This is a genomic window from Photobacterium halotolerans DSM 18316 (assembly GCF_000425165.1).
Classification (GTDB): domain Bacteria; phylum Pseudomonadota; class Gammaproteobacteria; order Enterobacterales; family Vibrionaceae; genus Photobacterium; species Photobacterium halotolerans.
The window spans coordinates 1-41,188 of sequence record NZ_KE384326.1; the positions used below are offsets into that span (position 1 = coordinate 1).

Sequence of the window (41,188 nt, forward strand, 5' to 3'; positions counted from 1 at the left end):
TCAGCACAGGCACGGGCCTGGGCAAAAGAGAACAGCAGAGTCAGGTTACAGTTGATGCCTTCTTTTTCCAGGATTTCGGCCGCGCGGATCCCTTCCCAGGTCGAAGCCAGTTTGATCAGGATGCGGTCGTTGCTGATGCCGGCATCGTTATACATTTTGATCAGCTTGCGGGCTTTGGCCACGCTGGCGTCGGTGTCATAAGACAGGCGGGCATCCACTTCAGTGGAGATACGGCCCGGCACCACATTGAGGATTTCTTTACCGATGTTGACCGCCAGTTTGTCACCGGCGTCTTCGATTTGCTGGGCTTTATCGCTGCTCTGCGCTTTGGCATAAGCAATCGCATCGTCGATGAGCGGTGCGTACTGTTCAATTTCTGCGGCTTTCAGGATCAGGGAAGGGTTGGTGGTGGCGTCTTGCGGTTGGTATTTCTTAATCGCTTCGATGTCGCCGGTATCGGCAACAACAGTAGTAAGTGCGCGCAGCTGTTCCAGTTTGGTGCTCATATCTCTTGTCCTTTGCTGTGTTTGTGCAAACGTTACGTTTGGCCTGTTGACTGTTCTTTTGAAGCCAGGTTCAATGCTCTGAACATATGGATCGAAGCAAAATATTTGATGTCCCGATAATTAAATTTTTCTGTGTCGATGTCAATCGCGAAGCCCAATTCGGGCGGTTTTGCCAAACATTCTTTCGGCAGTCTTACAAAGAATAAAGCGAATGTGGGAAACTGCGTCATGGCGATCATTCAGGCTGATCTCTTTGGTTTGATCAGCCTGAAAGGATTAGCCGATATCGACAGTTTGCTGCTGGTTGCGAATCTCGTCACAAAGCGCTGATAAGGCTTGTGAAACCGCATCAAGCTCTGAGTCCGAGGGGATCTGCGCCGCTTTCAGTTGCTTCTCGACTATTCTGGCGCTGTGGCTGACCTGCTTGGCACAAAGGCTGGCAGAGGCCCCTTTCAGGGTATGACTGAGTAACATTGCCTGCTCTAAATCGTTTTCCTGGATAGCATGGCGGATCTTCTGGTCGTAGTCATGGTGGTCATCAGCAAAGACAGTGAGAAAATACGCAATCATATCCTTGTCATGATCAAGCATTTCCAGCAGTTCTTCCGTATCTATCTGAGTGATTTGATTTAAATCGAATACTGCATGATTTAACGGTAACTCGCCTTGGTTAAGAGGCGATAAAGTGTTGTTCAGGAGAGATGGCTCCCGAAAATCGGGTTGTTGTAAGGTTTGGTGGCGCAGATAGGCCATGTAGTCAATACGGTGGCGAAAGCGTTGGAGTGCATCCAGTAACTTTCGTTCATCGAGCGGTTTGGTGATAACACAGTCGCCCCCGGCATCCAGCATATTTTGCTGTGTTTCCTCAAACGCATCGGCGGTGCAAGCGAAAATCGGGACAATGCAGTAAGGTTCGGCCAGGGCACGGATTCGCCGGGTCGATTCCAGGCCGTCCATCACCGGCATATGATTATCCATCAGAATCAGATCGCAGGGTTGGCGCTGCATCATTTCTAATGCTTGCAGACCGTTTTCCACGGTGTAGGTATGAAATCCCCATTGCTGAAGAAAACTTTCCATGATCAGGACGTTGAGGTGATTATCTTCAACAACCAGTACGTGCAGACCGGCAAAGGCCTCTTTGTCGATCTCGATGTTTTCGATGAACTCTTCCTGAGGGATCCCCGTATCAAGACACAGGTTGACGGTAACAGATGTCCCAACACCAGGCTCGCTGGTGAGCTCGACATTGCCGTCCATTAATTCTGCCAGCTGTTTGACAATACTCAATCCAAGGCCGGTGCCGCCATAACGCCGGCTGGTAGAGACTTCGGCCTGAGCAAATGGATCAAAGATGAGAGCTGTTCGCTCCGGCGTTATACCAATGCCTGTATCTTCGGCCACAATCGTCAACTGCTGTTGTTGCCCTCCGGTGAGCAGTGCCCGTCTCATACGCACTCTGACATGGCCTTTGTCGGTGAATTTTATGGCATTACTGGTCAGGTTAAACAGGATCTGCCGAATACGGGATTTGTCTGCGTAAAACCAGGTTTCCTGATCAAAGCCACAATCAATATTCAATGTCAGCCCTTTCTCTTTTGCCAGCGGCGAGTAGGTGCTTTCAATCGTGCCGACCAGGTCAGTAAAGCAGAAATGGGTTTTATCCAGTTTCAGCTTGCCTTGCTCTATTTTAGAGAAATCCAGAATATCGTTCAGCAATGACATCATGTGCTTGCCCGAATCGAGCAGGGTGTTGAGGTGATGTTCTTGTTCTGCCGTCAATTTGGTTTTCAATAATAATTGCGATAAACCCAGCATCCCGTTCATAGGCGTGCGAATTTCGTGAGACAGATTAGCCAGGAATGCCGATTTGGCCTTGTCTGCTGCTTTGGCTTTTTCCAGCGCCTGATTGAGCCGCTTAGTATCAGCTGAAATTTTATCGGCTCCCTGATTAAGGGCGTCATTGAGTAACTGGAACTCATACGGACCTTCAAAAGAGGGGTTGGGCTGATAATTCCCCAAACGGAACTGGGAGGCGAAACGGGTCAGTTTGGCGATCGGACCGGTAATTCGCTTGGTCAGGGCGATGGCAAGCAAGAGGATTAATACACTGATCATCGCCAGCGCCAGCAGGAAAAAATGGTGTAACTCATCAATAACACTGATAGCGCTGTCTTGTGAGGTGACAGTGATCAGCGACCAGACGGGCATGCCTTTAGCATCTTTGATCTGCGATGGCACAACTGCCGCAATCATCGCTTCGCCATCATCATCGTGGTAATTATTGATGCCGGACATGAACGGTGCGAAGGAGGACATTGACCCTGATCCTGCTATTAAATTGGCTTGGTAGAATTGCCTGAAATGATGCAGAGACTGTTCAGTGGTACGACTGCTGAGTAGCAACTTGCCGTCAATATCGGTCAGATACACATTGTCGCCTGGGGCGACTTCATTGCCTAATTGTTTCAGCTGCTGCTTGATGTCATCCATTTTGTATTCAATCAGCAGGAAACCATCAGGCTGGTGTTTGATTCTTTTGGCAAGAAAGACAGTGGCTTCTCCCTTTTTGATCTGGGGACGGGAGATGTAAGTATTATTCCTGATCAGCGCTTTGTCGATGTCTTCTAAATTCGGGGTATTAATATTATTAATGGTTAACTCTGCAGCTGAGCTCGCATTGAGAGAATAATGACCGCCTTGTTTACGCACCTGATGCATAGCCGCAAAGGAAGGGTCGGTTTGCCCGAAATTATGAAAAAACTGGCCAATTTGTTCAGGCGGGTGGGAAAAAATAGGGGAGTGACTTAATAAATCCAGGTTTTTCAGCCGCAGAGTGTGTGTCTGATCCAGACTCCGGGCCACGATATTATTTCGGGCATTAATGCCATCTGCAATTTTGTCCAGCGCGACCTCATTCAGTTTCTCACTGCTAATCCAGCCATAGATATAGGCAGGAAGAATGCCAACCGCGAGCATACTCACCAGCAAAATGGGTTTGATCCGATTGGGGACTATCCTTATCACCATATCACCTCAGTGTTTTGTGTAACTTGTTAATAAAGGTTACGCACTGAGGATTATATGCCAAATTGTGATTGACGAAGGGAGGCTGAGCTAACAAAAATGACCTTTTTTTGCGCGCTCTTTACTGTATTTTAAGTAAAAAAACAAGGTTACCGAATTAATTAAGCAATTGCTCTAATGTTAACGGCGACGTCATAATGCCCAATTGCTGGGCGGGTGTTAAGCCACTGCGATCTTGCCGGCACAGGTTGTGCCAGGCCCGGTAAATGTCCAGCAGAGGCAGTAATCCGCCCGGCCTGGCTTTTCTTCTTGGTTCATCAACCAACTGCGCAAATTGCTGATAAAACCGCTCTTGATATTCATCGACTTCGCGGTGAGTCGCAAGTTGTAACCATCTGGCTTCATTATCTTTTTCGCCGCCTAAATGACAGATGCCTTTACCAACCTGATCAAACCGGGTAAATGCCCACCGGTCACGCCACCAGCCCAGTAACACGATGTCGATACGCCCAGCGGCATGGCCCAGTGGCCAATCCGGATCTTCTTCCACATAGACAGGTTCAATCGTGCCGGAGCGGATTCTGTTCAGAAACACAGACAGGCAGGCTGAACGTAACAGGGGTTCCTGCGGCATGAACAGCATGAGCTGCGTGTCATTACTCACTTGTTCATTGAGCTGTAAAAAATGCGCGTACACCGCATACTGAGGCCTGATCAGATTGCCTTTGGCCGGGAAATGCTCAATGTACTGATCACTGCTTGGATCTTCCAGATGTGGTCTTGATAACACTTCGCGGTATTTTGCATCGACTTTCGCCAGCAAGCCCTGAGGTGCAGCCTGCGACGCTGCCGGTACGCTATTTTCCTGTCTGGCAAGGAAGCGGGCATTGGGGCTGTAAGGATCGTGCAGCGTATCGGGGGTGCCTGCCTGCTCCGGGTGATAGTTAATGTGCTGGCTGAGGACATAGCCGGAATTGGCCTCGCAACTGGCAATCCAGTAAACGCCATTAGCTGCATGTGGCTGAAGCGGGCTGAGTGTACAGGCCAATGCCAGCTGTGAGCGGTTTTGCAATAACCGGGTATCAAAGACCGAGAGTTGCCGACGGCAGCGACTGGCAATGTGGTTCAGCTGGTCGTAAAAGGTTTTCGGATTCATGCCAAGCCGCCGGCAGATATCCCGGATGGGGTGGCCGGTAAACAGCAGGGCGAGCAGCTTTTGCTGAACCTGGTGTTTGGGATTAAAGCCGGACCATCTGTCGACAAACGTTGCCTGACAGCTTTTGCAGCGATAACGCTGACGATCACCACTGTAACCAAAGGCATGATACAGGTGGCGATGTGTCAGTACGGGCAGCCCCAGATTGTCACAGTCCAGATTATTACAGGCGGGTAAGCCGTTACTTTGCTGTAATTTCAGGTAACGCCATTCTGCGATGACATTCTGATTGCTGATAAGAGGAGGAAAAGCGCCGCATTCTTTGCAAATGAAGGCAGGACGGTTTGGATTGGTCCTCTGAATGATATAGTCGTCTGGATTACGGGAGCCAAAGTTTTGGCAATGCACGGTTTTGCAATGATTCAACTGCCAGTGCCCGCTGGCTGGCGGCAAGGTTGCAGCGCGTTTTTGATCTGTCATCATGCTTGCCACCCTCCTCGTGTACGGACGATACCAAAAACCTGTCCGGAAAAAGGTGCCGAGTCATTACTGCATACGATGACCCGACACCCATTAGTTGGCCCAAACTGCCAGGCATCGCATTGTCGCCCGGGTAAACCCGCTTCAAATTGTGTAAGACGCCACATTTTACCAATTTTTGAGCTGCGACAGGCAAATCCCCTGATTGAGCTGACTAATCCTTTACTAAGGCGGAGCACTGGCGCCGGCCTTAAATACGTAATCCGGCCTGTCACATACAGGCCGGATCAGATGCATCAGATAGTGATCGCTGTTTCCAGCGCCACTTGCATCATAGAGTGGAATGATTTCTGACGATCTTCAGAACTCAGGTGCTCGCCACGGGTAATGTGGTCAGACACGGTCAGAATGGTCAGCGCTTTCGCACCCAGCTCTGCTGCAACACCGTAGATACCGGCGGCTTCCATGTCGACACCCAGAATATTCAGCTTGTTCATCTTATCGAACAGATCTGCTTCAGGGCTGTAGAACAAATCGGCAGAGAACACATTGCCGACACGAACCGGCACGTTTTGCTCACGCGCCTGGTTTACCGCGGTTTCCAGCAGGTGGAAATCGGCAATGGCGGCAAAGTCATGGTTGTTAAAACGGATGCGGTTCACTTTGGAGTCGGTAGACGCACCCATAGCGATCACGATATCCATCAGTTTGATGTCATCGCTCACTGTACCGCAGCTGCCGATACGGATGACGTTCTTTACACCAAAGTCTTTGATGAGCTCATGAACATAGATAGAGCAGGACGGGATACCCATACCATGGCCCATTACAGACACTTTCTTACCTTTATAGGTGCCTGTGTATCCAAACATGTTGCGTACATTGCAGACTTCTTTGGCATCTTCCAGATACGTTTCTGCGATCAGTTTCGCACGCAGCGGGTCACCTGGCATCAGTACTGTTTCTGCGAAATCACCAAATTCGGCATTGATATGCGGGGTAGCCATAGCGGACTCCTGACAAGTTATTCGTTAAAAAAATTACGAGAAGAAACGTTCAACCACTGCTTGGTATGCCATACCACCGAGGTAAACACCCACAATCCCCATGATGCCAGACAGCACTGGCGGCGCGGGTAGTGGCAGTTTTACTGCACTGAAGAAGAGACCGACAACGACTCCTGCAATAGTTGCAAGCAGAATCTCGTTCATGTGTTTACCCTCTGTATGTCGTACTCAAGTGGTACGTCTTATCTGAAAAAAAACATCAGCACAGTAGTGGCAGAAACTCAATGAGAGCCAGTTAAGAACTGTTGCTGAATCAGGGAGCCAGTCTAGTGAAGTTACCAAGAGCAACTTTTGAAGTTGGTCACATTTTATTGATTGTTCAGCCGTCGATCCAGAGTTATTTACTAAATCTGTTGAAAACAGGAGGTTAATCGTTTGCGTTTTATTGTGGTACTGAGTTATTCAACATGGTGAATAAAGCTGATTTTTTCAGTATAAATATTGATATAACAGCACCTTGTGTGAATTATTCTTACTTTTGAGAAGCAGGATTAGATTGTTTAACACAGGAAACGGGAAAAAATGGATGTAATCGATATCATTGCTTTGCGTGATGATCTCAGGTGTGTGAGACAGGAAAGAAAAACACAGGCAGAGATAAGTATCTGTTTGTTTTTAAGCTGTGTTTAGTTGGCGAAAATAAGGATATGGACTATTGATTAATTGGGCACAGTCTGCAACGACAGTTTTCACTTTTTTGCTACGAAGGAACGTTAACATGAAGAAATTGATGCTATCAGCGGCGCTTGCAGTGTTAAGCCTGCCAGCCAGCGCTGACATTTTAGGTTTATCTGTCGGGGCCAATGCAGGTGCATCCCGTCTGGAGTATGACGGTAACTCTGATTATGGCTATGAATACGGGGTCAATGCGTCTTATCAGGTGACCAGTATTTTTAGTGTCAATGCCGGGTTAGCCATTGGTAGCGCGGAAGTGGACTCAAAGCTGTCATCGGCAAAAAATGATATTGATTATACCTCTGTGCCGCTGACACTTCAGGCCGATATTCCACTGTTGGTGGGTAGTGTTTATGCCAGAGCCGGTACTAACTATTACGACGTTGATCGTAAATTATCCGGTGTGACACACAAAGATGATGGCTGGGGATTTGCCGGCGGGGCCGGTTTTGTGTTAGGTATTATACCTTTGCTGGATTTGACACTCGGCTATGAATACCGGGATATGGGAGATGTTGACAGTAACGTTATCCTGTTGAGTGTAGGACTCGGATTGTAGCCGTCACTGAATGCTGCATTCAGCGCAAAAACAGTAGTGAGATCAACACCTGTTGTGTCTGCAACCCGTATTGTGTTCTGTTTATGGGGTTGTTTATCCGGTGATCAGCCAGGATAAGCAACGCCCGATTGCGGCGGAGGCATTCATGACCAATTTTGAACGATATGAGAAAACCAGTCGGGCTGTTTTTCTGGCGTTGTCGGAATTGGGTCCGGTGCAGGATTACTGGCAAACATATCAGATACGGCCGGATTGCCAGGCGTTCATTTTGCGCGGTCTGTCTCGCTTGTTACCGTTGCGACAGAATATTTTCAGAGATGCCATCGCTCCCTGGCTTGAAAATGCGCAGCAGGCGCTGCAGTCTCCGGGCATGCCAGTTTCCCAATTATTGAAAAATGACACTTATCCTTTTCCGTGCCGCGTTGATATTCAGGGTAATTATCTTCCCTGCTGGGTGTGGGGCGAGTCAAAACAACTCTTGGTGATCAGTATCATTGAACCCAGAACCGGACGATTTGGTTCACCGCGAAATGTACCTGCTGAACGTCTTGTCGACAGGCACAGATGGTTTGATGCCCAGGTGATAGACGGAGAACAGGATTGTATCAGCACAGCGCAAACCTCTTTTCACCAGTTTTCACAACCGGACAGGAACCGCGATGAGCCCAGCGTCATAGATGCGATACGTCACCCCAGTCGACGTACTCTGAACCCTATCCTCAGTGTGACTTTAATCGCGATGATCGTGGTTGTATTTACCTGGGTGGTGACATCTCACCTGGGTTTTTGACCTGAGGCAGACAGATACCCTGCACCTTGAGGCTAACGGGGGGAGGTGAGCAGGTCTTCACTTTAACGCTGAATTCGTTACTATGTCGCCAGATCACCAGACCCAAGCGTTGACTCTCTAATTGTAAGGAAAACCATGCATAATCTTTCTTTGTTATCGGCTTCCGAGAAAAACCGTATTGAACTTGATAAGCAGGCGGCTTACGCTGTTTGGCAGTTAAAAAACGGCAAAGCCGGGCCTGAAGTGTTCCTTAATCAGGCGGAAAGCATTTCTGATGATGACGAACGTGCTTTCTATGAAAAAGCTGTTGAGAAATACAAAAACCAGATGGGCATGGTCTGACACAGCGCCTCAATTTAACGCATGGCTTTTTTCACTGTCTTACTTCTGTTGATGGGGATCGGCATGACTTCGCTGGTCGTGAGCGCGCCGATCACAATCAACGCCATAGCGATCATCGTTTGCCCGGTGAGGGGTTCGGAAAAGAGTGGAATCGCCATCAGTGCCGCTAGAACCGGCGTAAAAGCACCCAGCGCGGCACTCATTTCAGCCCCCAGCCGTGAAATGGCTAAGGTATAACACAGGCTGGAAACTATCCCTACCCCGACCCCCTGAACCAGAAAATGGTACATCACTTCCTGAGTGTCCACCGACAGCAAATTAAACGTCATTGTCTGGCTGAGAAAGCCAGCCAGTAGCAGACCACATCCTGATATTGCAATCACCGCTGCCCCTTCTGTTGCTGACAGGCCAGAGACCCGCATCGCTATGGTAAACCAGGCCCAGCTAAAACTCGCCAGTAATAAAATGGCATAGCCAGTCAGCATGCCGGGCTGCCCGCCCGCCAGCGACTTGGCGACAAAGCACACCACGCCTAATGCGATAAACGCTAAACCGGTCCGACGCATTGGTGACAAAGGTTCGCGAAAGCAGATGACGGCAATACCCGATACAAGAAGCGGCAATATGCCCGGTATTAAGGAAGCACCATCTGCAACAGGCACATAATGTAAACCGTATCCGGCCAGAAGCAGGTAGGGTAGCCCGGCTCCCCAGCATATCAGCGCTAAGTATCGCTTTGGGGTCTGAAAAATGTGCCTGGCTTTATGCCGGCACAGCCAGCCAAACAGCAGGGCGGCGGGAACAAAGCGAATCAGGGCAATATCAGCGATCGTCAGATCTGACTGGCTGGAGGCCCGCAGGGAAATGAAAAAACCGGACCAGATCAGTAAAGTGACCGTCATGGCTAACAGTCCGGTCAGCATAGCGGGCGTGTTCTTTTGCATCAGCATATTCCTTGCGATTGAAGTGACTTCAGTATCCGCAAAAGCACGCGATAATAGTTGGCAAACTTAACTACCCATTTCTTCTATATTGGTGAATTTTTCCAATTTTATTTAAATTGGTGATTTATTTTACTAACTTGTCCTTAGTGACGAGTAACAAAGAGACGGGATACGGGCGTGATGGATAAAAAAGATAAGCAGATTCTGACTGAAATACAGCGCGATGCACGTCAAAGCACCGCTGAGATTGCCGATAAGGTTGGCCTGTCGGTGTCACCTTGTGCCAGGCGGATAAAGAAACTGGAATCAGATGGCATTATCGCGGGATACCAGGCCACTCTGGACAGACAGAAACTGGGATTGATGATGACCTTTTTTGTCAATGTCAGCCTGAATAATCACAGGGATCAACCCATTGATGAGTTTGAACAGGTGATGTCAGGTATGCCTGAGGTGATCAGCGCGCATGTCATATCCGGAGCACATGATTATTTATTAGAAGTGGTCGCCAGAGATTTACCCCATTACGAAGCCTTCATCCGCAAACTACAGACCCTGACCATGGTAAAAGATATTCATACTAACCTGGCTATCCGAACGGTCAAAACCGGTCAGCAGCTACCCATTTAGCAATGCTTTTCAGTCAACAATGTCAATATTTTATTCGCGTTTCTTAAGTTTTTCTTAAGAAATGCGAGTCATACTGTATTTTTAATCTTGAGTCAGAGGTTTTTTCTGAATTGATGGTGACAAAAAAGTGCTTAACCTCACAGATTGAAATACTTGATTGCTTGTAAGCGGGAGCAACATCAAAACTGAGATTTTTCCTATTGTCGGCAGAGTAATCTTTCACTATTTTCGGCCGTCTTAATGACTAAGCAAGGAACACTATGAAACCGGGTAATACTGGGTTGGTACGTATCGTAAAAGCGGCGGGTTATTCGCTACAGGGACTGAAAGCCGCCTGGCAGCATGAGGCAGCCATCAGGCAGGAAATTATTCTGCTTGTCGTACTGACCACCATTTCATTTTTCCTGCCTGTTAACTTTATCGAGCACATTTTGCTCGTTGCCAGTTTATTTCTGGTTGTGATCGTTGAGCTGCTCAATTCAGCGATTGAGGCTGTGGTAGACCGAATTGGCAGTGAGTTTCATGAGTTGAGTGGCCGCGCGAAAGACATCGGATCTGCGGCGGTATTTATTTCTCTGCTGCTGGCCGGCGGCATCTGGCTGGCGATCATCCTCAAGCTGTTTTGGTAATCCTTCGGTGATACCAAATATTTGGATCTCTTTGTAATGCAAAAACTTAAAGCTATAACCGGGGTGATGTTTCCCATCGTCCTGTTTGCTCTGCTGTCGCTTATTCTGCTCAGTGTGTCCCGCGTTGTGCTCACCCTCTGGCAGCTTGACCACATTACCGGTTGGCAAGACTGGGCTTCGATCCTGTTACAAGGTATCAGAGTGGATGTCTCTACGCTGTGCTGGCTGTTGATTCTTCCTTCGCTGTTACTGGCACTGTTACCAACCCAAGGCCTTTTGGGTCAGATATGGTTGTTCATTCTCCGGCTATGGCTGGTGGCAGGTTTGTGGATTCTGGTTTACATGGAACTGGCGACCCCAAGTTTTATCAGTGAATATAATTTGCGCCCGAACCGCCTGTTCATTGAATACCTGATTTATCCGAAAGAAGTCTTCAGCATGTTGTGGGTGGGGTATAAGCTGGAACTGGCTGTCGGGCTGATTGGTTCGGTATTCACCCTGTGCCTTGGCTGGTTGCTCAGTGGCTATGCGGTGCGTGATCTGAATGCGCCTCGCTGGTACTGGCGTCCTGTGCTGGCTATTTTGGTCGTGGCTCTGGGTGTGATGGGCGCGCGTTCAACCTTCCAGCACCGGCCGCTGAATCCGGCCATGGTGGCGTTTTCTACCGATCCGCTGTTGAACGATCTGACCCTGAACTCCTCTTATTCTGTCATTTTTGCTGCCAGGAACATGGCCTCAGAAAAGAGTGCGGAAGAGTTTTACGGAACAATGCCGCTGGAGGACATTATTGCAACCGTGCGTGCGTCTTCTGGCCGCCCGGAAAGTTTCATGCCCGGCGATATTCCCACGCTGAATACCAATCTGCCAACCGTTGAAGGTAAGAAAAATCTGGTGATCCTGCTTCAGGAAAGTTTGGGCGCACGTTTTGTCGGCGGATTAGGCGGCCTGCCGCTCACGCCGAACCTGGATGCTCTGATGCAGGAAGGCTGGAACTTTACGCAGATGTATGCCACCGGAACGCGCTCAGTGCGGGGTATTGAAGCCATGACAACCGGCTTTACGCCAACCCCGTCCCGTGCGGTTGTGAAGTTAAGTAAAAGCCAGACAGGGTTTTATACCATTGCCGAGTTGCTGGGCCGTCAGGGATACCACACCCAGTTTATCTATGGCGGGGAAAGCCATTTTGACAATATGAAGTCTTTCTTCCTGGGCAATGGCTTTGAAGATATTGTTGATTTGCCTGATTTCGTTAATCCTAAGTTTGTCGGCTCCTGGGGCGCTTCAGATCAGGACTTGTATCAGATGGCAGACAAACAGTTTACTCAGCTGCATCAAACCGGTCAGCCTTTCTTCAGTCTGGTGTTCACCAGCAGTAACCACTCACCGTACGAATTCCCCGATGGTGAAATCGAGTTGTATGAACACCCTGAGCATACCCGCAATAATGCGGTGAAGTATTCCGATAAAGCCTTAGGCGAGTTTTTCGCCAAAGCCAGGCAATCTGAATACTGGAAAGACACGGTTTTCATTGTCATTGCCGACCATGATGCCCGTGCCGAAGGGAATGTACCGGTTCCGGTTGACCGCTTCCACATTCCGGCGCTCATTCTGGGCGGGGATATTCCGCCTCGTCAGGACGACCGCCTGGCCAGCAACATTGATATGGCCCCGACGCTGCTGTCGCTGATCGGTGCCGATAATACATCGCCTATGATTGGCCATGACTTGACCAAAGCAATCGCGCCGGAATACCAGCGGGCAATGATGCAGTTTGATAAGAACTTCGGTTATCTGACCAGAGATAAACTGGTCGTGCTGCAGCCGGGTAAAGATCCGATTGGATACCAGTACGATTTTACCAACCAGACCGTGACGCCTTCGGGGATTTCTGAGCAGGAATCCCAGCGTGCGCTGGCCCATGCCTTGCTGGGTGGCAAACTCTACAGAGAAGGGCGTTATCGTCTGCCGCCGCAGACGGATCAACTGCAAGCGATGGCAGTGAACCACTAAATGACAGAGCCGCCGTTGAACAGGCGGCTTTTTCTTTTTGGTGATTGTGCGTCACAAGGGCTGAATGGGCGACTACGGCTGAGCATCAAATTGGTGCTACGCTGACCATACGAGCTATCTGCCATTAAGCGCGGGGTAAATACATGACAGCGGTTTGGATTATTGCCATCATTTTTGGTGCGCTTATTGTCCAGCAATACCTTCGCCTGCAGGCGAAACAGAAGGACAGGGATCGTCTTGCCAGCCAGGAAGCCGACGCTTTGCGAGCGGAAATGACCGAACTCAGAGAGCGGCTGTCGGTACTGGAAAAGATAGTTACCGACAAGGGTTATCAGATTAAGGAAGATATAGAGAAATTGCCATAGCTGCCGCCGGACTGAGAGACTGCTCTTCCTGTTCGCGGAATGTGTCGCGTGCTGCGACGATAGCGTGAGTTGAGAAAAGATCAGGGTCAAGCGGCAGCTCAGACAGCGTCTACAGGTGCTTCATATAGTGACCGGGTGTGATGCCCATTGCGCTTTTGAAATGGCGGTGAAAATGGCTCTGATCGTGAAACCCTGCCTCTGCGGCGGCATCTTTGATCGAGAGTCCGCGTTTGAGCATATGTCTGGCCAGTCGGAGCCTGGCCTGTATCTGATAGGCGTGCGGCGGTAAACCAAATTGGCGTTTGAAGGCCCGCACCAGACTGAAAGGCGTCATGCAGGCCAGCGCCGCCAGTTCGGTCAGGCTGACCGGCCATTGCGGGTATTCATCCAGAAATTCTTTCACCAGATGCAGCGAGTGTGCTGAACCCTTGGCGGGTTTGATGTCCAGCCGGGAACCGCCATGCTTGAGTACCAGCTGCGTCAGTGTGGTATAGATCAGGGTTTCCCTGAGCAGGGTATCTTGAGAATGGTCCAGCGTATTGAACAAATGACGGAAACTGGCGGCTAATTCATCATCTTTCACTACAGACTGGCGAAAGTAAGGCGCGCCGTATTCAGGCTGTCCTAGATCCTGACTGATGTGCTCAAAATGCCGGGGTAACGGATACAGCGCGCGATAACTCCAGCCCGTTTCCGTAGCGGAATAGCCAGTGTGAATCTCGTCTGCGTTGACCAGAATAATGGTGTTTTGCGGGGCCAGGTGCTCGGCGCCGTTGTGGTAAAAACCTTGGGCGCCTGCGCTGATCACACCAATACAATACCCTTCGTGAGAGTGGCGGGAGAAAGTCTGTTCAATATAATCGGCGCTCAGATATTCCAGGCCATCCAATTCATCCACATGCCCGTATGTGATCTTCGCTTTCTGCCTGCCCATTATCCTGCCTTTGAATACCCGGTGTTACCCGGTACTTTATCTCAATTACCCGCTGACTGTTTTGTACGACATTGTCTTTTTGTTACCTGCCTGTGCGAGCAAGGCTGCCTAAACCCTGTCTACCGCTATGCCTTTTTCTGCGAAATCATGCAGGCTGCTTTCTGACAGGGTTTTGTCAGTGATAACCTTGTCAAAACTGCTGATGTCGAGCGCATGGAAGGTGGCGACTTTGCCGTATTTTGACGCGTCTGTGACCAGATAATTGGTTTTGGCTGCCGCCACGATAGCCCGTTTCACTGTCACTTTGTCTTCGCTGGGGGTCGATATCCCGCGCTGATTCCAGGATGATGATGAGATAAACGCCATATCGACATTCATTTCTCTTAACAGGGATACCGCTTTGTCTCCCACACACGATTGGTTATGGCGATCCACTTTCCCGCCGGTGTGATAAAGCATGCAATCCGAATGCGCCATCAGATACGCGGCGATAGCGAAATCATTGGTGATCACCGTCAGATCATCCCTGTGGTGCAACTGGTGGGCGATTTCCAGTGTTGTGGTGCCTGCATCCAGATAAATCGTACTGTGTGGCTTGATATAGCTGGCCGCATGCTGCCCGATCCTGGCTTTTTCGTCCCGCTGCTGCGCGATTTTATCGTCGTGGGGCAGTTCGATGTGAATCGATTCTGACAACTGCACCCCCCCTGAAACGGACATCACCCGACCATCGGCCTCCAGCTTGGCAATATCGCGGCGGATGGTCATGTGTGACACATCCAGATGCTGGGTCAGCTCACTGATGCTGATGACTTGTTGGTTTCCTAATAAGGCCAGGATGGCGCGTTGACGTTCAGCAGGAATCATAGGGGTTTTTCGCTCACACTGATCAATAACGGCATCAAGTCTAACACGTTAACGCGGCGCGGGTGTGAAATTTTGTTAGTCATGGTGAGAATGTGTGAAATATAACATGCTGATTTTTATGAACTAGGTACGAACTGACGGGTTTTTTCACCGGACAGATCAGATCGGAGGTGTTTGTTGGTGTTAATTTTTGTGACGAACTCGGCAGAATGATCCTGGGTCAGCACCTAGAATCACAAACATGAACATTAATTCACAAAATATAACAAAAGGGGTCTGCATAATGAGTGACATGCATTCTGTAGCCATCATCGGACTGGGTTCTATGGGCATGGGCGTGGCAAAGTCCTGTATCCGGGCCGGGTTTGATGTCTACGGTATTGATCTGAGCGATGCGGCCCGTCTGGAACTGGCTGATGCGGGTGCAAAGGGCACGTCCCACCAATGCACGGATTTTGCGGCTCAGCTTGATGCTGTGATTGTGCTGGTGGTCAATGCGCAGCAGGTGAAATCTGTGCTGTTTGATTCGGGGCTGGCCGCAACGTTAAAAGCCGGTACGCCTGTGATGGTGTGTGCCACTATCTCTGCCGATGACGCGAAAGCTATCGAAGCCGGACTGACACACTACGACTTACGCATGCTGGATGCCCCTGTGTCGGGCGGTGCTGTAAAAGCGGCCAGCGGCGATCTGACGGTAATGGCATCCGGCGAAGCGGGTGTGTTTGACCAGCTGGAACCTGTGTTGAATGCGGTTGCGGCCAAAGTCTACAACGTGGGGCCGGAGATTGGTAAAGGCTCGACGGTGAAGATTATTCACCAGTTGCTGGCCGGCGTTCACATTGCAGTGGGAGCCGAAGCCATGGCGATGGCAGCCCGTGCTGATATTCCGTTGGATCTGATGTACGACGTGGTCACCAACGCGGCCGGTAATTCCTGGATGTTTGAAAACCGCATGAAGCATGTGGTGGAGGGGGATTACACCCCGACCTCTATGGTTGATATTTTTGTCAAAGACCTGGGTTTAGTGGCCGACAGCGCGAAAGCGATGCACTTCCCGCTGCCGCTTGCCAGTACCGCGCTCAATATGTTTACCGAGGCCAGTAATGCCGGCTTTGGTAAAGAAGACGACAGCGCTGTCATCAAAATTTTCTCAGGCATCGAACTGCCGAAAAAGGAGCGTTAATTATGTTACTCGGAGTCATCGCCGACGATTTTACCGGCGCCACCGACATCGCAGGTTTTCTGGTTGCCAACGGCATGAAGACCGTTCAGCTCAACGGCGTGCCTGCCGACTCGCTGAGTGCAGACGCCGATGCTGTGGTCGTCAGCCTGAAATCCCGCTCCTGCCCTGTGGATCAAGCGGTTGAAGATTCTGTGGCGGCATTGCGCTGGCTGCAGGCCGCCGGTTGTCAGCAGTTTTACTTCAAATACTGTTCCACCTTTGACAGCACAGCCGACGGCAATATCGGACCGGTCACCGATGCGTTACTGGCGGAGCTGAATGAATCTTTCACTGTGATTTGTCCATCGCTTCCGGTCAATGGCCGAACCGTCTGCCACGGCAACCTGTTTGTCAACGGAGAGCTGCTGAGCGAATCCGGCATGCGTCATCACCCTGTGACCCCCATGACGGATGCCAACCTGATGCGCCTGATGAATGCCCAGGCGCAGGGCGTGAGCGGGCTGGTGGATTACCAGACGCTTGATAAAGGAACAGACGCTGTCGTGACGGCCTTTGACCAGCTGCAAGCTCAGGGCGTGCAGTACGCCGTGCTTGATACGCTCAACGATCAGCATCTGGTGACTATCGGCGAGGCCTGCAAACACCTCAAATTGGTCACTGGCGGCTCAGGGCTGGCTGTCGGCATCGCCCGAAACTGGGTGACCGCGCAGTCCGAGCAGGCTGCAGCACTGTCAGCCGGTCATCCGCAAGCCGGAAAAACCGTCGTGCTGTCGGGGTCGTGTTCCGTGATGACCAATAAGCAGGTGGGACAGTATCAGCGTGTTGCGCCGCACTTTGCGTTGGATGTCAAGGCCTGCCTGACCGATGACAATTACGGCAATGCCGTGTGTGACTGGGTGATGGACAACCTGGACGGTGAGTATGCCCCTATGGTGTTTGCGACCGCCAATCCTGAGATGCTCAAAGTGATACAGGCTGAATACGGTGCGCAGGCATCCAGCCACGCCGTTGAGCAGTTCTTCAGCCAGCTGGCACACCGGTTGCGCGAACAGGGTGTCCGTAACTTTATTGTTGCTGGTGGCGAAACATCCGGGGTTGTGACCCAGAGTCTTGGTGTGAAAGGTTTTCATATCGGCCCGCAAATCGCACCGGGTGTGCCTTGGGTGACAGCGATCGATCAGGATCTGTCGCTGGCGCTGAAATCGGGCAACTTTGGTGACGAATCATTTTTTACGACTGCACAAGGATTTTTCCATGACTGAACAAGCGTTAAGAGAAGACATGGTGACGCTTGCCCGTTCGATGTTTGAGCGGGGCTATGCCACCGGTGGGGCAGGGAACCTGTCTCTAAAACTCCCTGACGGCAATTTTCTGACTACGCCAACAGGCTCTTCCTTCGGACGTTTGGTGGCTGAGCGTTTGTCGGTGGTGGATATCGACGGCAATCATTTGTCGGGTGATCGCCCTTCAAAAGAAATTGCATTCCATCTGGCGATTTACCGCAACAGCCCGGATTGTAACGCCATTGTGCATTTGCACTCCACTTACCTGACGGCCCTGTCGTGTCTGGAAGGACTGGACCCTGACAATGCAATTAAACCTTTCACACCGTATTACGTGATGCGGGTCGGTCAGCTGCCGGTGATCCCGTATCTGCGGCCGGGCGACCCGCAAATTGCGACTGAACTGGCCAATCGTGCGGCCGACTACCGGGCATTTCTGCTGGCCAATCACGGCCCGGTCATTACCGGTACCGATCTGCGTGATGCGGTGGACAACGCCGAAGAGCTGGAAGAAACCGCTAAACTGGCATTGATGCTCGACGGCAAAGCCATTCGTTACCTGACAGATGCAGAAGTCAGCGACCTGAAAGGGAGAGGAAAATAATGGCCAGATTTGCTGCCAACCTCACCATGCTGTTTACCGAAGTGCCCTTTATCGAGCGTTTCAGTCAGGCCAGCAAAGCCGGTTTTAAAGCGGTCGAGTTTCTGTTTCCTTATGACTATGAGGCCGGTCTGCTGGCTGAGCAGCTCAGTTCACATCAGCTTGAGCAGGCGCTCTTTAATATGCCGCCGGGCGACTGGGCGGCCGGCGAGCGCGGTATCGCGGCCCTGCCGGATCGCATCGAAGAATTTGAGCAAAGTGTTGAAGTCGCTCTTCACTACGCGCAGGCCCTGAGCTGTAAGAAGGTACATGCCATGGCAGGTATCCTCAGCCCTGACTTCACGCTGGAAGCGCACAGAGAAACCTTTATCCGTAATCTGCGCTATGCCGCTGATCGCTGTGCTGCTCACGGTATCTGCGTGATGATTGAGCCGCTGAACAGCCGTGATGTGCCGAACTATTTTGTGGCCCATCAGCGTGACGCTGTTGAGCTGATCAAAGCCATCGACCGACCGAATGTGAAACTGCAGTTCGATGTGTATCACGCGCAAATCATGGACGGTGATCTGTCTGTTCTGATCAATGAGGTTGCAGATTACATCGGCCATGTGCAGATAGCATCGGTACCAAGCCGTAATGAACCCTACGAGGGTGAAGTGAATTACCCCTTCCTGTTCGGCGAGCTGGACAAGTCGGGTTATCAGGATTGGATTGGGTGTGAGTACAACCCGCGACAAGGCACAGTAGAAGGCCTGAGCTGGGTAGCACCTTATCTGTAAACGGAGCTATTTATAAACGGACCTGTTTGTAAACGAAAACAGACATCAACAATTTCGTCAACAGACTTAAGACTAGATAGAAGAGAGTAAGGACATCCCCTATGAAAATAATTATTACAGGCGGGGCAGGCTTTTTAGGAGCTATGCTTACCGACACCCTGCTACAACGTTATGACAATATCGAGCGCATCAAGATAGTGGATCGCATCGCGCCGGATATGAGCCAGTTCGACAGCCGTGTCAGCGCGGTGGTGGGCGACATTACTCACCCGGCTGATATCGATTCGCTGATCGATGCCGACACCACCCATGTTTTTCATCTGGCGGCGATTGTGTCGAGCCATGCTGAAGAAGATTTCGATCTTGGCATGAAAGTGAATTTGCTGGCCACACAGCTATTGCTGGAAAAATGCCGTCAGGTGAATCCGGCGATCCGCTTCGTGTTCTCCAGTTCACTGGCTGTGTTCGGTGGCGAACTGCCGGATCTGATCGAACCCATGACGGCGACTCAGCCAAGTTCCTCTTACGGTACGCAAAAAGCCATCGGTGAGCTGCTGGTTAATGACTTCGGCCGCAAAGGCTTTGTTGATGCCATCACTGTGCGCCTGCCGACCATCTGTATTCGCCCTGGCGCGCCGAACAAAGCGGCATCGTCTTTTGTTAGCGGGATCATCCGTGAGCCGCTGAAAGGCGAAACGTCAAACTGTCCGGTTGAGCCAACGCTGCCGCTGTGGATTTCCAGCCCGGAGACAGTGATCGATAACATTATCCATGCCAGCCAGTTACCGGCTGAAGCCATCAAGGGTTATCGCACCTTTAACCTGCCCGGTATTCAGGTCACGCCTGCTGAGATGATTGCTGCGATGACAGAGACAGTGGGAACAGGGTTTGCTGAGCGTGTGAGCTATGACGCGGATGCCGCGGTTGCCCGTATCGTCGGCAGCTGGCCGAAAGCGTTCAATAATGCGTCAGAACTGACGCTGGGTTTTAAAGCGGATAAGGATTTCCAGTCGGTACTTCAGGCGTATTTAGCTAAGTATCCGGTACGCGAAGAGGAGGCGATCTAATGTTACCCATTTCTGTTATAGGCTTAATTATTGCGGTTTTTGTCCTGATTTTCCTGGTGCTGAGAACCCGTGTTCACGTCTTGATCGCGATGCTGGCTGCGGCCTGTATTGCCGGTTTGATCGGCGGGCTGAGTGTCGATGACACTATGGCGGCGATCAGCAATGGGTTCGGTGGCACGTTGGGCGGTATTGGTATCGTGATTGGTCTGGGTGTCATGATGGGCGCCATTCTGGAAACCTCCGGTGCCGGTGAATCCATTGCCTATCACTTCATCAAGTGGCTGGGTAAGAAGAAAGAAGAGATGGCACTGGCGATTACCGGTTATATCGTCAGTATCCCTGTGTTCGTCGACAGCGCACTGATCATCCTGTATCCGATTGCCAAGTCACTGTCTAAAACCTCCGGCCGTTCCATTCTGACACTGACTGTTGCCCTGGCTGGTGGTCTGGTTGTGGCGCACCACTGTATTCCGCCGACACCCGGCCCGCTGGGCGTCGCCAGTATTTTCGGTGTTGATATTGCCTCTATGCTGGGTCTGGGTCTGGTGATTGCACTGCCGTCTATCTACGGCATTGTGATGTACGCCCGCTGGTTGGAAAAGCATTTCCCGGAATACGCGACACCTGTTTCTCTGCCGCAGGAATCTGATGATCTGAAGCAAGTGCATGACGAGTACATGGCGTCTAAAGCCACCAAAAATCTGCCTTCACTGACCAAGTCCATCATGCCGATTGCGGTGCCGATTCTGCTGATCCTGGTGAAATCGCTGGCCAGCCTGCTGGAAAAACAACTGGGCTTTGACGGTCTGTCGGAAAGCGCGCTGGGCGCGGTGATCAACTTTGTCGGTCACCCTGTGATTGCCTTGTCTATCAGTACGCTGCTGGCGGTGTATACCCTGACACCGTACCTGGACAAAGAAACCACCACCCGCAAGCTGGAAGAAGGGATTTCTACCTCAGGTATTATCCTGCTGGTAACCGGTGCCGGTGGTGCGCTGGGCAGCGTATTGCGTGAGTCTGGCGCGGGTACTGAAATTGCCAACCAGATTGCGGCACTGTCCATTTCACCTATCATGATCCCCTTCATCATCGCGACACTGGTGCGTGTGATTCAGGGCAGCGGTACGGTGTCCATGATCACCGCAGCCTCTATCTCTGCACCAGTACTGGCTGAAATGGAAGGCATCAACATGCTGTTTGCTGCGTCTGCCGCCACTATGGGTAGCTTGTTTGCCGGTTACTTCAACGACAGCCTGTTCCATATCGTGAACCGTCTGATGGGCGTGACCGAAGTGCGTAAACAACTGGTGATCTGGACGGTGCCGACGACCATTGCCTGGTCAATCGGCGGTTCACTGGTGATGATCCTGAACCTGATTTTCGGCAGCCAGGGCAGCGTGTTCGATCCGGTTATGCCACTGCTGTTCCTGGCAGGTTGCATCTACTTCGTAAAGTCGCAAAGTAAACCTGTAGCAGAGGTCGCTGCCAGTAATTAATCAAGCAATTATATGATGTGTTTTTGACGTATCTCTTTACGTTTCAGCCCCCGGTTACGGGGGCTTTTTTTTGCTCTGTGAAGCAGGCAAATCCGTCAGGTGGCAAGAGACCGATCTCGCCCGTTTGTGATCTTCAGTTTTGAATTCAATGATGACGGGTAAAAATCAGACACATATAAAGTGCATTGATAGCTCATGATTGTGATCCAGCTTTCGCGCATGTTGTAAATGGCTTGTTAAGTGTGGCATTTGGATTCACCATTAATCAGGTAATATAGAGCCTTGAGGGTTGGAAATTGGGAAAGATTCATAATGCAAATCTATTGCTGTGAATGCGTCAATTTAATGTATGTAAAAGATACAGGTAGTATTTCCAGGTACTCATCGTGAGTAAACAGGCAGGTAGGCGGTGATACGATGAGAGTTTTGATTGTAGAAGATGACAGACTGATCAGTGAAGCCCTCGAGCAGCGTTTTAAAGACTTAGGCCATGGTGTGGACACCGCCTATGATGGGCAAGTTGCGTATTCGTTAGTTGCACACACAAAGTATGATCTCGTGATTCTGGATCTTAATTTGCCTAACCGTTCGGGAGAGGCGATCACCAAAAAAATTCGTCAGCACGGCAATACGCCGATCCTCATTTTAACCGCTCGCAATGAAGTGTTCGACCGGATTGAACTGCTCGACTTAGGAGCTGATGACTATTTAACAAAGCCTTTTGATTTGGGGGAGCTGGAAGCCCGCTGTCGCTCTATAGTGCGCCGTAGTCAAGGCAATGATCATAACGTGATAGAGATTGGTGATATCTCTTTTGATGCCGCAAGTGCCCGTGTGCTAGTCCAAGGGCAGGAGATTGACTTAAAAAACCGGGAATATCGTCTGCTCGAAGTGTTTGTGAGTCACCCTAACCGTGTTTTAAGTAAAGATGAAATCATCGATCATTTGTATGGTTATGATAATCCCCCCAATCAGAACGCCATTGAAACGTATGTCGGCCGGTTACGTAAATCGCTCAGTGCAAGTCGTGTCGAAATAAAAACGCTGCGCGGGCTGGGATACGTTCTGTCTGTGAAAAAGCCATGATTGCCGTTCCATTTCGGTTTTCGACTCGGTCGCTGCGTTTTCAGCTCCTGGTCTGCTCAGCGGGTTTACTCTTGGTTATCGGCCTGCTCGCGTTGATGGTTGTAAAGCGTTTTGCGTTTGAAACAGCCCAAAGTACATTTGACCGGCCATTGGCCAATTCTGCATTGCAAATATTAGAGGAAGTGCGACTTGAAGGCGGGGAGCTGGCTGTTGATATGCCTTTTTCTGCGTTTAGCGGACTCGCCGATGCTCCCCGCGATAAGGTGTTTTATCTGGTTACCACCAAGCAGCAAGCGTATGTCACCGGTTATCAAGGATTACTGGCTAACGACTCGGTGCGCCATAAGATTCAGACATATACCATGCAGTTGGAAACGTCACCTGAGTATTTTGATCTTAAGTTTCGTGGCGAATACCTACGTGCTGCACTGGTGGGGCGTGTGATCTATACGCGAAATGGCCCGCAACAAGTGCTGGTGCTGGTGGGACAGACCGCTGAAGCGCGCACCGAGTGGGAACACCAGCTTTCAGAAGTCGCGTTAAAATTGATCACGGCAGTGATTCTGTGCACCCTCATTGTCATTGTACTTTTGATTTATCAGGTACTTAAACCGGTAAAATTGCTCAATCAGAAAATGATGAAGCGCTCGAACGTAGATCTGACCCCGATCGATTTGAATGTGCCGGAAGAAGTCAGTCACTTGGTTAAAAGCATCAACATTTTTATGGGGCAGCTAGACGAAACGCTGTCAAATCTGAAAAATTTCACCAGTGAAGCGGCACATCAATTGAAAACCCCACTGGCGGGAATGCGGGTGCAAGTGGAGCTCCTGCACAGTCGCGAAACCTCTGCTGAAACGGAACGCGCTTTGGCGCGTGTGCTGGAGGCGTGCGATGTGCTGGAACGCACGATTGAACAATTACTCAATCAAGCCACCATTAAACATCGATATCGCAGTATCGAACCGCAATCCATTCATATCAATGCATTAGTTGAAAAAGTGTGTCGTTCTTTGGCCATACAGGCATTGTCACGAGACATTGAATTAAGCCTGCAGCAAGAGGCTCAGTTTTCGATTGTTGGGGATGCATTTGGCGTCGAACAAATGTTGTTAAATCTTATCGAGAACGCGATCAAATACTCGCCAAACGGCAAGCCAGTCGAGGTGGAAGTGGTTCGCCGAGGTTCGAAAGCCAGTATCGTGATCCGGGATTTTGGTCCGGGGATCGCAGATAAAGATAAACCTTTGGTGTTTGAACGTTTCCACCGGCTTGCCGGCGGTGAACAAACGGGGACAGGACTTGGTATGAGTATCGCCGCGGACGTCGCTGCGCATTGCCGGGCTCTGCTTGTGCTTAAAGACACCATTCCAAACGGTCTGACAGTTGATATTCAGTTTCCTTACAAAACATGGCAGGAGGCTGAATGACGGTAGTTAAGGGCATCATTTGGGTGTGTGTGTTTATTGCGAGCGCGCTTGTGAATGCAAAACCAACCAAAAGTGTGCCTGTCACCTTAAGGGTATTTGGTGCGGCGTATTTATCGGAAATGAAACCGCTATTGGATGATTTCTCGATGCGAAACCCGAACATTAATGTGCAGTACCGTTGGATGAGCAGCGAGGAACTAGATAGTCATATCCGTTCCGGGGCCGAACCTCAGCCTGATATTACAATCAGTTCGGTGATGCATTTGCAATTACGTTTGGTCAATGATGGTTATGCCTCAGAACCGGTTCAATTTCTTGACCAGGGGACATCAGAACACAGCCCGTTTCCTGTCTGGAGTCAATGGAGAAGCGCTTTGTTTGGATTCAGCTTCGAGCCTGCTGTTGTGGTATTTAATAAAGCGTTTGTACAAGACAAAGAGGTACCCACCAATCGTACTGAGTTACTCGGTTTTATCCGTCAGCACAGCGATGAACTGATGGGGCGTATCGGGTTGTTTGATATAAGAAAAGTGGGGATTGGCTATTTATTGTGGTCCTTTGAACGTCAACAAGCGCGTAATTATGGTCAATTCCTGGAGTTATTTAACTATCACTATGCTCGTACCTTTGACAGTACGCGCAGCATGCTCCGGGCATTGAGCGAGGGGCAAATTGCCATGTCCTACCAGGTCGTCGGTTCTTATGCCAACAGTTGGCAGAAGTTACACGACGATATTGTGGTGGTGCCGATGGAAGATTACACACCGGTTATTCTGCGCACCGCATTCATCAACCGCACAACCCAAAACACGGAGCACGCGAAGCAGTTTATCAGTTACCTGCTCTCCTCACCGGGTCAATGGGTGATGGCAGAACAGACTAACATGCCACCTATCCGATTGGATGTGACGGGAGAGAAGTCTGCGCAATACATGAGACAAGAGTTTGCAGACCAGTTAAAGCCGCTGCCTTTGGACGTACGGCTATTGGTGTTTGCTGACAAGAGTAAAAAAGAGATAGTGATCACTGAGTGGGAAAACGCCCTCAAAAATTACGACTAACACATAACAACTCCTTCCTTTCGCTGCCAGTAAGTCAGTCATTTGACAGGTTCGTTTTGTAGCGTCTTACCACCACTTTCAAGGGTGAAAGTGGGTAAATGGTAAGGAGCTCTCATCATGTTTGATAGTCAATTTATCCCTTGTATGCTGATTCGTGGTGGCACGTCAAAAGGTGTCTATTTTCTTTCCCGCGATCTGCCCGACGAGCCGACGTTGCGAGACCAGATGCTCATCAAAATCATGGGCTCTGGCGATATTCAACAAATCAACGGTATCGGTGGAGGCACGACACTAACCAGTAAAGTTGGCATTATCTCGCCCTCATCGGTATCAGGCGTCGATCTCGATTACTTGTTTGCCCAGGTGGGCGTCGAAGAGCAGGTTGTGGATACCAAGCCATCGTGCGGAAACATCCTGTCTGGCGTGTTGGCGTTCGCGGCAGAAAAAGGGTTGATACAACTTGATGAAACGAGCACAACCGTGCGCGTGAGAAACGTCAATACAGACACCATTATCGAAGTGACCGCCGAAACACCAAACCGAATGTTGCGTTTTGAGGGCACGACATCAATAGATGGCGTGCCGGGAACGGCTTCACCCATACTACTGAACTTCCTGAACGTAGGCGGAGCAAAAACTGGCAGGTTGTTCCCGACCGGATCCACCACAGAAACGATTCTCGGTCTAACGGTCAGTTGCGTGGACGCTGCAGTGCCTATGGTACACATTGCTGCGCATGAACTGGGCATACACGGCGATGAATCCAAGCATGACATCGACAGCAACCGCTCTCTCTTGCAAAAAGTAGAAGCCATCCGCTTGATTGCGGGTGAACGCATGGGGTTAGGGGATGTGTCAGGCAGTGTTATTCCTAAAGTGGCGATTCTGTCCGCGCCCAAACAGGGCGGCACTATCACCTCGCGCTACTTGGTGCCGCATAATTGTCATGCAAGTCATGCCGTTACCGGTGCCATTTGTGTAGGGGCGGCTGCGCTTATCGATAACACCATTGCCCATCAATTGGCGAGTCTAACCACTGACAGCGCCGTCTGTATCGAGCATCCGAGCGGAAAAATTGAAGTCAAAATTGCTCTGATACCAGGGGAAGTGGAACCCATTATTGCGCAAGCAGCACTGGTGAGGACAGCGCGCCCGCTCTTTAAAGGCGAAGTCTTTATCGGATAAAGCCTGTTTGCAGCGCTGTTACATCCGCGCGCATGCTAACCAAGCGATCTGTGTAACATTTTTGTTAATAAAAAGTGGCAAGTCAGTTTGGTGACAGTTTTGCGTCTTAGGGTGTGAACATCGCTCTGATGCGATTTGAATTCGATGCTGCCATGACAGAATTGAGGAAAATCCTATGTCACTTAACGATTTTTTTAATAAAACCAAGTTATGCCTCAGCTGCCAGCTTGTATCCACTGCCCTGATGACGATGCCTTTGATGTCACCTGTTTATGCTCAGCCAGTGAGCTTTGAGGGGGAGCGTGTACAAGTGACCGTGCCATATAAAGAAGGCGGAGGTACCGATACCTGGGGCCGATTTTTTGGTCCTTACTTCACTCAGGCACTGCCTGGCGAGCCGGTTGTGATGATCAAAAACGTTCCCGGCGGGGGGTCAACGAAAGGTGCGAACCAGTTTGCCAGACAAGCGAAAGAGGATGGGCTGGATGTGCTCGCAAGCTCTGCGTCAACGCATTACACCTATCTGTTGAGTGATCGCCGTGTCAGGTACGACTACCACGAGTGGTCGCCAGTACTGGCATCTCCTACAGGTGGCGTGGTTTATGTGTCCAGGGATGTGGGGGTGGCCAATGCACAAGAATTTGTTGATAAGCTGGACACCCTATCATTCAAATACGCGAGCCAGGGGGCGACGTCGATCGATTTGGTGCCACTGCTGGCATTCGATCTCCTGGGTGCAGACGTTCAGGCTGTATTTGGGATGAAAGGCCGCGGCGCGGGGCGTCTCGCGTTCGAGCGTGGTGAAGTGAATGTCGATTCGCAAACCAGTTCGGCCTATTTAAAAAAGGTCGCGCCATTGGTTGAAGAAGGAAAAGCGATCCCGCTATTCAGTTTTGGGGTAGTTGATGATGAAGGCCGCTTACAGCGCGATCCTAACTTCCCCGAGTTGCCGCATTTCGGCGAGGTATATGCGATGGCGAAAGGTGATACGACAGATTCGCAGGGCTTTCAGGTTTGGCGATCTTTCTTTATCGCCGGGTTTGTTGCACAAAAAGTCTTCTTTTTGCCGAAGTCTACGCCAGAAAATATCAAGCAGGCGTGGCGGGATTCAATGAGTAAACTCATCACCCAGCCTGAATTCAAAGCCAGAGCCGAGGACATTTTAGGGAACTACGCGCCTTTAACGGGTGTAAAAGCCGATGCAGCGGTTGAAAGCATGTTGTCTCTCGACGACGCCAGCAGAGCATGGGTGACCAACTGGCTGAAAGAGAAGTATAACACCAGGTTGTAACCATATCAGACTTCGGCGGAACCTTGTTCACGGTAGACAAAACCGCCACCCACATCTCCAATTTCAACGACTCTCCGGGTTTTGAATTGAAACCCGGAGCCGGTTTCAATGAATTCACAAGGACTCAAGGATGTTTAGTGATTTACTTGCTGCCTTGCATACCATATTAACGTTTCAGCACATCAGTTACATGATGGGGGGCGTTTTACTTGGGCTTGCGATTGGCATTTTCCCTGGCTTGGGCGGGATAGCGGGGCTGTCCTTATTGCTCCCGTTTCTCTATGGCATGGACCCGATTTCTGCGCTGGCGATGCTGATTGGGCTTGTCGCCGTTATCCCGACATCTGACACCTTTACTTCGGTGTTGATGGGGATACCTGGCTCCAGTGGATCCCAGGCAACCGTACTGGATGGCTTTCCGATGGCAAAAAAAGGGCAGGCGGCGCGGGCACTTTCGGCGGCTTTTACCTCTTCATTGTTCGGTGGTTTGTTCGGTGCTGTGGTATTGACCGGCTTTGTGTTAGTGGCAAGACCGGTAATTTTAGCCTTTGGATCCGGCGAGCTGTTTATGCTGACGTTGCTGGGGCTAACCATGGTCGGCTCGCTGGCAGGCAAAAGCTTGGTGAAAGGTTTGTCAGCTTGTGGATTAGGGGTGTTGCTCGGCAGTGTAGGCAGCGCGCCAGCAACCGGCGAATATCGCATGTCGTTTGACAATTTTTATTTGATGGACGGCATTCCTTTAGTGGTGGTGGGCTTAGGCATATTTGCCCTGCCTGAAATTATCGATCTGTTAAGACAAAACAAGCCTATTTCCAATGCGAGCCGGTTAGGGTCTGGTTGGATGGCCGGTGTCAGAGATTTTATTGCTCATCGCTGGCTTGCGCTGCGGTGCAGTGTGATCGGCTGCATCATAGGGGCACTTCCAGGGTTAGGAGGCAGCGTTGTCGATTGGATTGCTTATGGGCATGCGGTGCAAACCACCAAAAATAAGCCTGACTTTGGGCATGGCGACGTGCGGGGCGTTATTGCGCCAGAGTCATCAAACAACGCGAAAGAGGGCGGCGGATTAGTGCCAACCTTATTGTTTGGGATTCCCGGTTCTGGTGGTATGGCTGTCTTTCTCGGTGGCATGGTGCTGGTCGGCCTTGAACCCGGGCCGGCAATGGTCAGTACCGACTTAGATGTTACTTATACAATCGTGTGGTCACTTGCGTTAGCGAATGTGCTTGGGGCCGCTGCCTGTATGCTTATTTCGCCCTGGGTAGCGAAGCTCACAACAATTCGCTACGCCTTGTTGGCGCCCTTTATGGTAATGGTGATCTGCTTTGCCGCGTTTCAGGCAACGCGCGATTTAGGGGATCTGGTGACTCTGCTGGGTATTGGTGTGCTGGGGGTGCTGATGAAGCGCTTTGACTGGCCAAGACCGGCATTCCTAATTGGCTTTGTGCTGTCAGCGGGAATGGAAACGTATTTGTATCAAGCCATTCAGTTTGATGGTGTGGCGTTTTTACTTCGTCCCGGTGTCATCATCATTGGTGTGATCACTTTGGTATCCCTTGTGTTAATGATTCGTCAAAATCTGAAAACAAAGCCGGCACAAGAAGGATCCTCGCCTTCGGGTCATCGTCGGCCACAGATCATTTTTGCGCTTTTGGTGAACCTCGTTTTTGCGTACGGGATTTACGATGGCTATCAGCAGAGCTTTCTCGGAGGGATTTTCCCCATCGTTGTCGCGAGTGGAATGTGGATACTGTCGGCTGTGGTGATTATTCAACTGTTAACCTGCCCGGATGACGCACCGGTTTGTTTCGACAATGAGTACGTGCAAGGCTATGCCTACGACAGCAATACAGCCTCAATGATGCATTATCTTTACTGGCTTGCGGGTTTGATTGTGGGCAGTTATCTGGTGGGATATGTTATTTCGATCGCGATCTTTTTCTGTGCGTTTCTCATGTCAAAAGCCGGGTTAAGTCTTGGACGGTCACTGACTTTGACCGCTGCCGCATCGTGCTTTTTGCTGGCGCTTACCCATGTCATGTTGTTGGATCTGCCGCTTGGTATTTTGCAAGATACCGTGCCTTTACCCTGGCCGTTGGGCTAATGAGGAGTGAAAAATGTCAATTAACACAATCATTATGCCTTTTGCTTCACAGGAAAACGGCGAAATGCGGTTGCGAGGTGCGCTGAGTCTGGCTCAATATTTTGGGGCCCATTTAGACGTGCTTCATGCCCAAATGGGCTCGGAGCAGTTAATGCCAACTGAAAAACAGTTAGTGTCCAGAAAGTTTTATGATCAAATCGATAAAATTGTGAGAGATTACATTCACTATGATATGTCTCAGGCGAAGCAGGTTTTTGAGCAATGGTGTCGTGCTGCTCATATTGTAGAAGGAGAGGCCTCCTCGTCACAGGCGAGTGCCAGCTGGCATGACATTTTTGGTTATCGGGGTGACATTGTCGCCGAATGGGGAAAAGTGTCCGATCTGATCATCATTCCCAAGTCACTCAACGGTCAGACAAGCATCAGCTTTGAATCAGCGATCAGTCATGGCGGTAAACCTGTCATTGTCATGCCGCGTACGCAAACGCACTTTTCGCCAGAAACCGTGATGATCGCTTGGAATGGTGACAAAGCAGCGGCAAATGCAGTCAGTAGTGCGCTTCCCCTGTTAAAACGGGCAAAGCAGGTGGTTGTCGTCACCAGCGAACGCTCAATCGCGAAAAAACCCACACAGCTTGATGTGGCCTGCTACCTCAACCGGCATCAGGTTGAAGTGGAGTGTATTACCTTTGGGCAGAGAAATCGTAATACAGGAGCCCAGTTGCTTGAGGTCGCGAATGAGCTTCGCGCGGATGTGATTGTGTCTGGCGCATTTGCCCATCAGAAGCTGCACCAAAAGGTATTTGGTGGAGTCACCAAGACATTGCTGGTTGAGTCCGCCGTACCCTTGTGGATGATGAGTTAAATGATCTGAAGACAGTTTGACGCCAGGTGCGTTCGTTACTGTTGCTGTATGGCTGGTTAGCCATTTATCTGCCCGGCCGGGAAACGGCAAGGTAGTTATCTCCATCCTGCCGGATGCTAACCAGCCCCATCATTGGTTGTAATACCCAATCAGCTTTGCTGTCTGAAACCACCCTCTATAGCGCTATTCGCTATTCGAAGTGAAGGCTATTTGTTGGCCTCAACCATTGCTATGATCTTCCTGGCTTTTTCAAAGTGGTCCAGTTGATGGGTTTGTATCCACCAGGTTGCGGCTTCCATCAGCAGTTCGGGGTTATCGTTTTTATTGGCAAAGAAGGCATAAAAAGACACACCGACATTGTCACCCTTCTGGGCTATTTTTTTGTGGCAGATCTGAATGATTTTTTGTCGCAGCGATTCGCGCATAGGGTTGTCCTTAAACAGGGTTATTGTTGATGTTAAGTAATTTATCCGCCAGAGACGGCCGCTGACGAAATTGCCTCGGTGTCATGCCTGACCAGGTTTTGAAGCGGGTACTGAAATTGGCCGGAATGGGGTAACCGACCATTTCCCCTATCTGTTGCACTGACCATTCAGAGGAGCGCAACAGCCGGGCCGCGTATTCCATCCGCATCCGGGTTAAATGTGCCATTGGGCTGCGTCCCATGTACTGCTGGCATAAGCGATGAAAATGCGGTTCAGAGCAGGGATAGAGCGCAGCCAGCTGGCGAACATCCCATTCTTTATGCAGCTGGCGCTGGACGCGGTCGAAGACCCTTTTTAACCGAACCTGATGACGCGGCTGGCTTGTGGTGTCCGGCGTGCGAAGCAGCAAGTCAATTTGTTGCACACTGTGTGTGATAACGGCACCACTTAAATCCATCTGCAGAGACTGGCTTCTGAGCAATGTCTGAATACAGGCGTACATGACTTCGGCCGTTGGTGTCAGCAGGTAGCTGATCTCATCAGTAACCAAAACCGGCCAATCTTTGGTGGTATCCAGAAACAGCCAGGCAATTTGCCAGCCATCCTCTTCAATACCAAACCCGTTCTCAATACCGGCAGGCACGATGATCATCGACCCCGGCTCCAGTAGCCAGCGGCGTCCTTCGCTTTCCAGCCACCCCTTGCCGGCAACCGTGTACATCAGCATGTGTTTTTGCGGATGTTTCCTGAACACCGAAAACTGTTCACGGCAGTGCGCTGTCCCGCATTGCACCAGGCCATGCTCTTCCAGCAGCAACACTTTGGTTTGGTCCAGGAACTCCTGCTGCGTTTTCTCTGAGATCAGAAACCGTTCTTGCTTGTCGTTCATCTTGAGAGTCTGGCAAATGTTTTGGATGAGCTGAAAGAATACGGGATTCAGTCTGAGATTTACACTGTGCGCATAATCACCGTAGGAGAATTGTGATGTTACTTTCAGCTCAGTACATTGATCGCGCATTTTGGCAGAAATTGCTGAAAATTGGTTTGCCTGTCTCGCTACAGGCGATGTTGTTTTCATTGCTGGGCGTTGTCGATATTTTCATGGTCAGCCAGCTTGGCGAACAGGCAACGGCTGCTGTCGGTGTGGGCAACCGGATATTCTTCTTCAATCTGATCATGGTGGTTGGCGCCAGTGGTGCGGTAAATGTACTAGCTTCGCAATACTTTGGTGCCGGTAACATGGAAGGCGTTCGCCGCACGCTGGCCCAGTCATGGATGCTGTCCGGGCTGGTGGTTCTGCCCTTCGTTGTGCTGTATCTGTTGATTCCGCAGCCTTTGGTGGCACTGGTTGCTTCCGAGCCGCATTATGTGCAGCTGGCAACGGATTATCTTTGGATCACCGGGCCGAGCATTATCTTTACGGCACTGGTGGTGCCACTGGAATCGGCGTTGCGCTCCATAGGGGATGCCAGGCTGCCCACTATTATCAGCATCTTTGCGATAGCCATTAATGCCTTACTGAACGCCTTGCTGATTTTCGGTCTGTGGGGACTGCCTGAACTGGGCGTGCTGGGCGCAGGTATCGGCACTATCATTTCCCGCTTGCTGCAAACCGCACTGCTTTTCTGGGTGGTGGCTCGCCGCTATCCGCATCTGCTGCCTGAGCGTTTTCACTGGGTTGACGCTGTGAAGCGTCATCATTTACGACGCTATTTTAAGGTGGCGATGCCGATGTTTATCCACGACACTGGCTGGGCCGGCGGGCTGCTGGTCTATAACGTGCTGGTGGGTCAGTTAGGGGTCAGTGAGCTGGCGATTATCTCGCTGCTGTCACCGGTTGAAAGCGTGCTCATCTCGGCGTTTCTGGGCTTTGCGGTGGCCGCGTCAATCATTTTAGGCAATGACATAGGTGCGGATAACTACCAAAGGGTCGAAGGCACCGCCTGGTGGTATGTGATCATCAGTTGCAGTTTTGCGTTATTACTGGCAATAGCCTGCTGGCTGGCTCAGCCAGTGATCGCATTCCTGATAGCACTGAGCCCGGTCGAGCAGAAAGATCTGGCCGTGAATGTGACGCTGGTGATGGCATTTGGCATGGTGCTGAAAGTCTTCAATATGGTGGGGATTGGCGGCGTCATGCGCAGCGGCGGCGACATCAATTACAGTATCTTTATCGATTTGTTTGCCCAGTGGGCGATAGGCATTCCGCTGGCTTATTACACCGGCCTGGTTCTGGGCTGGTCACTGGACTGGGTACTGGCGGTCATTTTGCTGGAAGAAGTGGTCAAGATAGGGCTGACCACCCAGCGTATTCAGTCGAAAAAGTGGATCAATAATCTGATTCACGAGCCAGAGAGTGTCAGATGAGATTAAGTGAATATTAATTTCGTTCAGGCAACCGGCATTGGCACTGTGTATTACACCGCCAAGATATGGTGAATTTATCATCACTAGATTGCACTAAATTAGCTATCGGTATACAAGCTTGGTGAACAGCTCACAAATATAGCCATTAATCAGACATTTTATTGGGCTTATACGCGCTGATAAGTGTCATTTTTGGCTGAATCACATGAAATCCGTCTGATTAAATTACTTATTTGCCTGTCATTTCGACGGTTTGGGCTGTCAATGTGAAACTGTAACTTGTTGTTTTTACTGGATTGTTTTGCGTCTTGCACTGAATATAATAATGCGCTATTGACCAAATTTTCAGTGTGGCTAACGTGTTCAGACGAATTGTTTTACTTCTGCTAAGTATAATTATTTCCGCCTGCGGCGGCGAAGAATCCTACCCGGAATACCCGAAAGATCGTCAGCAAGGCATTCTCAGTGGTGTCGTTTTTGACGCTGCGGTATCCAATGCTACGGTCCGTGTCTACGAGTTCAATCAGGGTAAGGTTGGCCGTCTGTTAGCTACTACGAACACAAACCCTGATGGACGATTTTCCGTCGCCCTGACGGCCGGTTCGACACCTTTATATATCGAGTCCAGCGGTGGCGGATTTTTGGACCCTTATTCAAATAATGTCGTCACAGCAAATGATCGTGGTCCGATCAAACTTCGTACTTATATCAACTTTATTGAAGGGCAGAGCCGTAAGGTCATGCTGACACCACTGACAAATATTGCAGTGGGTCTGGCTGACTACAATATGATTCGTTTGGGCCAGCAAACAGCTGCCGCCATTGAATCAGCCAATGCCGCAGTCAATAGTCAGTACGGATTCGATGTGATTGCGACAGAGCCGCTGGATATATCAAAAGGCAACTGGAGTGCGATAGCCACACAAGGCCATCAATATGGCGCATTCTTACTGGCTTACGCTTCACTGGCTTATGAATCGTTGCAAAACTCAGGTGGCAGTGACAGCGAAAAAGTGATTTACACGTCCTATAATCTTGCCGATCTCCAGTTTCGGGATATTCAGGCAACGGGTCAGCTTGATGGCTGGTCAATGGATGAAGTGTCAGCCCTGCCTGTGGCTTTGTCATATGGTTTGCAGAAAATCAATGCCGATTTTTACACCAATTCCATGGCGCAGCATTTGCTGAGAGTGGTCAATAACCCGGAAGTGAATGCCTCGGGTACACCGCCGGGTGATTATTCAGCGTTGGTCAATAAGCTCAACAACGCGTCCGGAGGTATTTATGCAACCCGAACTCCGGAAATTATTGATGATGAACCGCCAGTTGTAGCACGCATCGGTGAAGATGTGTTGTCTGGTTCAGGGCTGGTCACTGTGAAGGTGACTGACTTTATTGGTATTGATTCCGTCGATGTTTTTATTCAGACAAGACCTGAAGGGGGCAGTTGGGGAGAATCAGAAAGCTGCATGGGTAGCAATTCAGTATTGTGTCGTGTGCAATCTGAAAATATCAAAAGCGGGGTTCGCGAAGCCCAGGTTGTCACCAAAGTTAATACGCTGGCGATTGATCAACTATCCACTGAGGCAATACAAGCCCGCTTGGTGTTCGGCGTTGCCGATGTACTTGAGAATGCGAACAACACCAATTATGTTCCGCTTCAATGGGACAACATTGCCCCGACCATCAATATCACCTCACCTGGTGCATTTAATCCGGTGAATCAGCAGATTTATATTCTGTCTGGCACCATTGAAGATGCCAGTTCCGACATTGCCAGTGTTTCAATTGGCGTGAATGCGGGCGTTCCTGAGTCAATCGCTTGTACTATGCAGCTTGATGAAGCAACTCAGGAAGAAGTATGCGTATTTTCCAAAACTTACGATAAAACACTGTTCATTGGCGGACAAACAAACTTCTTTATTTCTGCCAGCGACGTAAGTGGTAATACGAAAGAAGTCCAGCATGTGGTGTTATCCGATACAACAGCACCCACTCAGGCCATTTCTTTCCCTCAAGTGGCAATGAAGTTTTTTGATGCCGATGCCGGTGAGTATCAGGACAATTTAACGCAGGAATACTTTCAGGACTTGTACGGAAAGCAATATCTGAACCTGAATTATGCTTATGCCCTGCAGGGATTAAAAGGCGTTCATCCGGACGTTGACTTCAGTGATTTTACATCATTGATACTGGATCAAAATCAGATCCCTTATCTGGTATTGACCGTGTCAGACAGTACCGGTGGTTCTGAACTTACGCGGACTTCGGCGGAAGATCTTGTTGTTACTGTCACTTATGAAGCCGGGAATATCGGAGAACAAGCAACGATCATCCATAAACAAGTGAATCTAGGCGATAAGATCCCTCATGAAATACTGCCAGACCCTGATGCAGATGGGTATATCAATCAGGTTCGGTATTTTATTCCGTTTGTGAAAGAAATTTTTGGCTCGGACTTTACCCGAGTCAATGAACAACATGCACAAACGGTTACCATTGTGACAAAAGATGGCTCAGGAAATACCTCAGTTCCTTATAAGTTCCAGTTTAAATCAACGTTTAACCTGCCTACTATCAAGGTTACAGCGCCTTATATTAACGCTTCTGCCAACGTTGAGCGCCTGCTCGGCTCCGGAAAATGGGGACTGGTGGGTTCTTGTGCGCTATTGGCAGAATCTTCTAATAGTTCCAGCGAAAAGTTAAAAGATGCTGCCAGCTGTACGCTGAACTCTCAGTTTGCCGGAGAGATCCACCGGGTGACCTTAACCGGTCCGGCGGCTCTTTTTTATAACTGGAGCAAAGAAGAGCGTCAGACAGTGACACTCACAGAAGAAAATGGCCTGCGCGCTTATGCTGTTGTGGGCGGGGGAAATGGTAACCGAGAGTTAGTTGTGACTGAACTTTCAGTGTTCCAGTCCGGTTTCTTCGATTATTTATTTGAACAGTCTGATAAGTCGCAAGCAACCGCCCAGAGTTTGTTGTCTCAAGTGGACGCGATGTTCGGGGAACAAACCACTCAGTTTTTTGGTTTTAACCCGGTGTCGACGCGTTATGCTACAGCGGATGAACTAGTGCAGATTCCAAATCCGCCTTCCAACCCGTATCTGTACCGCTTCCTCCTGGAAGCCATGGTCAAAATGTCAGAAAGTGTACCCATCAAGAACAGCATCGATCTGGCAAAATCTTTTTATAGTGATATCTCCAGTAATGGTAAGCCCGATGGTCTGAATGCTGCTGGTGAGTCGGTTGATTTTGGCGGTTTACCTCTGTCTGAGCGTTTTTACCGGGAAGAGTTAGGGAAGCAGTTTTATGAAGTGACTGCCGGTGATAAATCGATCTATTCAATCGATAGCAAAGTAGCGATGTATTACGCCAACCGTTTTGCTAAATCGGATCCCAAACTTCAGGGCCAGTCTGTATTCTCAACAACACCCGATCCGGTTGATCAAGAACCGCCGACAGTGACTGTTGATCCCCTCGCGACAAATCTCGTCGAGGCAAATAACAGGGTATACATTAGCGGTGATCTGAGTGCTATTGCGAATGTAAGCGATCCATCCGGACTGGATAAGTCAACGTTCCCGACAAAACTGGAGTTATTGTGGGGAGATGACGATAGCGTGGATGCGACAAACTCCACTGGTGTTACAAGCATTCTGATCGACAACGATCCGTATCAGGAGAAACACCAGTTTGGGGTGAATACCCTCAATAATTTCCCAGGGATTGCCCGTTTAGATCTGCTATTGAGCAGTAGTGACCGTGAAGGAAATAGCTATGGTTATAACAGCATGCTGCCGTTCTCTAAGATCTACTATGTCGATAATGAGCCACCTAGCTATAGCTTTACGCCACCGTTCAGAGCTGACGCTTTTCCTGATGATACTTATATCAATACCAATTATAAGCAATTACTGAAATTTACCATTGACGAAAGGGTTGGTGAAGATCCGACAAGGCGTCGTTTTATTTTCCGTAATGGCAGCCAGGAACGTGTCGTAAACAGCGATGAAATGGTAACTGAAGGGAATGTTGTCAAAATTTTCCTGTGCCGTGCAGAAAAGTGTAATGGTGACACTACACCTACCGTTGATCTGGGGCCGGGTAAATGGGTGCTGCTCACTGAAGGTGGCGATAGCCTGGGAAATACTATAACGGCAACTGATCCAAATGTGGGTCGCTATCAGGTGAACATTGATTATGAGGAGCCAGCGATTCTGCCAACGGAAGTTTCATTGCTGGGCGGAAACGAGCAGTGGGCGCCAATTTCGGTGATTAACAATGGTGTCGGTAATGTCAGCCCGTTAGGTGATATCCAACTGCAGTTGCATACAGGTGCCGGATTAGTCGAGCTGGAGCCATGTATACAAGGCCAGGATTGTTCGGCTTTGCCTGCATATACCCTTGGGGATAAAGGGAATACTAAGGTTCAGCTTGTGGCCGACAACTTGATCCATGGTAAAACCTATACTTTATATATTTCGGCCTCAGATACAGCTTTCCAGCCTAATAAAGGGGAAGGCAAGTTTGAGTTTAAGGTTGATAAAATGGGGCCGAGCATTACAACACCCACTTTAGCTGACGGCACTGCACCAGAATTGTCGGGTAACATCATGGGCACCCGTTTTAAAGTTAGTATTGCCAGCATTACCGATGACTCAGGTGTGGAAGATGTCAGCGTCTGGCAGGAGTTGGCAAATAAAAACGTACAGTTGGTTGAGGCTTTTAAACCTGAAGGTCTGAACAACATTGATATCAATTTACAGCCAGCCAATACCGACCTGATTCAGACGGATGAAGGCAAACAAATAAAAATCTTTGTGAAAGCCACGGACTCTCATGGTTTTGAAGGCCGTTCGAATGCGGTATCGACTCTGTTCGATAATGAAGGACCAACAATTTCGTTGATTAATTACAGTCCGGATGATTTTTATGTACCTGGTTTTATTTTCAATGTTGCTGTAAGGGATGTAGGAATTAACCCGATAGCACCTGGGGCTGTTTCTTACTGGACTTATACCGGTAGTAGTCCTGCTCCCGGTGATGAAGGAAAGCAACCCACAAATGAGACGCAGATAGAGACGAATATGCAGCAGGATTTCACGCTCAAGATTCGCGCTGAAGATATTCGTGGCAATACGGAAGAAAAACCTTTTGCAATTAAAGTTGATAAAACTGCACCTGAAGCTTCGCTGACGGCAAGATATCAGGCAAATGATCTTGAAATTAGCCCGAATGAAAACATTACCAAAAATGGAACAGTTGATCTGTATCTGGATGCGTTCGATCCGGAAAGTCAGATCGACAGCAATATTGAAGCCAGCTTAATCCGTGACGGTAATACTGAAGGAGAAACCATTGTATTCAGTCCTGTCGAAGGTAATGACAGACTTTGGAAATCTCAGCTCAATACTCAGATTGCAAATGATGGTCAATACAATTTGATTGTGACTGTTTATAACCGTGCGAAGGCGAATAAGCCGGAAGAACGTAAGAAAAACCGCTTGGTCAGATCATTAAAGGTACAACGTGAAGGTTATAGTTTGTCGATTACTGAACCTGCTGATTTTGGTACACATATCTTTGGCCGGAGTTTCAGGGCTGAATTTGGTGTACAGAATGCGCCTGGTGCAATATTGAATAAACTTGAATGCTGGTTGCGTGAAGATTACAACAGTGATGAAGCGCCAGATAATGACACATCAGGTCTGTATAAAGTTTATACCAATACAGCAACACCTGTTTGTCAGTTCGACAACGTGGACAGTAATTTGCTGATAAATCCGGTTCTGATTACTCGTACAACTGCGAGCAATGAGGCGCAAGTCGATCAGATCTTCTCGTTCAATATGCTGGATGTTGATGCACCTGTTATTGCGAATAAAGATGCCTTTATTCTTAAGCAAGGCGATGTTGACACAGTTGACGGGGTTAAGAAGTTGACGATACGTGTCACCGTGGACGATGTATTGTCAGGTATGGACAGTACAGCCACAGTGAAGTTACTTAAAGGTTTGACAGAATATGAGCCAACCAGCATTCAGCCCAGCAATGGTAATCAGACTATCACTTATACCTTCACTGGTAATTACGAAGATCTGATCCGAAGAGGCCAGATAGAGCATTTCGTCAAGCTCACAGGTTTAAAAGACAGGGCTGGTAACATCGTGGTAGACACGGATGCAAATATTCAACTTCGTGTGCCGAATGTAAAACCAGATATTGAAATTACCGGGGTGAAAAATGGTGATTTCATCAATGGTCAGGAAGTGACCTTTTTCCTGAAAAAATCTGTGGGAGAAGATGCAAGACAGGAGAATATCTTTGTTGATTTAGGTGATAGTACGTTTGATTTCCTAACTAACAGAGTTAATTTCCCAAGTCAGAGTATCTGTGTCGATGACCCTGCTTTTGAATGCATCAAGTTTGAAGGGAACATTTCACCGGATCATGCCAATAGTACGATTAAGATTAAAGCTCGTATTGTCGATATTTGGGGAAATGAAGCAGAAACCTATCTGGAACTTGGTATCGATAATAAGCCACCGAAGATCTCAGATATTTACAGCATTAGCTCTAACACAAGCAACCAGGTGTTGGTGAACTTTGATATCTCGGATGAAGACAGTGGTTTGAAAGCTGTAAAGTATACCGTTAAGGATATTGGTAATTCATCGTTTATTGTAGACAAGTTTGCGGAAGACGAGACTATCGCTCAACTGGAATTTGATACATCAAAACTGGGCAATGAGAAAAGCTTCCGGGTGGAGATTAAAGCGACAGATAATGTTGACCAGGTTCAGACTAAAGATTTCACTGTTGATATCACTAAACCGACAGTGACTTTGGAATTGCCGAGTGTTGAAAAAGAACAGTCGAACCTGATACTGGAAAACCTAAATCAGACTTTTAACATCATTACCTCCGCGGTGCCTGAGACTCGAGCAGAAGTGATGCGTTATGTATTCACTTTAGTGGCCTTGGATCCTGGATTAGATAATATTTCTGTTGAAGGTAATTTTGCAGGTATCGACTCGGCAACAGGCAGTCTAAACCTGAACGAGAGTTTGCAAGGCCGCTATGATCTGAAACTGTCGGTATTCGATAACCTTGGACGGGACATCAGTAGTTTCACTTTAAAGGACGAAACTGTACCGACGACGCAAAAACCTGTTTTGGTTGATCTGGCAAACCCGGTCATTGCCAATGTGCAATCCCAGCAACAACCGATTCCTCCAGTGGATAACAAGTTTGTTGTGCATGTGTTCGCTGACATCAGTGACCATCACTTGATTGACAGTACGGTGACAGCCAGCTTGAACCAAGGCGGTTCAACTATTGCACCAGTCAAAATTGTGCGTCCGGATGCCCCGTCGAATACCTATATGTTCGAGTTCCTGGTTGAAGCAGGCAGTTACGAGCTGACGCTCAATGCCGCGGATGCGGCCGGACATAGCCAGAGCCTGGTTGTCCCTGCGGTGACGGTGGACCCGTGGCAGGTGCCGACCGTGACGGTCAGCACGCAGGACGGGGTCACCGATCTGGGCAGCGGCCAGGACACAACACTGGTGTTCGAATTCAGCGAGCCGGTGACGGGCTTTGCAGCCGAAGATATCGTGCTGACGACTGGCGGTGGCGGCGATGCCGGTACCCTGAGCGGTCTGACCGAGCAAAGTCCCGGCCGCTGGACGGCGGTATACCGTGCGCCGGTCGGTGTTGATACCGGTATCACCTTGAGCGTCACGGCCGACAGCTATGTCTCTGCCGCGACCCAGTTATCCGGCAGCGCAGCCAGCCTGAGTCTGGATGTCATCGGCAGCCCGCTGACCGCGTCTGTTTCCCTGCCGGAGGGGGACGAAGTCAGCCGCATCGGCACGATTGCCGTGACCTTCACCTTCAACCGTCCGGTCAGCGGCGAGGTGGTGCCCCTGCCGGAAGAAGGGGTGTGGAGCAACCTTCGCAAGAACCCGGCGATGACGGA

The 41,188-nt window shown here is 49.7% G+C and carries 32 protein-coding genes; 22 read left to right on the forward strand and 10 right to left on the reverse strand.

Features of this window, described 5'->3' with window-relative positions; translation table 11 throughout:
- The 5 genes from H511_RS0121885 to H511_RS23940 all read right to left on the reverse strand — a co-directional run.
- A partial coding sequence (locus H511_RS0121885; RefSeq protein ID WP_027254269.1) for a transaldolase family protein occupies positions 1–506 on the reverse strand: 506 nt, incomplete at its 3' end.
- A gap of 276 nt (positions 507–782) precedes the next feature.
- Complete coding sequence (locus H511_RS0121895) at positions 783–3,536, reverse strand: ATP-binding protein (RefSeq protein WP_248616639.1); 2,754 nt, start codon at positions 3,534–3,536, stop codon at positions 783–785.
- Positions 3,537–3,690: 154 nt separating this feature from the next.
- On the reverse strand, positions 3,691–5,169 hold the full coding sequence (locus tag H511_RS0121900) for a lactate dehydrogenase (protein ID WP_027254272.1): 1,479 nt from the start codon (positions 5,167–5,169) through the stop codon (positions 3,691–3,693).
- A gap of 296 nt (positions 5,170–5,465) precedes the next feature.
- Entirely contained in the window at positions 5,466–6,176 is a 711-nt protein-coding gene (gene deoD, locus H511_RS0121905) for a purine-nucleoside phosphorylase (protein ID WP_027254273.1), read from the reverse strand.
- Positions 6,177–6,209: 33 nt separating this feature from the next.
- A complete protein-coding gene (locus H511_RS23940; protein WP_036760236.1) occupies positions 6,210–6,380 on the reverse strand; it encodes a XapX domain-containing protein in 171 nt (56 codons plus the stop codon).
- 574 nt (positions 6,381–6,954) lie between these two features.
- On the opposite strand from H511_RS23940, the gene H511_RS0121915 reads away from it, so the two are divergent.
- The 3 genes from H511_RS0121915 (at position 6,955) to H511_RS0121925 (ending at position 8,602) form a co-directional block, all read left to right on the forward strand.
- Positions 6,955–7,470, forward strand: coding sequence for an outer membrane beta-barrel protein (locus tag H511_RS0121915; RefSeq protein ID WP_027254274.1), 516 nt, complete (start codon positions 6,955–6,957; stop codon positions 7,468–7,470).
- A 145-nt stretch (positions 7,471–7,615) separates the two neighbouring features.
- Entirely contained in the window at positions 7,616–8,260 is a 645-nt protein-coding gene (locus H511_RS0121920; protein WP_155804998.1) for a hypothetical protein, read from the forward strand.
- Between the two features lie 135 nt (positions 8,261–8,395).
- A complete protein-coding gene (locus tag H511_RS0121925; RefSeq protein WP_027254276.1) occupies positions 8,396–8,602 on the forward strand; it encodes a DUF3283 family protein in 207 nt (68 codons plus the stop codon).
- A gap of 14 nt (positions 8,603–8,616) precedes the next feature.
- Here the strand turns inward: H511_RS0121925 and H511_RS0121930 are convergent, their stop codons facing one another.
- Entirely contained in the window at positions 8,617–9,546 is a 930-nt protein-coding gene (locus tag H511_RS0121930; RefSeq protein WP_248616640.1) for a DMT family transporter, read from the reverse strand.
- 180 nt (positions 9,547–9,726) lie between these two features.
- Between H511_RS0121930 and H511_RS0121935 the strand changes: the two genes are divergently transcribed.
- The 4 genes from H511_RS0121935 to H511_RS0121950 all read left to right on the forward strand — a co-directional run bounded on the left by H511_RS0121935 (position 9,727) and on the right by H511_RS0121950 (position 13,180).
- Positions 9,727–10,176 carry an Lrp/AsnC family transcriptional regulator gene (locus H511_RS0121935; protein ID WP_027254278.1) on the forward strand — a complete coding sequence of 150 codons (450 nt, stop codon included), beginning with the start codon at positions 9,727–9,729 and terminating at the stop codon, positions 10,174–10,176.
- A gap of 260 nt (positions 10,177–10,436) precedes the next feature.
- On the forward strand, positions 10,437–10,805 hold the full coding sequence (locus H511_RS0121940) for a diacylglycerol kinase (protein ID WP_027254279.1): 369 nt from the start codon (positions 10,437–10,439) through the stop codon (positions 10,803–10,805).
- A 36-nt stretch (positions 10,806–10,841) separates the two neighbouring features.
- Positions 10,842–12,815 carry an LTA synthase family protein gene (locus tag H511_RS0121945; RefSeq protein ID WP_036760241.1) on the forward strand — a complete coding sequence of 658 codons (1,974 nt, stop codon included), beginning with the start codon at positions 10,842–10,844 and terminating at the stop codon, positions 12,813–12,815.
- A 143-nt stretch (positions 12,816–12,958) separates the two neighbouring features.
- Complete coding sequence (locus tag H511_RS0121950; protein WP_027254281.1) at positions 12,959–13,180, forward strand: hypothetical protein; 222 nt, start codon at positions 12,959–12,961, stop codon at positions 13,178–13,180.
- Between the two features lie 109 nt (positions 13,181–13,289).
- Here H511_RS0121950 and H511_RS0121955 read toward each other — a convergent pair whose 3' ends face one another.
- Positions 13,290–14,114 (reverse strand): AraC family transcriptional regulator, encoded by an 825-nt coding sequence (locus tag H511_RS0121955; protein ID WP_027254282.1) that lies wholly within the window; start codon positions 14,112–14,114, stop codon positions 13,290–13,292.
- 108 nt (positions 14,115–14,222) lie between these two features.
- A complete protein-coding gene (locus tag H511_RS0121960) occupies positions 14,223–14,981 on the reverse strand; it encodes a DeoR/GlpR family DNA-binding transcription regulator (protein WP_027254283.1) in 759 nt (252 codons plus the stop codon).
- Positions 14,982–15,264: 283 nt separating this feature from the next.
- On the opposite strand from H511_RS0121960, the gene ltnD reads away from it, so the two are divergent.
- The 13 genes from ltnD to H511_RS0122025 all read left to right on the forward strand — a co-directional run bounded on the left by ltnD (position 15,265) and on the right by H511_RS0122025 (position 30,412).
- Entirely contained in the window at positions 15,265–16,164 is a 900-nt protein-coding gene (gene ltnD, locus H511_RS0121965; protein ID WP_027254284.1) for an L-threonate dehydrogenase, read from the forward strand.
- Positions 16,165–16,166: 2 nt separating this feature from the next.
- Positions 16,167–17,426, forward strand: a complete 1,260-nt coding sequence (gene otnK, locus H511_RS0121970) for a 3-oxo-tetronate kinase (protein WP_027254285.1) — start codon at positions 16,167–16,169, stop codon at positions 17,424–17,426.
- Positions 17,419–18,051 carry a 3-oxo-tetronate 4-phosphate decarboxylase gene (gene otnC / locus H511_RS0121975; protein ID WP_027254286.1) on the forward strand — a complete coding sequence of 211 codons (633 nt, stop codon included), beginning with the start codon at positions 17,419–17,421 and terminating at the stop codon, positions 18,049–18,051. The genes otnK and otnC overlap by 8 nt, the downstream gene beginning before the upstream one ends.
- Positions 18,051–18,827 (forward strand): 2-oxo-tetronate isomerase, encoded by a 777-nt coding sequence (gene otnI, locus H511_RS0121980; protein ID WP_027254287.1) that lies wholly within the window; start codon positions 18,051–18,053, stop codon positions 18,825–18,827. Before otnC ends, otnI begins: the two co-directional genes overlap by 1 nt.
- A gap of 101 nt (positions 18,828–18,928) precedes the next feature.
- Positions 18,929–19,894: a D-erythronate dehydrogenase gene (gene denD, locus H511_RS0121985; protein WP_027254288.1), complete on the forward strand. Its 966-nt coding sequence runs from the start codon at positions 18,929–18,931 to the stop codon at positions 19,892–19,894.
- Positions 19,894–21,390 (forward strand): GntP family permease, encoded by a 1,497-nt coding sequence (locus tag H511_RS0121990; protein WP_027254289.1) that lies wholly within the window; start codon positions 19,894–19,896, stop codon positions 21,388–21,390. Before denD ends, H511_RS0121990 begins: the two co-directional genes overlap by 1 nt.
- 417 nt (positions 21,391–21,807) lie before the next feature.
- Positions 21,808–22,476: a response regulator transcription factor gene (locus tag H511_RS0121995; RefSeq protein WP_027254290.1), complete on the forward strand. Its 669-nt coding sequence runs from the start codon at positions 21,808–21,810 to the stop codon at positions 22,474–22,476.
- On the forward strand, positions 22,473–23,906 hold the full coding sequence (locus H511_RS0122000; RefSeq protein WP_027254291.1) for a sensor histidine kinase: 1,434 nt from the start codon (positions 22,473–22,475) through the stop codon (positions 23,904–23,906). The genes H511_RS0121995 and H511_RS0122000 overlap by 4 nt, the downstream gene beginning before the upstream one ends.
- Positions 23,903–24,967 (forward strand): ABC transporter substrate-binding protein, encoded by a 1,065-nt coding sequence (locus H511_RS23945; RefSeq protein WP_051288363.1) that lies wholly within the window; start codon positions 23,903–23,905, stop codon positions 24,965–24,967. The genes H511_RS0122000 and H511_RS23945 overlap by 4 nt, the downstream gene beginning before the upstream one ends.
- 117 nt (positions 24,968–25,084) lie before the next feature.
- Complete coding sequence (locus tag H511_RS0122010) at positions 25,085–26,152, forward strand: 4-oxalomesaconate tautomerase (protein WP_036760243.1); 1,068 nt, start codon at positions 25,085–25,087, stop codon at positions 26,150–26,152.
- Between the two features lie 175 nt (positions 26,153–26,327).
- Complete coding sequence (locus H511_RS0122015; protein WP_027254293.1) at positions 26,328–27,443, forward strand: Bug family tripartite tricarboxylate transporter substrate binding protein; 1,116 nt, start codon at positions 26,328–26,330, stop codon at positions 27,441–27,443.
- Between the two features lie 130 nt (positions 27,444–27,573).
- Positions 27,574–29,547: a tripartite tricarboxylate transporter permease gene (locus H511_RS0122020; RefSeq protein ID WP_027254294.1), complete on the forward strand. Its 1,974-nt coding sequence runs from the start codon at positions 27,574–27,576 to the stop codon at positions 29,545–29,547.
- A gap of 13 nt (positions 29,548–29,560) precedes the next feature.
- Positions 29,561–30,412 (forward strand): universal stress protein, encoded by an 852-nt coding sequence (locus H511_RS0122025; protein ID WP_027254295.1) that lies wholly within the window; start codon positions 29,561–29,563, stop codon positions 30,410–30,412.
- A gap of 206 nt (positions 30,413–30,618) precedes the next feature.
- On the opposite strand, the gene H511_RS0122030 is transcribed toward H511_RS0122025, so the two are convergent.
- On the reverse strand, positions 30,619–30,837 hold the full coding sequence (locus H511_RS0122030) for a DUF6500 family protein (protein ID WP_027254296.1): 219 nt from the start codon (positions 30,835–30,837) through the stop codon (positions 30,619–30,621).
- A gap of 10 nt (positions 30,838–30,847) precedes the next feature.
- The gene (locus H511_RS23950; protein ID WP_051288364.1) at positions 30,848–31,726 is read right to left on the reverse strand and encodes an AraC family transcriptional regulator; all 879 of its coding nucleotides are present in this window, start codon (positions 31,724–31,726) and stop codon (positions 30,848–30,850) included.
- A gap of 95 nt (positions 31,727–31,821) precedes the next feature.
- On the opposite strand from H511_RS23950, the gene H511_RS0122040 reads away from it, so the two are divergent.
- Positions 31,822–33,204 carry an MATE family efflux transporter gene (locus H511_RS0122040; RefSeq protein ID WP_027254297.1) on the forward strand — a complete coding sequence of 461 codons (1,383 nt, stop codon included), beginning with the start codon at positions 31,822–31,824 and terminating at the stop codon, positions 33,202–33,204.
- Positions 33,205–33,563: 359 nt separating this feature from the next.
- The coding region (locus tag H511_RS24835; protein ID WP_162144629.1) for an Ig-like domain-containing protein at positions 33,564–41,188 on the forward strand (7,625 nt) is incomplete at its 3' end.

Excerpts from the sequence above, each read along its gene's own strand:
- H511_RS0122015 (WP_027254293.1), top strand. The coding sequence starts at position 26,328 with ATGTCACTTAACGATTTTTTTAATAAAACCAAGTTATGCCTCAGCTGC.
- H511_RS0121955 (WP_027254282.1), bottom strand. The coding sequence starts at position 14,114 with ATGGGCAGGCAGAAAGCGAAGATCACATACGGGCATGTGGATGAATTG.
- otnK (WP_027254285.1), top strand. The coding sequence starts at position 16,167 with ATGTTACTCGGAGTCATCGCCGACGATTTTACCGGCGCCACCGACATC.
- H511_RS0122030 (WP_027254296.1), bottom strand. The coding sequence starts at position 30,837 with ATGCGCGAATCGCTGCGACAAAAAATCATTCAGATCTGCCACAAAAAA.
- H511_RS0121920 (WP_155804998.1), top strand. The coding sequence starts at position 7,616 with ATGACCAATTTTGAACGATATGAGAAAACCAGTCGGGCTGTTTTTCTG.
- H511_RS0122025 (WP_027254295.1), top strand. The coding sequence starts at position 29,561 with ATGTCAATTAACACAATCATTATGCCTTTTGCTTCACAGGAAAACGGC.
- H511_RS0121945 (WP_036760241.1), top strand. The coding sequence starts at position 10,842 with ATGCAAAAACTTAAAGCTATAACCGGGGTGATGTTTCCCATCGTCCTG.
- H511_RS0121940 (WP_027254279.1), top strand. The coding sequence starts at position 10,437 with ATGAAACCGGGTAATACTGGGTTGGTACGTATCGTAAAAGCGGCGGGT.
- H511_RS23950 (WP_051288364.1), bottom strand. The coding sequence starts at position 31,726 with ATGAACGACAAGCAAGAACGGTTTCTGATCTCAGAGAAAACGCAGCAG.
- H511_RS0121995 (WP_027254290.1), top strand. The coding sequence starts at position 21,808 with ATGAGAGTTTTGATTGTAGAAGATGACAGACTGATCAGTGAAGCCCTC.
- H511_RS0122020 (WP_027254294.1), top strand. The coding sequence starts at position 27,574 with ATGTTTAGTGATTTACTTGCTGCCTTGCATACCATATTAACGTTTCAG.
- otnI (WP_027254287.1), top strand. The coding sequence starts at position 18,051 with ATGGCCAGATTTGCTGCCAACCTCACCATGCTGTTTACCGAAGTGCCC.
- H511_RS0121895 (WP_248616639.1), bottom strand. The coding sequence starts at position 3,536 with ATGGTGATAAGGATAGTCCCCAATCGGATCAAACCCATTTTGCTGGTG.
- H511_RS0121935 (WP_027254278.1), top strand. The coding sequence starts at position 9,727 with ATGGATAAAAAAGATAAGCAGATTCTGACTGAAATACAGCGCGATGCA.
- H511_RS0121900 (WP_027254272.1), bottom strand. The coding sequence starts at position 5,169 with ATGACAGATCAAAAACGCGCTGCAACCTTGCCGCCAGCCAGCGGGCAC.
- otnC (WP_027254286.1), top strand. The coding sequence starts at position 17,419 with ATGACTGAACAAGCGTTAAGAGAAGACATGGTGACGCTTGCCCGTTCG.
- H511_RS0122010 (WP_036760243.1), top strand. The coding sequence starts at position 25,085 with ATGTTTGATAGTCAATTTATCCCTTGTATGCTGATTCGTGGTGGCACG.
- H511_RS23940 (WP_036760236.1), bottom strand. The coding sequence starts at position 6,380 with ATGAACGAGATTCTGCTTGCAACTATTGCAGGAGTCGTTGTCGGTCTC.
- H511_RS23945 (WP_051288363.1), top strand. The coding sequence starts at position 23,903 with ATGACGGTAGTTAAGGGCATCATTTGGGTGTGTGTGTTTATTGCGAGC.
- denD (WP_027254288.1), top strand. The coding sequence starts at position 18,929 with ATGAAAATAATTATTACAGGCGGGGCAGGCTTTTTAGGAGCTATGCTT.
- H511_RS0121950 (WP_027254281.1), top strand. The coding sequence starts at position 12,959 with ATGACAGCGGTTTGGATTATTGCCATCATTTTTGGTGCGCTTATTGTC.
- H511_RS0121930 (WP_248616640.1), bottom strand. The coding sequence starts at position 9,546 with ATGCAAAAGAACACGCCCGCTATGCTGACCGGACTGTTAGCCATGACG.
- ltnD (WP_027254284.1), top strand. The coding sequence starts at position 15,265 with ATGAGTGACATGCATTCTGTAGCCATCATCGGACTGGGTTCTATGGGC.
- H511_RS0121925 (WP_027254276.1), top strand. The coding sequence starts at position 8,396 with ATGCATAATCTTTCTTTGTTATCGGCTTCCGAGAAAAACCGTATTGAA.
- H511_RS0121915 (WP_027254274.1), top strand. The coding sequence starts at position 6,955 with ATGAAGAAATTGATGCTATCAGCGGCGCTTGCAGTGTTAAGCCTGCCA.
- deoD (WP_027254273.1), bottom strand. The coding sequence starts at position 6,176 with ATGGCTACCCCGCATATCAATGCCGAATTTGGTGATTTCGCAGAAACA.
- H511_RS0121990 (WP_027254289.1), top strand. The coding sequence starts at position 19,894 with ATGTTACCCATTTCTGTTATAGGCTTAATTATTGCGGTTTTTGTCCTG.
- H511_RS0121960 (WP_027254283.1), bottom strand. The coding sequence starts at position 14,981 with ATGATTCCTGCTGAACGTCAACGCGCCATCCTGGCCTTATTAGGAAAC.
- H511_RS0122040 (WP_027254297.1), top strand. The coding sequence starts at position 31,822 with ATGTTACTTTCAGCTCAGTACATTGATCGCGCATTTTGGCAGAAATTG.
- H511_RS0122000 (WP_027254291.1), top strand. The coding sequence starts at position 22,473 with ATGATTGCCGTTCCATTTCGGTTTTCGACTCGGTCGCTGCGTTTTCAG.